This is a genomic window from Bacillus sp. FSL K6-2819 (assembly GCF_038008305.1).
Lineage (GTDB): Bacteria > Bacillota > Bacilli > Bacillales > Bacillaceae > Bacillus > Bacillus amyloliquefaciens.
On sequence record NZ_JBBOYV010000001.1, the window covers coordinates 2950001 to 3007671 of the forward strand.

The 57671-nt window shown below is 45.9% G+C and carries 54 protein-coding genes, 1 tRNA gene, 1 rRNA gene, 2 pseudogenes and 1 riboswitch (2 of these 59 running past the window's edge); of the genes and pseudogenes, 22 read left to right on the forward strand and 36 right to left on the reverse strand.

Annotated elements, in window-relative coordinates; genetic code table 11:
• Positions 1-842: ribosomal RNA gene (locus MHH91_RS15430) — 16S ribosomal RNA — on the reverse strand (it extends 708 nt beyond the left edge of the window).
• 366 nt (positions 843-1208) lie between these two features.
• Positions 1209-1309: riboswitch (TPP riboswitch) on the forward strand.
• A 98-nt stretch (positions 1310-1407) separates the two neighbouring features.
• Here MHH91_RS15430 and thiT point away from each other — a divergent pair.
• Positions 1408-1989, forward strand: coding sequence for an energy-coupled thiamine transporter ThiT (thiT, locus tag MHH91_RS15435; RefSeq protein ID WP_014470856.1), 582 nt, complete (start codon positions 1408-1410; stop codon positions 1987-1989).
• A 31-nt stretch (positions 1990-2020) separates the two neighbouring features.
• Here thiT and MHH91_RS15440 read toward each other — a convergent pair whose 3' ends face one another.
• Together MHH91_RS15440 and MHH91_RS15445 are read right to left on the reverse strand one after the other, a co-directional pair.
• Complete coding sequence (locus MHH91_RS15440) at positions 2021-3550, reverse strand: flotillin family protein (RefSeq protein WP_013353294.1); 1530 nt, start codon at positions 3548-3550, stop codon at positions 2021-2023.
• A gap of 19 nt (positions 3551-3569) precedes the next feature.
• On the reverse strand, positions 3570-4100 hold the full coding sequence (locus MHH91_RS15445) for an NfeD family protein (protein WP_013353295.1): 531 nt from the start codon (positions 4098-4100) through the stop codon (positions 3570-3572).
• Positions 4101-4246: 146 nt separating this feature from the next.
• On the opposite strand from MHH91_RS15445, the gene MHH91_RS15450 reads away from it, so the two are divergent.
• Positions 4247-4735 carry a DinB family protein gene (locus MHH91_RS15450; protein WP_013353296.1) on the forward strand — a complete coding sequence of 163 codons (489 nt, stop codon included), beginning with the start codon at positions 4247-4249 and terminating at the stop codon, positions 4733-4735.
• A 1-nt stretch (position 4736) separates the two neighbouring features.
• Here MHH91_RS15450 and MHH91_RS15455 read toward each other — a convergent pair whose 3' ends face one another.
• From MHH91_RS15455 to betB, 3 genes are all read right to left on the reverse strand, one after another.
• Positions 4737-5318, reverse strand: a complete 582-nt coding sequence (locus MHH91_RS15455; protein ID WP_013353297.1) for an MOSC domain-containing protein — start codon at positions 5316-5318, stop codon at positions 4737-4739.
• Between the two features lie 70 nt (positions 5319-5388).
• Positions 5389-6597, reverse strand: a complete 1209-nt coding sequence (gene gbsB / locus MHH91_RS15460) for a choline dehydrogenase (RefSeq protein WP_013353298.1) — start codon at positions 6595-6597, stop codon at positions 5389-5391.
• Between the two features lie 17 nt (positions 6598-6614).
• Entirely contained in the window at positions 6615-8087 is a 1473-nt protein-coding gene (betB, locus tag MHH91_RS15465; protein WP_013353299.1) for a betaine-aldehyde dehydrogenase, read from the reverse strand.
• Between the two features lie 200 nt (positions 8088-8287).
• Here betB and cudC point away from each other — a divergent pair, with 200 nt between their 5' ends.
• From cudC to MHH91_RS15480, 3 genes are all read left to right on the forward strand, one after another.
• Positions 8288-8848, forward strand: coding sequence for a choline uptake/conversion transcriptional regulator CudC (cudC, locus tag MHH91_RS15470; RefSeq protein ID WP_013353300.1), 561 nt, complete (start codon positions 8288-8290; stop codon positions 8846-8848).
• A gap of 166 nt (positions 8849-9014) precedes the next feature.
• Positions 9015-9554 carry a biofilm surface layer hydrophobin BslA gene (gene bslA, locus MHH91_RS15475; RefSeq protein WP_014470857.1) on the forward strand — a complete coding sequence of 180 codons (540 nt, stop codon included), beginning with the start codon at positions 9015-9017 and terminating at the stop codon, positions 9552-9554.
• A gap of 163 nt (positions 9555-9717) precedes the next feature.
• Positions 9718-10386 (forward strand): potassium channel family protein, encoded by a 669-nt coding sequence (locus MHH91_RS15480; RefSeq protein WP_014472181.1) that lies wholly within the window; start codon positions 9718-9720, stop codon positions 10384-10386.
• Positions 10387-10409: 23 nt separating this feature from the next.
• On the opposite strand, the gene MHH91_RS15485 is transcribed toward MHH91_RS15480, so the two are convergent.
• The gene (locus MHH91_RS15485) at positions 10410-11255 is read right to left on the reverse strand and encodes a glucosaminidase domain-containing protein (RefSeq protein WP_013353303.1); all 846 of its coding nucleotides are present in this window, start codon (positions 11253-11255) and stop codon (positions 10410-10412) included.
• Between the two features lie 139 nt (positions 11256-11394).
• Complete coding sequence (gene hmpA, locus MHH91_RS15490) at positions 11395-12570, reverse strand: NO-inducible flavohemoprotein (RefSeq protein ID WP_013353304.1); 1176 nt, start codon at positions 12568-12570, stop codon at positions 11395-11397.
• 216 nt (positions 12571-12786) lie between these two features.
• Here hmpA and MHH91_RS15495 point away from each other — a divergent pair.
• A pseudogene (locus tag MHH91_RS15495) lies at positions 12787-13427 on the forward strand (cupin domain-containing protein).
• Between the two features lie 59 nt (positions 13428-13486).
• Here the strand turns inward: MHH91_RS15495 and MHH91_RS15500 are convergent.
• Both MHH91_RS15500 and MHH91_RS15505 read right to left on the reverse strand, forming a co-directional pair.
• Positions 13487-13810 carry a hypothetical protein gene (locus MHH91_RS15500; protein ID WP_013353306.1) on the reverse strand — a complete coding sequence of 108 codons (324 nt, stop codon included), beginning with the start codon at positions 13808-13810 and terminating at the stop codon, positions 13487-13489.
• Between the two features lie 692 nt (positions 13811-14502).
• Entirely contained in the window at positions 14503-15633 is a 1131-nt protein-coding gene (locus MHH91_RS15505; RefSeq protein ID WP_013353308.1) for a response regulator aspartate phosphatase, read from the reverse strand.
• A gap of 387 nt (positions 15634-16020) precedes the next feature.
• Here MHH91_RS15505 and MHH91_RS15510 point away from each other — a divergent pair, with 387 nt between their 5' ends.
• Complete coding sequence (locus tag MHH91_RS15510; protein ID WP_014470862.1) at positions 16021-16224, forward strand: hypothetical protein; 204 nt, start codon at positions 16021-16023, stop codon at positions 16222-16224.
• A 119-nt stretch (positions 16225-16343) separates the two neighbouring features.
• Here the strand turns inward: MHH91_RS15510 and MHH91_RS15515 are convergent.
• The 3 genes from MHH91_RS15515 to MHH91_RS15525 all read right to left on the reverse strand — a co-directional run bounded on the left by MHH91_RS15515 (position 16344) and on the right by MHH91_RS15525 (position 18625).
• Positions 16344-16416, reverse strand: a tRNA-Ala gene (locus MHH91_RS15515).
• A 126-nt stretch (positions 16417-16542) separates the two neighbouring features.
• Positions 16543-17373 (reverse strand): undecaprenyl-diphosphate phosphatase, encoded by an 831-nt coding sequence (locus MHH91_RS15520; RefSeq protein ID WP_038463014.1) that lies wholly within the window; start codon positions 17371-17373, stop codon positions 16543-16545.
• Positions 17374-17464: 91 nt separating this feature from the next.
• Positions 17465-18625, reverse strand: a complete 1161-nt coding sequence (locus tag MHH91_RS15525; protein ID WP_013353344.1) for an AI-2E family transporter — start codon at positions 18623-18625, stop codon at positions 17465-17467.
• Positions 18626-18803: 178 nt separating this feature from the next.
• Here MHH91_RS15525 and MHH91_RS15530 point away from each other — a divergent pair, with 178 nt between their 5' ends.
• A complete protein-coding gene (locus tag MHH91_RS15530) occupies positions 18804-19790 on the forward strand; it encodes a Gfo/Idh/MocA family protein (RefSeq protein WP_013353345.1) in 987 nt (328 codons plus the stop codon).
• 31 nt (positions 19791-19821) lie between these two features.
• Here the strand turns inward: MHH91_RS15530 and MHH91_RS15535 are convergent, their stop codons facing one another.
• From MHH91_RS15535 to tlpB (MHH91_RS15555), 5 genes are all read right to left on the reverse strand, one after another.
• Positions 19822-20346, reverse strand: a complete 525-nt coding sequence (locus MHH91_RS15535) for a type 1 glutamine amidotransferase domain-containing protein (protein WP_013353346.1) — start codon at positions 20344-20346, stop codon at positions 19822-19824.
• A 65-nt stretch (positions 20347-20411) separates the two neighbouring features.
• Complete coding sequence (gene tlpB / locus MHH91_RS15540; protein ID WP_441293823.1) at positions 20412-22514, reverse strand: methyl-accepting chemotaxis protein TlpB; 2103 nt, start codon at positions 22512-22514, stop codon at positions 20412-20414.
• Between the two features lie 18 nt (positions 22515-22532).
• The gene (tlpB, locus tag MHH91_RS15545) at positions 22533-24518 is read right to left on the reverse strand and encodes a methyl-accepting chemotaxis protein TlpB (protein WP_014472185.1); all 1986 of its coding nucleotides are present in this window, start codon (positions 24516-24518) and stop codon (positions 22533-22535) included.
• A 126-nt stretch (positions 24519-24644) separates the two neighbouring features.
• Complete coding sequence (tlpB, locus tag MHH91_RS15550) at positions 24645-26633, reverse strand: methyl-accepting chemotaxis protein TlpB (RefSeq protein ID WP_013353349.1); 1989 nt, start codon at positions 26631-26633, stop codon at positions 24645-24647.
• Between the two features lie 184 nt (positions 26634-26817).
• On the reverse strand, positions 26818-28803 hold the full coding sequence (gene tlpB / locus MHH91_RS15555) for a methyl-accepting chemotaxis protein TlpB (RefSeq protein WP_013353350.1): 1986 nt from the start codon (positions 28801-28803) through the stop codon (positions 26818-26820).
• A gap of 142 nt (positions 28804-28945) precedes the next feature.
• Between tlpB (MHH91_RS15555) and MHH91_RS15560 the strand changes: the two genes are divergently transcribed.
• The gene (locus tag MHH91_RS15560; RefSeq protein ID WP_013353351.1) at positions 28946-29683 is read left to right on the forward strand and encodes a protein-glutamine gamma-glutamyltransferase; all 738 of its coding nucleotides are present in this window, start codon (positions 28946-28948) and stop codon (positions 29681-29683) included.
• Between the two features lie 17 nt (positions 29684-29700).
• Here the strand turns inward: MHH91_RS15560 and MHH91_RS15565 are convergent, their stop codons facing one another.
• The 7 genes and pseudogenes from MHH91_RS15565 to MHH91_RS15595 form a co-directional block, all read right to left on the reverse strand.
• Complete coding sequence (locus MHH91_RS15565; RefSeq protein WP_013353352.1) at positions 29701-29952, reverse strand: hypothetical protein; 252 nt, start codon at positions 29950-29952, stop codon at positions 29701-29703.
• Positions 29953-29983: 31 nt separating this feature from the next.
• Positions 29984-31009: an NAD(P)H-dependent flavin oxidoreductase gene (locus MHH91_RS15570; protein ID WP_038463280.1), complete on the reverse strand. Its 1026-nt coding sequence runs from the start codon at positions 31007-31009 to the stop codon at positions 29984-29986.
• Positions 31010-31033: 24 nt separating this feature from the next.
• Positions 31034-31423: pseudogene (locus MHH91_RS15575) on the reverse strand (secondary thiamine-phosphate synthase enzyme YjbQ); the annotation flags it as partial.
• A 122-nt stretch (positions 31424-31545) separates the two neighbouring features.
• Positions 31546-33204 carry a glycoside hydrolase family 13 protein gene (locus tag MHH91_RS15580; RefSeq protein WP_013353354.1) on the reverse strand — a complete coding sequence of 553 codons (1659 nt, stop codon included), beginning with the start codon at positions 33202-33204 and terminating at the stop codon, positions 31546-31548.
• 90 nt (positions 33205-33294) lie between these two features.
• Positions 33295-34584, reverse strand: a complete 1290-nt coding sequence (locus MHH91_RS15585; protein WP_013353355.1) for a hemolysin family protein — start codon at positions 34582-34584, stop codon at positions 33295-33297.
• 42 nt (positions 34585-34626) lie between these two features.
• Positions 34627-35304, reverse strand: a complete 678-nt coding sequence (locus MHH91_RS15590; RefSeq protein ID WP_013353356.1) for a zinc metallopeptidase — start codon at positions 35302-35304, stop codon at positions 34627-34629.
• 46 nt (positions 35305-35350) lie between these two features.
• On the reverse strand, positions 35351-35614 hold the full coding sequence (locus tag MHH91_RS15595; protein WP_013353357.1) for a hypothetical protein: 264 nt from the start codon (positions 35612-35614) through the stop codon (positions 35351-35353).
• Between the two features lie 133 nt (positions 35615-35747).
• Between MHH91_RS15595 and MHH91_RS15600 the strand changes: the two genes are divergently transcribed.
• Both MHH91_RS15600 and MHH91_RS15605 read left to right on the forward strand, forming a co-directional pair.
• Positions 35748-36002 (forward strand): protein mistic, encoded by a 255-nt coding sequence (locus tag MHH91_RS15600; protein WP_013353358.1) that lies wholly within the window; start codon positions 35748-35750, stop codon positions 36000-36002.
• Positions 35999-36985 carry a potassium channel family protein gene (locus MHH91_RS15605; protein ID WP_013353359.1) on the forward strand — a complete coding sequence of 329 codons (987 nt, stop codon included), beginning with the start codon at positions 35999-36001 and terminating at the stop codon, positions 36983-36985. Before MHH91_RS15600 ends, MHH91_RS15605 begins: the two co-directional genes overlap by 4 nt.
• Here the strand turns inward: MHH91_RS15605 and MHH91_RS15610 are convergent.
• From MHH91_RS15610 to MHH91_RS15630, 5 genes are all read right to left on the reverse strand, one after another.
• Positions 36982-37386, reverse strand: coding sequence for a YugN-like family protein (locus MHH91_RS15610; RefSeq protein WP_013353360.1), 405 nt, complete (start codon positions 37384-37386; stop codon positions 36982-36984). The two genes, MHH91_RS15605 and MHH91_RS15610, sit on opposite strands and share 4 nt — an antisense overlap.
• 22 nt (positions 37387-37408) lie before the next feature.
• Positions 37409-37807, reverse strand: a complete 399-nt coding sequence (locus tag MHH91_RS15615; protein WP_013353361.1) for a hypothetical protein — start codon at positions 37805-37807, stop codon at positions 37409-37411.
• 21 nt (positions 37808-37828) lie between these two features.
• Positions 37829-39181 carry a glucose-6-phosphate isomerase gene (locus MHH91_RS15620; protein ID WP_014472188.1) on the reverse strand — a complete coding sequence of 451 codons (1353 nt, stop codon included), beginning with the start codon at positions 39179-39181 and terminating at the stop codon, positions 37829-37831.
• A gap of 129 nt (positions 39182-39310) precedes the next feature.
• Complete coding sequence (locus MHH91_RS15625; protein ID WP_013353363.1) at positions 39311-40483, reverse strand: iron-containing alcohol dehydrogenase; 1173 nt, start codon at positions 40481-40483, stop codon at positions 39311-39313.
• 86 nt (positions 40484-40569) lie between these two features.
• A complete protein-coding gene (locus MHH91_RS15630) occupies positions 40570-41733 on the reverse strand; it encodes an iron-containing alcohol dehydrogenase (protein WP_013353364.1) in 1164 nt (387 codons plus the stop codon).
• A 228-nt stretch (positions 41734-41961) separates the two neighbouring features.
• Between MHH91_RS15630 and MHH91_RS15635 the strand changes: the two genes are divergently transcribed.
• Positions 41962-42198 (forward strand): DUF378 domain-containing protein, encoded by a 237-nt coding sequence (locus MHH91_RS15635; RefSeq protein WP_013353365.1) that lies wholly within the window; start codon positions 41962-41964, stop codon positions 42196-42198.
• Positions 42199-42246: 48 nt separating this feature from the next.
• On the opposite strand, the gene yugI is transcribed toward MHH91_RS15635, so the two are convergent.
• From yugI to MHH91_RS15650, 3 genes are all read right to left on the reverse strand, one after another.
• Positions 42247-42639, reverse strand: coding sequence for a S1 domain-containing post-transcriptional regulator GSP13 (gene yugI, locus MHH91_RS15640; protein ID WP_013353366.1), 393 nt, complete (start codon positions 42637-42639; stop codon positions 42247-42249).
• Between the two features lie 196 nt (positions 42640-42835).
• Positions 42836-44005 carry an aminotransferase gene (locus tag MHH91_RS15645; RefSeq protein WP_013353367.1) on the reverse strand — a complete coding sequence of 390 codons (1170 nt, stop codon included), beginning with the start codon at positions 44003-44005 and terminating at the stop codon, positions 42836-42838.
• Positions 44006-44506: an Lrp/AsnC family transcriptional regulator gene (locus MHH91_RS15650; RefSeq protein WP_013353368.1), complete on the reverse strand. Its 501-nt coding sequence runs from the start codon at positions 44504-44506 to the stop codon at positions 44006-44008. It lies immediately after the preceding gene.
• 152 nt (positions 44507-44658) lie between these two features.
• Here MHH91_RS15650 and MHH91_RS15655 point away from each other — a divergent pair, with 152 nt between their 5' ends.
• Positions 44659-45480: an alpha/beta fold hydrolase gene (locus MHH91_RS15655; protein ID WP_014470892.1), complete on the forward strand. Its 822-nt coding sequence runs from the start codon at positions 44659-44661 to the stop codon at positions 45478-45480.
• Positions 45481-45505: 25 nt separating this feature from the next.
• Here MHH91_RS15655 and MHH91_RS15660 read toward each other — a convergent pair whose 3' ends face one another.
• Positions 45506-45766 (reverse strand): DUF1871 family protein, encoded by a 261-nt coding sequence (locus MHH91_RS15660; RefSeq protein WP_013353370.1) that lies wholly within the window; start codon positions 45764-45766, stop codon positions 45506-45508.
• An 85-nt stretch (positions 45767-45851) separates the two neighbouring features.
• On the opposite strand from MHH91_RS15660, the gene MHH91_RS15665 reads away from it, so the two are divergent.
• The 3 genes from MHH91_RS15665 (at position 45852) to MHH91_RS15675 (ending at position 48848) form a co-directional block, all read left to right on the forward strand.
• Positions 45852-47015: a MalY/PatB family protein gene (locus MHH91_RS15665; protein ID WP_013353371.1), complete on the forward strand. Its 1164-nt coding sequence runs from the start codon at positions 45852-45854 to the stop codon at positions 47013-47015.
• A 123-nt stretch (positions 47016-47138) separates the two neighbouring features.
• Positions 47139-48416, forward strand: a complete 1278-nt coding sequence (locus MHH91_RS15670) for a sensor histidine kinase (RefSeq protein ID WP_013353372.1) — start codon at positions 47139-47141, stop codon at positions 48414-48416.
• Positions 48417-48461: 45 nt separating this feature from the next.
• Positions 48462-48848: a kinase-associated lipoprotein B gene (locus MHH91_RS15675; protein ID WP_013353373.1), complete on the forward strand. Its 387-nt coding sequence runs from the start codon at positions 48462-48464 to the stop codon at positions 48846-48848.
• A gap of 24 nt (positions 48849-48872) precedes the next feature.
• On the opposite strand, the gene kapD is transcribed toward MHH91_RS15675, so the two are convergent.
• Positions 48873-49490, reverse strand: coding sequence for a 3'-5' exonuclease KapD (gene kapD, locus MHH91_RS15680; protein ID WP_038463282.1), 618 nt, complete (start codon positions 49488-49490; stop codon positions 48873-48875).
• Between the two features lie 151 nt (positions 49491-49641).
• Between kapD and MHH91_RS15685 the strand changes: the two genes are divergently transcribed.
• The 3 genes from MHH91_RS15685 (at position 49642) to MHH91_RS15695 (ending at position 53286) form a co-directional block, all read left to right on the forward strand.
• Positions 49642-50886 (forward strand): MFS transporter, encoded by a 1245-nt coding sequence (locus tag MHH91_RS15685; RefSeq protein WP_076983678.1) that lies wholly within the window; start codon positions 49642-49644, stop codon positions 50884-50886.
• Positions 50887-50976: 90 nt separating this feature from the next.
• Positions 50977-52851 carry a transglycosylase domain-containing protein gene (locus MHH91_RS15690; protein WP_013353376.1) on the forward strand — a complete coding sequence of 625 codons (1875 nt, stop codon included), beginning with the start codon at positions 50977-50979 and terminating at the stop codon, positions 52849-52851.
• A 21-nt stretch (positions 52852-52872) separates the two neighbouring features.
• Entirely contained in the window at positions 52873-53286 is a 414-nt protein-coding gene (locus MHH91_RS15695; protein ID WP_013353377.1) for a thiol-disulfide oxidoreductase DCC family protein, read from the forward strand.
• Positions 53287-53300: 14 nt separating this feature from the next.
• Here the strand turns inward: MHH91_RS15695 and MHH91_RS15700 are convergent, their stop codons facing one another.
• Positions 53301-53858, reverse strand: a complete 558-nt coding sequence (locus tag MHH91_RS15700; protein WP_013353378.1) for a YufK family protein — start codon at positions 53856-53858, stop codon at positions 53301-53303.
• 174 nt (positions 53859-54032) lie between these two features.
• On the opposite strand from MHH91_RS15700, the gene malK reads away from it, so the two are divergent.
• From malK to MHH91_RS15715, 3 genes are all read left to right on the forward strand, one after another.
• Positions 54033-55634 carry a malate sensor histidine kinase MalK gene (gene malK, locus MHH91_RS15705; RefSeq protein ID WP_013353379.1) on the forward strand — a complete coding sequence of 534 codons (1602 nt, stop codon included), beginning with the start codon at positions 54033-54035 and terminating at the stop codon, positions 55632-55634.
• Positions 55627-56334, forward strand: a complete 708-nt coding sequence (locus tag MHH91_RS15710) for a response regulator (RefSeq protein WP_013353380.1) — start codon at positions 55627-55629, stop codon at positions 56332-56334. Before malK ends, MHH91_RS15710 begins: the two co-directional genes overlap by 8 nt.
• A 379-nt stretch (positions 56335-56713) precedes the next feature.
• A protein-coding gene (locus tag MHH91_RS15715; protein WP_013353381.1) for a BMP family lipoprotein crosses the window boundary here: on the forward strand, positions 56714-57671 show its 5' portion. Its footprint extends 116 nt past the window's final position; the window shows 958 of its 1074 coding nt (coding positions 1-958); it begins with the start codon at positions 56714-56716; its stop codon lies off the right edge, out of view.

The following is a 57671-nucleotide window of genomic DNA, read 5'->3' on the forward strand; positions in this document are numbered from 1 at the left end:
TAACACTTAGCACTCATCGTTTACGGCGTGGACTACCAGGGTATCTAATCCTGTTCGCTCCCCACGCTTTCGCTCCTCAGCGTCAGTTACAGACCAGAGAGTCGCCTTCGCCACTGGTGTTCCTCCACATCTCTACGCATTTCACCGCTACACGTGGAATTCCACTCTCCTCTTCTGCACTCAAGTTCCCCAGTTTCCAATGACCCTCCCCGGTTGAGCCGGGGGCTTTCACATCAGACTTAAGAAACCGCCTGCGAGCCCTTTACGCCCAATAATTCCGGACAACGCTTGCCACCTACGTATTACCGCGGCTGCTGGCACGTAGTTAGCCGTGGCTTTCTGGTTAGGTACCGTCAAGGTGCCGCCCTATTTGAACGGCACTTGTTCTTCCCTAACAACAGAGCTTTACGATCCGAAAACCTTCATCACTCACGCGGCGTTGCTCCGTCAGACTTTCGTCCATTGCGGAAGATTCCCTACTGCTGCCTCCCGTAGGAGTCTGGGCCGTGTCTCAGTCCCAGTGTGGCCGATCACCCTCTCAGGTCGGCTACGCATCGTCGCCTTGGTGAGCCGTTACCTCACCAACTAGCTAATGCGCCGCGGGTCCATCTGTAAGTGGTAGCCGAAGCCACCTTTTATGTTTGAACCATGCGGTTCAAACAAGCATCCGGTATTAGCCCCGGTTTCCCGGAGTTATCCCAGTCTTACAGGCAGGTTACCCACGTGTTACTCACCCGTCCGCCGCTAACATCAGGGAGCAAGCTCCCATCTGTCCGCTCGACTTGCATGTATTAGGCACGCCGCCAGCGTTCGTCCTGAGCCAGGATCAAACTCTCCGATAGATAGTTTGACTGACTACGCACATCGCTGTGCGATTTATTTAAAACTTTGAATTAACAGGTACGTTTTGTCTTGTTTAGTTTTCAAAGATCATTACCGCTTGTTGAAGCAGCTTTATTATCTTACCACTCAGCTTCTTTTATGTCAACAACTTTTTTCAAGTTGTTTTCGAAGCTTTTTGTTTTTGTCTGCTGTTCATCAGCGACGTTTAATAATATAACACCCTTTTGAAAATATGACAATAGTTTTTTTAAAAAAAGTCACCATTTATTTTCTTTCATACTTATTTCTGTTTCTCTTCTATAGAAAGATAAGCCGCCTTGTGGTTTGGCATATTTTCTAGTATAGTAAGATTGAACTAAATACTTGATGACCACAAGGGGAGCATTAAAGCTGAGAGTGAACGTTTTGTTCTGACCCTTTGAACCTGTTAGTTAACGCTGGCGTAGGGATGTGGCAAAGCCAAATGAATTGCAGTTTTGTAAGCAGCGCGCGGACCTTTTCCCATCCTTCCCCGCGCTGCTTTTTTGTTTATCCTTGAACGGTTGTCTGACCAGGGGGAAAACTATGAATCATTCAGCACAGCTTGTGCGCTTAATTGAAATAGCGATTATGACTGGAGCCGCCGTCATTCTGGACATTGTGTCAGGTATGTTTCTTCGGATGCCTCAAGGCGGTTCAGTCTCTATTATGATGATTCCGATTTTTTTGATTTCATTCCGCTGGGGAGTGAAAGCCGGACTTACGACAGGCCTTTTAACAGGGATTGTCCAAATCGCCATTGGCAATTTATTTTTACAGCACCCGGTGCAGCTATTTCTCGATTATATCGCGGCGTTTGCGGTTCTCGGTTTCAGCGGCTTGTTTGCTTCCGGTGTCCGCGAATCGGCATTAGCTAAAAAAAGAGGCGCCTTAACTGCGTATGTTATAGGCGGCGTTTTTATCGGCAGTGTGCTGCGATATGCGGCACATACGGTTTCCGGAGCGGTCTTTTTCGGAAGCTATGCTCCGAAAGGCACGCCGGTCTGGATTTATTCGCTCGTCTACAACGCGACTTATATGATTCCTTCTTTTATCCTTTCGGCCATTGTCCTTATTTTATTATTCATGACGGCTCCGCGGCTTCTTGAATCCAAGCGGGCGAACTGAAACAGCAGGCGGGTGTACGCCTGCTGTTTTTTTATTCAGGACTGTGTTCTTCTTTTGAATCTCTGAGTTCTTTAGTAAGTTCATTTATGCTTTGTTTAATGTTTCCTTTGCCTGAAAAATTCTCAATAAGCTCTTTTACATCGATTCCGGAAGATGCTTTCAGGCTTTCCTGAAGACCGGCCATCAAATTGGTTGCGTAACCTGTGACTTTATTTGCTCCGCCGTTTTCACCGCTTCCTCCTGTATCAACGACGGTAATTTTATCAATGTTGGAAAGAGGAGCTGAGACTTGCTTCGCATATTCAGGCAGCATCTTCACAATCATATCAAGGATTGCGGCTTTTCCGTATTTTTCGAAAGCTTCGGCGATTTTTTCTTTAGCTTCCGCTTCCGCGAGACCTTTCAGGCGGATAACTTCCGCTTCGGTTTCCCCTCTCGCCTTTTCAGCCTCCGCTTTAGCAAGACCGTCAATTCTCACGCGTTCGGCTTCCGCTTTAGCCATCGCTTCGATACTGTATTGCTCGGCATCCGCTTCTGCGAGCTGCTTCGCTTTTGCGGCTGCGGCCGCTTGTTCTACCGAATAACGGTCAGCATCGGCCTTTTTCTTCACTTCAGAGTCATATTGGCGCTCACGGCGCAGAATTTCTTTTTCTTCCAACTCAATTTGCTTTTGCCGCTCAATAATTTTAATTTGCATTTCCTGCTCTGTCACCTGCTGGCGGGCTTTTGCAGTTTCGAGGTCATATGCCTGGTCGGCATTGGCTTTTGCTGTGTCTTGCTCTCTTCTGTATTCCGCCATTTTCAGCTGATTGATTTTCTCCGCTTCAGCTATTTCCGTCGCCCGCTCCAGCTCTGATTTTTTTGCGTCTTTATCAGCCGCCGCGCGTTTGATTCTCGTCTCTTTATCCGCTTCTGCCGTGGCAATGTCCGCATCCCGCTTGACTTGGGCAATTCTCGGCTTACCTAATGATTCAAGATAGCCGTTTTTATCGCGGACATCTTTAATCGTAAAGGAAACGATGATCAGCCCCATTTTAGCAAGATCCTGAGACGCGACCCGCTGGACTTCCTGAGAAAACTTTTCCCTGTTTTTATAAATCTCTTCAACAGTCATAGAGCCGAGGATTGAACGCAGATGGCCTTCAAGCACCTCCCGCGCCTCCTGTTCACGGTCTTCTTTAGATTTTCCTAAAAATTGTTCAGCGGCTGTTGCGATTTCACCGATGGAGCCGCCGATTTTTATAATGGCGGTGCCGTCTGCCATTACCGGCACACCTTGTTCTGTATAAACCTCGGGTGTAGAGACATCTAGTTTGCTTGACAGTAAGCTGAGAGGTTCTGCCTGCTGGAATACCGGCAGCACGAACGTTCCTCCGCCCCGGACGATTTTCAGGCGATTTCCGCCTTCATCAATGTGGACATTCTTACTTCCCAAATAACTCCCGGTCACGATGAGGGCTTCGTCCGGCCCCGCCGTCCGGTACTTCGTGATAAATACAGCAATAAGTGCGATAAGTAAAAAGAATACGATTCCGATGACGATGATAATCGGCATAGTCATATTAGTTCCTCCTTAGAAATCAGATTGGTTCATGCGGCGTCACAAAAAGCACTCCGTCTTTCACGTCAATGACTAATACGGCCGTTCCGTACTTGATCTGTTCTTGATCAAAGCTGACCGCAGATTTAGAAATGGCGCCCCCGATTCCTTCTATTATCACTTCTCCATAGCCGCCTTTCGGAACGGAAGTAATGACCCTGCCGACTCTGCCCTTTAAATCCGTCTCCCGATAAACGAGCGATTCTTCCGCTGATGAAAGCGGCACAAGGACGAAGAAGTGAAGCAGGCTGACCAAAAGAACTGAAAGAGCAAATGAAAGTAATGCAATGACAGGACTTGAAAGCGGAGCGGCGATTTCGCCGATGTAACCTGAGGCTGAAAAGATTGTCAAAAACGACAATATCAATGTTGGATTTAAAAATGTAACTGGAATGGCTTCCGAGAGGCCGTGAAAAACATCTTGAAAAAACAGAATCAAAAGCGTGAGGCTCCCCGCAATAATCAGTGTGTAAAGATAGATCGTTTCAAGCGGCAGATGAAATATGTCCATATACTATCCTCCTTTCGGCCCGGATGTCGGAGTGTTACTTTATATACGGGCGGAAAGGAGAATGGTTTCAATTTTCTAACAATAGAGGCTGATTACATGATTATCCAAGGCCGATATGATATGTTTACTCCAGAGGAGGAGATAGGATGAGTATTTTTAATGAAGCCAGACAGCAGACCTGGGAAGAACTGAAAGGACTCTCTGATGAGGAATTCAACCAAAAGCCCGCAGCTGATGAGTGGAGCATCCGGGAAGTCCTTGACCATTTAAAGAAAATTGACGAAACAGCACAGACTCTTTTATCGAAGCATGCAAAAGACGCACCGTTAAAAGAAATTGAAGAAAAACCGATGGAGTTTATCGAGGACAGAACAAATAAACGGCCGGCTCCGTCACACCTCGAACCTGAGCAAAACCGAATATCAGTCATTGAAGCAAAACAAGAATTAGATACGGCAAGACAGCAGCTGACCGCCGTTATTTCATCATTAAACGAGGAAGACTTTAAACGTGTGCTTCCGCATCCCGTTTTTCAAGAACTGACGATCCGCCAGTGGATTGATTTTATCGGTCATCATGAAATGCGTCACATCAATCAAATAGAAGAAATCAAACAAAAAATCGAGAAGGTCTGAGTCAGACCTTCTCGATTTTTTTCTTGACGCGTTTCGGTTCATAAGAATGAATGTCGACCGGATCACCCGTGCATATGTCCCCCGGCCGTTCAACAATACAGACAATCCCTCTTCTGCCTATCGCGTGCCTTACAAACGCCGCAGCGAGTTTTGGCTGATCCGGATAAAAGGATTGAATGACTTCTCCGGGCTGAATGCACGGGTCATTTTCTCCCTCGCACAACAGAGACGCACCGCTTGGAAATATGATTCTGTTTCCTTCTTTAAGCGACGTTAGTGCAGAAAAACCGCTGATTGCGATATTCGCGCCAAGCCATTCGGGAAAGATATGAGAAATCCCCATGGCCTCCGCAATGTCATCACATTCCTCCATGGACACGATTGAAATTTGTCTCCGGTTAAAAATTTCCGTTCCTCTTTGATACATGGGCTCACGCGCGCCGGCTTTTTTCGTCAGTCCGAAATGCAGGTCACCGGGAAACCCGCCGTATTCCGCCCGAAGCTTGTCCATCTTTTTGGTAACAAATTGTTCCGTATCCGCTATATATACGCCTTCCGTCTTTGCTGTTATGCGCTTCCACACAGCCATCACCGCCTTTTTCTTGACATTATCCTTAAAAAACCCCGCTCTGTAAAGGAGCGGGATTCATTTATTATACTGTTTTCGGTGTTAAGTCAAAGCAGCGTTTGTAAATCCAGTTGTATGCTTTCTCATTCAAATCTCTTGGGTTTCCGAATGTTTGCGGATCTTTCATCGCTTCTTTTGATAAACGCTCAATCATGTCCGGAGATACGCCTTGTTCTTCTAAGCTCGGAACCTCTAAATCTTTTACGAGGTCATACATCCAATTAACAGACGCTTTGGCCGCTTCTTCGGTTGTCATTTTGCTTGTATCGATTCCGAATGCTTGGGCGATGCGGGCGAATTTATCCGGATATCCTTTCCAGTTGTATTCCATTACCGGTCCCATCATAGCAGCGACACATTGTCCGTGAGCGACAGGGATGATGCCGCCGAGCGTCTGGCTCATTGCATGCGCCGCGCCTGCTGATTCACTGCCGTATGAAAGTCCGGCAAGCATCGCCGCCTGCGCCATGCCGTATCTCGCCTCCAAATCTTCTCCGTCCGCAAACGCGCGCTTAATATAATGCGCCGCATATTCAATGGCCATTAAAGCCACGGCATCAGTGATCGGCTGCGCGAATTTCATCGTATAGCACTCGATGGCATGCGCGAGGGCATCAATACCTGTCATGGCCGTCACATGCGGAGGCATAGATGTGTGAAGCTCAGGGTCAATGACCGTTAAATGCGCGGCGATTAGCGGTCCGCCCGTATTGAATTTAAATTCTCTTTCCTCGTCTGTAATGACCGCCCATTGCGTAACCTCTGAACCTGTTCCGGCAGTCGTCGGAATCGTTGTCAGCGGAGGAATACGGTTTTCCAGCGGTTTTTTGCCTTCCGCGGCTTCATAATCAAGCACGCTTCCTTCGTGTGTCGCTTCTACTCCGATCGCTTTCGCCGTATCCATCGAGCTTCCGCCGCCGACAGCCACAAGACCGTTGCAGTTTTCTTTTTTATACAGTTCAGATCCTTCGTTCACAAGTCGTACAGGCGGATTCGGCTCCACTTTGTTAAACAGGACGACTTCAATGCCCGCTTCCTGCAAGGATTCAATGACCGGGTTTGCCACCCCCGCGTTATAAATTCCGGGGTCTGTTACGAGCAGCGCTTTTGTGACGCCAAGCGCTCTGACTTCTTTTCCCGCGTGCTGAATCGCGCCGATTCCGTGTTTAATAACTGTCGGGATTTCAAATGTATGGAATTTATGCATGCTTTCTACTTTCATATTTAATGTCATATTGTATCTCCTCCTTATTATGCTTTAAACCAGTTAACCGCTGCAGGTTTTGTGTTGCGGTAAATATGTTTGACTTCCGTGTATTCTTCCAGGCCGATTTTGCCGAGTTCGCGGCCGAAGCCCGATTGTTTGTACCCGCCCCACGGCGCTTGCGCGAAATACGGGTGGAAATCATTGATCCATACCGTTCCCATCCGCAGTTTTTGAGCTACTCGTTCGCATTTTTCAATATCCTTTGACCATACCGCCCCGGCCAGCCCGTAAATGGTATCGTTGGCCAGTCTGATCACCTCTTCTTCAGAAGAAAATGACTCGACTGTTAAAACGGGACCGAAGATCTCCTCTTGGACAATCCGCATATCAGACTTGCAGTTTGAAAAAATAGTAGGTTCATAGAAGAAACCGTTCTGAAGGGCGGGATCATCAGGACGTTTGCCGCCTGTTTCCAGCTTTGCCCCTTCTTCGATTCCGATTTCTACGTATTTTTCAACTTTGGCCCGATGCTCGGCGGAAATCAGCGGACCGCTTTCCGTATCTTCATGAAAACCGTTTCCTAATTTGATGCGTTTCGTACGCTTGATCAGCTCGGCTAAAAATTCATCATGAATCGCTTCATCCACTAAAAGCCGGGAGCCTGCCGAACAAACTTGGCCGGCATGGAAAAACACGGCGTTCAGCGCTTGATCTGCAGCTGTTTCAAGATCAGCGTCTTGGAACACGATATTCGGATTCTTGCCGCCAAGCTCCAGAGCAATCTTTTTCACGTTGCCGCTTGCCGCCTGCATAATTTTTTTGCCTGTTTCAATTCCGCCCGTAAAGGACACCAAATCGACGTCTAGGTTTCTCGCCAGCTCGTCACCGACAGAGGCGCCCGGTCCAAGCACAAGATTGGCGGCTCCCTTTGGAATACCGGCTTCTTCTATTAATTGAAAGACTTTAATGGTTGTCAGCGGAGTAATCTCGCTCGGCTTTAAAACGATCGTATTACCGGCCGCAAGAGCAGGAGCGATTTTCCAGCTCGCCTGAAGGAGCGGATAGTTCCACGGCGTAATTTGTCCGCACACGCCGATGGGCTCTCTGACGATTTTACTTACGGAATCAGGAATCGGAGATGAGATGACCTCGCCCCCGTCTTTATCCGCCAAACCGGCATAATACTGAAATACATTTGCGATATCATCCATATCAGCTTTGCTTTCTTCGATTGTTTTTCCTGTATCAAGCGATTCCAGCTCAGCTAATTCGTTCAGATCACGTCTGATTAATTCCGCAATTTTCAGAACAAACTGGCCGCGTTCCAGCCCGGAAAGCACCGGCCACTCCCCTTCATCAAATGCTTTTCTGGCTGCGGCGATGGCTTTCACCGCATCGTCCCGGTCTCCTTCACATACCGTTGCAATTTCTTCTTGATTAAATGGATTGATGATACGGCGGGTCTGCTTTTTTTCTGCACTGATCCATTCACCGCCGATATAAAGCGTTTTGCTCATGAGAGTCCTCCTTACCGAAAAGTAAGTTTGTTAAATAAAAATTTAATGTTTTTAACAATGTTAATTTAACACATGTTTTTTGACCTGTCAAAACCGGGCTTGTCCGTTTAGGTTTTGACATTTTGTCATGATTCGTTAAGATTAAAAACATAAAGAAATGACTTAACAAATTTAATCTTCAAGAGGAAAAGAGGGACAGTATGGATGAAAATCCAGAATTCGCAGCTATAGAACAAGCAAGGGATCTTGTCATTGATTCCATTGCCGAGACGATGGATCTTTACGGAATCACCCGGAGTGTCGGGATTTTATACGGAACGATGTATATGAGAGATGAAATGACGCTTGACGAAATGCGTGAGGAACTGCAGATGAGCAAACCGAGTATGAGCACCGGCGTCAAAAAACTGCAGGATTTAAATGTGGTCAAAAAAACCTTTCACCGCGGCACACGGAAGCATACGTTTGTAGCGGAAAAGGATTTCTTTACGTTTTTCACGAATTTCTTCCCGCCAAAATGGGATCGGGAAGTTCAGGTAAATCTGTCCGCCATCGTACAGGCCCAGGCGGATTTGCAGGCTGTTTTGCTGGCAGAGGAAGGCAGCACGGAATTACAGGAAGAAGCACGCCGGTTATACGATCAGCTTGAAAGCTCAAAGGCCTATTATCATTGGCTGAAGCGGCTTGCCGAATCGGTGCAGAGCGGAGAGATTTTTAAATTTATTCCGATAGAGACGGAAGAAAAAACGCCTGAATCGTAACCAGGCGTTTTTTCTTCGTCATTTTTCGACGTGATTTGATTATTTTCGGGAAAACATAGGAAGATAACCCCATTTACTTCCATTAAAATTGATGGTAAATTTTTATAGGTATGATCGTTCTTTTTTAAGAACAATCAACAAATTTTTTTTAGGGGGATTTATGAAAATGAAACACAAGTTTTTCTCAACTGTCATGGCAAGTTTATTCGGCTTGGTTTTACTTCTTTCTCTGCCGACAGCGTCATTCGCCGCTGAGTCAAGTTCAACCGTTCACGAGCCGGAAATGTCCACAAAGGCGACTGCTACATTATTTGCAAAATATACAGGTGCCAGCCAGCAGGAATGGTCATTTTCTGATATCGAATTGACGTACCGCCCGAACACGATTCTGAGCTTAGGCGTTATGGAATTTACCCTTCCAAGCGGATTTACGGCTACAACAAAAGATACAGTAAACGGACACGCTTTGCGTGAAAGACAGATTCTGAATAACGGCAAAACAGTCAGACTTCCGTTAAACATTGATTTAATCGGCGCGGCGGAATTTAAGCTTTCTCTTAATAATAAAACGCTGCCTGCTGCAGGTACATATAAGTTCCGCGCAGAAAATAAATCATTAAGCATCGGCTCTAAATTCTATGCTGAGGACACAATTGTTGTTCAAAAACGCAGCACACCGCCGACACAGCCTTGCAACTGCAAATAATTGCGGAAACGGACCGGCACAAGCCCATCGCTTGTCAGCCGGTCTTTTTTTTGTGCTGTTTTCTTTCTTCCGGCTCTCACATTGACAAACCTTTGAAACAGGAGTACATTCTTGTTTGTTGTATTTGGAGTGACGAAAACAGTTTCTTAAGGAGTTATGAGGATTGGGAAGAATCAAAAATAAACAATTTGCCGTCATCGGGCTCGGCCGTTTCGGCGGAAGCATCTGCAAAGAGCTTTTTAAAATGGGGCATGAGGTGCTGGCCATCGATATCAGCGAAGAGCGGGTCAACGCATACTCCTCTTATGCCACGCATGCCGTGCGGGCGAATGCGACAGAAGAAAGCGAGCTTCATTCGCTCGGAATCAGAAATTTTGAATATGTCATCGTGGCAATCGGCGCCAACATTCAGGCAAGCACGCTGACGACGCTGTTATTGAAGGAACTGAACATCCCTAATATTTGGGTGAAAGCGCAAAATTATTATCATCACAAAGTACTTGAAAAAATCGGCGCTGATCGTATTATCCATCCGGAAAAGGATATGGGTGTGAAGATTGCGCTAAGCCTTTCGGATAAAAACGTCTTAAATTATATTGATTTGTCAGATGAATACAGCATCGTGGAGCTTTCAGCCACGAAAAAGCTGCATTTAAAATCCATTCTGGAGCTCGGCGTCCGGGCCAGGTTCGGCTGCACCATTCTTGCCGTGAAACATAATGGAGACATTCAGCTGACCCCTTCTCCGGAGACTGTCATCCGCGAATGTGACTGCCTTGTGCTGATGGGACATAAACGTGATATTAAAAGATTTGAAACTGAAGGAATGTAAAAAAGCCGGCGGCCGCCGGCTTTTTATGTTTCTTCATTTAACTGGACGGCCGTTTGGTCAACCCAGCCGATCAGCTCGTCTTTCACCTGAAATTGATACCAGACGGATTCTCCGTTTTGCTTTTCGGATACGACTTTAATATGCTGGCCGGTAAACTTTTGCGCCGATGCCAGTTTAATAGAATGCTGCTCTTTCGACGGCTTGGACCATACGTCTTCAATGGCGTGGTCTTTGATGGCGCCTTTCATATCAACTGCTTTAAGAGAGGCATTGATTTTGTCAAATTCATTCAACTTATATGTTTCTATGACATCTTTAAGTTTTTCCGCATAGTCGGGATCTGTGGCGTAGCCGGATTTTTGAAGGGCAGCCGCCGCAGTTTTATAATCGTCCGCTTCTATGACGGGTTTATACTTCTTTTTATTCCAAGACGTTCCGTTAACAAATAGTTTGGCGTGGTCATCCATGGATTCAAAGAACGTGTTGTATTTACGGAATTTTGCCCGAATCGTTTTCCGTTTTCCCTTTTCAAATTCATCCGTTTTCATCGTGACGTGTTTTCCTTTATAATCACCTTTTACACCGAACAGATTGCGCGCTTTCCCCGCAAGCTCACTGTTCCCCCAATCCGATTCGAGAATGGCCTGTGCGAGGGTGATGCTCGGAAGGACATGATATTTCTCATATAAAATCTGAGCATGCCCGGAAAGGCTGTCAATAAAGACCTGCTGCCCGTCCACTTCTTCTGGCGGTTTTTCTTCCGTCACTATGAATTTCGAAAACACCATAGATATCAAAAATAATCCGAATATAAGAGATACAGCAAAAAGGCACCCCAGCACCCTTTTGGTCTTAGCTTTCTTTTTCATATCAACCTTCCTTTAATTCCGGAATCACTAGATTTATAATTTTACTGTTCATTGATGAAAATTTCAATAAAATAGGGAAAAAGACGGAGAAAGAACACATTGTGCAAATAAAAAAGACCCCCAAAGAGGAGTCTTTTTATTAAGCCATGCTCAGCTGAGGGCCGAACAATTCATATTGAACGGAATCAGAGTCAAACCCGAGCGCAAGAATCATGTCTTTCATCTGCGTCATAAACGAGGCTGAGCCGCATAAGTAAAATTCAGTATCTTGATTCAGGTGAAGCTGTTCTAAGAAGCTTTGATCAATCCGGCCGCTGTAAAAAGGCTTGTCTACTGAGCGGTCTTGTTCTGACGGCTCACTGTATACATACATGACGTTACTATTCGGATTGTTCGCCGCAGCTTGCTCAGCCTCTTCACGGAACGCGGCGTACTCTCCGTTTTTCGCCGCATGAATAAAAGTAATGGAACGCTCCGGCTGTTTTTCGGCGGCTGTTTTCAGCATGCTCATCATCGGCGTGATTCCGGAACCGGCACTGAGAAGGACAGCCGGTTTTTTGGCGGAAGACAGCTTGAAATCTCCGGCGGGTGCGCTCACTTCAAGTTTATCTCCTTCTTGAACTTCATTGTGGAGATGAGAAGAAACCGCTCCGTCCTTTTTCACAGAAATCCGATATTCGCCTTTTTGGGAAGCATCAGACAGGCTGTATTGGCGAATGTGCGTATAAGAAGAATCCGCAATGCGCACTTTAATGCTGATATATTGTCCCGCTTCATATTCAGGAAGCGAAGAACCGTCACTCGGTTTAATATAAAATGATGTAATGTCTTTGCTTTCTTTCGTTTTCTTTATAACCGTAAATTCTTTATATCCCTGCCATCCGGCCTCATGGTACATATCCTTTTCAATGCCGATGAAAGCCTCCGCAATTACGCCGTACGCTTTTTCCCACGCCTGCATAATATCAGGAGTTGCGGCATCCTGCAGCACATCCTTAATCGCCAGAAGCAGATATTTTCCGACAATCGGATAATGTTCCGGCTTTACCCCGATGCTTGTATGTTTATGGCCGATCTGTCTGACCGCCGGAATGATTTGCTCTAATTGATCAATATTCGCCGCAGCCGCAATGACTGCATTTGCCAATGCCGCGCGCTGAGTCTGTTTCTTTTGGTTAGTTTGGTTAAACATATTTAACAGTTCGGGATGATCTTGAAACATCAGGTTATAAAAGCGTCCGGTGATGTTTTCTCCATGTGTTTTTAATACGGGTACTGTGCTTTTGATGATGTCTATCGTTCTCTCATCCAGCATGTTAATCCTCAACCCTTCTAAAGATGTATTTTTAATATATCTTTATAGTAAGAGATATTTCGAAAAAAAGATATATCTAAAATGAATCTTTAAAAAAGCCGTCACAATATTGTGTTCAATTTGGAATTTATGGGTTCTGGTTCCTTTTCTTCACCCGCTGAAACAGGGATACATATACTTGGAAATATACGTTTTAAGATGAAAGCAGGGGATCGCATGGTTTCTTATATGGATTACACGTCTCCTAATACACAGTTCACTTACGATGTGAATGAGAGCCGTTTTTTTACTAAAGATCATCGGAACTTTATCAATGTATTGGGGATTAAACAGTTAAACACGCTTGAAAATATTTCATTATTAGATATCTTTCTGAGCAAGACAAATGTGATTGAACCGCATACCCATCAAAACGCCGCTGAATTGGTGTACTGTATTTCGGGTTCCGCAACGGTGTCGATGCTGAATCGTTCACCCAGAAAATACAAAATTACCCGATTACCCCCGGACAAGTGGCGAATGTTCCGCAGGGGTGGTGGCATTATGAGATCGCCACTTCAGACAAAACCCATCTTTTAGCCAGATTTGACGCCCATACGCCTGAAGTGATTTACGGCTCGGATATTCTCCGTCTGACGCCGCCTGAGATTATGGCGCATACGTACTGTCTGAATGAGCATGAATGGGAAAAAGCCGTTTCACCGATCCGCAAATCAACTGTGATAGGTCCGGATCAATACTGCGGGCAATCTGAAAACACGGATATTTACGATATGAATAAGCCTTATCAGCCAAATACGCATTATCCGAACGATCCGTATCGATATTATCCTCAGCCGTTATATTGGAGATATTAAGGGGGGCGCATCCCTCTTTGACAAAAAAGCCCTTCTCATTAGAGAAGGGCTTTTGATCATTACGGTCCGGTTCCGCAGCTTACTTTGTACATACCTTCGGGTAATTTTTTCGAATAACATAATTGCGGCGTCTGCCCGGTTTCATCTTTCCAATCGAACCAATTTACATAATAAAGATTCCCCGCCTCATTGTCGTCTTCTTCTTTATGAAGAATCGCAAAGTAACTTTGATACGGATATCCTTTTTTATAAATTTCATGCCTGATTGCTCCTTTTTCTGAAGCAGACGTGAAGACGACAGGAGAAAGAACCGGAAGCGCCGTTAGAAAAAAAAGCGCCAGCACTGCTGAAAGAGATAATATAAGATGGATTTTCTTTTTCATTTTTCTCTGATTCCTTTATTTCGTAATGGAGAAGTATATAGAGGCTGCTGCAGAGGGTTGAAGACCTTAAATCAGCTTCTGTTGCTTTTCATTCTCCCCCCTTCCTTAAAACCCGCAAAAAAAGAATAAAGACACAGACTAAATAATTCTTTTTTCCTTCCAACCTCACACTATTATACCGGATTACACTTTCCTCCGTGGTAACATTTAGTCTGAATTCATTATGAAAGGATATAATCATGACAGTTTTTTCGAAGCACACCCCCTGCTTGCGCAAAGCAGCGCGCGCGTGCCGGATGGTCAATCTAACGAACTCTCCCATGCCCTAAGGCGATTATTTGAAAAGCGGAAAAATCGAAGACGTTATCTTGCTTGATCTGTTTTCAAATGAAAAAAAGCCTTTTCCGAAGAAAAGGCCTAATATATTCATGTTTGAAGGCGATCAGAAGCTACTTGGATCGTATCTTGTGCTTGTTTTTCTACTGAGTTCATACCCAACCCACATACTAAAGTCAATGACAGACCCAGGACGACGAAGACGCTCTTTTTAAAATTCATACAGGCACTCTCCTTCTTAGGTTTGATTACGATCAGATGAAACTTGATATGATCCATCAAATGAAACAGCCGATGCCGTTAGACCGACCCCTGACATTAAAACAACAGCCGACACAATGATAAATACGCCTTTTCTAAAATTCATACAGGCATTCTCCCCTCTGAATTTGTTTTTGCGTTTGAATCATTTTTTGATGATAAATATATGATTTGTCATATTGCTTTGACTCTGCATAAACAGCAGCCGTATCAAGAGCAATATCTTCTACATACGAATAGTTTTTATTTTTCTCAAGGTAATCAATTGTTTTTTTGATTCCCATTTGGTCTATTGCGTTAATGTATAAAGCCTCCAAATATTTTTGCAGAGATTCAAACAGCTTATCCCCTTGATATATAGCTGATGAAAGTCCTTTTTTGCTGATTTGAATCGCCTCGCTTGTTTTCCCTTGTTTAAATAGAAGCTTTGCGTATGTAAACAAGGAATGCGGAAGGTTGCCCAATTTATACTTTTCAGAAATCTCCGCTGCTTTTTTTAAGTAGATTTCAGCTTTACTGTATTCTTCTAAGTCTCCGTAATTCTTTCCTATGTTGTAATAAGCAGAACTGAGCAGCCTTTCATTATTGTTTACTTGTTTCGACAACTCTAAAGCTTTTTCTAAATGCGGCAAACTTTTTTCATAACGTTTAAAGTCAACATAATTCCCAGATATGACGAACAGACATTGAATTTTCCGGACTTTATACAACTCATACTGATCGTAAATATCGAGCGCTTGCTTTACGTGATGCATGGAGACGTGGCTTTGTTTCATACCGTAATATGCTTCAGCCAGTTTAAAATGAAACTCCGCTCTCTCAATTTCATCATGCACATGAATGAGTTGTTTTTCAGCCTCTCTATAAAAGCCGATCGCCTTTACATACTGCTTCTGATCAAATTCATACATGCCGCGAAAAAATAAAGAATAATAGCACAGCAGGCCGGAAATGCCTTTATTTGATGCTTCGATTTTTTCCAGCAACTCGTCGATTGTCGGTCGGACTCTGACAGTTACCGGCTCTAAATAATCAAGCATGAGTTGATGGCGGAATTTCATGAGAGAATAATATATTAGTAAATACTCGTCTTCTTCCATCTCGTTTATCTCTTGTTCCACTTCCGCTTTCAAAATCTCCGCATCCGGAACACTGAACTGACGTATCATTTTGTACCATTCATTAATCTTAACGCCAACCTCCGATGATGGTAAAACAGGACTCACAAGGCCACTCCTCCTTTTATATAATATTCTAACATTTCCAAATTATGTTTAAACGAAAAAAAACCGCAATTTGTTTCGGTTTACCGTGAATATGATCATAGTTTTGTTGGATAAAGAAAAACTCGTTTCTTATACCATTAGACAAGTTATAGGTTACCTATTATTACATAACTGTTTGAAATAACCATTCTGTTTGCGATAATAAAACTAATGTATGGGGAATATAAATAGGGAGGGGATAAGGATGTGACATTTTAAAATGAGTCTTACTTTATCACTCAAATGTTTTGAGCTCTAAGAAAATGTGTACTTTGGTTAGGCGTTTATAAGTAGACTCTCTACAAGTCTACTTTATTTTTTTCTCATAAATAAACGAGGTGAAAATCAATGGATGGTATAGAATTTTTAGAGAATATGACACGACTTGGAGTAATCATTTTGGTGTTTTCCGGCTATGCTGTTTATTGGAAATTAGGTAAAGCAAAAAGAGAGCGAGGGCTTACAAAATTTGAGGCTTGTCTTAGGTTCTCTGTAATGTTTGGCATAATAGCATGGGGGGTTTCGACTCTTGCTTTGAGTTTATGGTCATAATCTTTTTTGTCGATATAAATTTTCGTCCCCAAATTGTCCCCAACTACTTTTTTGGGTTATTGGCTCTGCTGTGTTCCAGACAAATAAAAAAACCCTTATAAAATAAGGGTTTAAAGGTATGGAGCCAAGGGGGCTCGAACCCCTGACCTCTACGCTGCCAGCGTAGCGCTCTCCCAGCTGAGCTATGGCCCCGTGCGGTAACGTCATGTTTTATTATAGACGAGTTTTCTTTAAATTTCAAGCCGGAAATTCAGTTTGCCTACATTTTTATGAGATGTTTTTCAAACATAAAAAAAGACCCTCGAGGGGCCTCTTCGGTTATCGGACCAACATGATTAAAATAATGCCGAGGATAACACGGTAAATGGCGAACGGGACAAGCTTAATCCGATTAATAAGCCGAAGAAAGAATTTGACGACTAAGAGAGCAACGACAAAGGCGCAGATAAAACCGACAAGAAAAAACGGAATCATGTCAGGAGAAAGACTGCTCCAGTATTTCACCAGCTTCAGAAGGCTTGCGCCCGCCATAATCGGAATAGCCATAATAAATGTGAAGTCTGCGGCTGCCCGGTGATTCAAGCCGAGAATGACACCTCCGGCAATCGTTGAGCCTGAGCGGGAAAAGCCGGGCCACAAGGCGAGACATTGGAATAACCCGACACAGAAAGCCTGTTTGTAGGTAATTCTGTCTACTGTATCGATCGTTTCTTTCCTTTTATTGATCCAGTCTGCAATCAGCATAAGCACGGCTCCGGCAATTAATCCGTAAGCGACCGTTCTGACGGAAAATAAGTAGCGGTCAATGAAATCCTCAAATAAAAAGCCGAGAACCGCCGCCGGAACAAGACCGACAGCAATTTGCGCGATGGTCAGCCTGTATCCCTTCTGCTGATCGCGCGTCACGTTTTTTTTGAGGCCGAGTAAATTTAATATCCGATCCTTAAATACAATAGCCACCGCTAAGATCGAACCGAGCTGGATCACCACTTTGAAGGAATTGGCGGCTTCCGGATTCATCAGGCTTCCGGATTTCAGCCAGATGTCATCCGCTATGATCATATGTCCCGTGGAAGAAACCGGCGCGTATTCCGTCAGCCCTTCCACGATTCCCAAAACGGCTGCTGTGAACATCTCCCATAGTGTCATCCTATTCTTCCCTTCATTCGTCATTTACAAAAGAGAAGCTCTCCTTTAAAGGAAAGCCTGTCTTATAATAAATATCATGTCCGTTCCGATTTTATGACTTCGATACAGCATCATTTTTTTCTTCTTCATATAAATGCGAGCGCATTTTGAACCAATCAAACAGATGGGTTGTGACCACTTTGATGACCGCATACCCCGGGATGGCTAAAATAATGCCGACAACCCCGAACAGCTTTCCGGCGGTTAAAAGAACAAAGATGATGGTAATCGGGTGAATGTGAAGATTTTTCCCCATGATCTGCGGAGAGATTAATTTTCCTTCCACGAGCTGGACAACGGTCCAGACAATCGCAAGCTTCAGCAGCATAAGGGGCGACGTGACCAAAGCGATAATAATCGCCGGCGTGATGGCAATGGTCGGCCCTAAATACGGAACAACGCTCGTACAAGCGGCAATGACCGCAAGCAGGGATGCATAATCAAGTCCGATAATCAGATAGCCGATAAATAATAAAAATCCGATGCAGAAGCTGACGATGATCTGCCCTCTGATATAAGAGCTTAATCTGTGGTTCATTTCGCTCAGCATCGTATACGTTTGTTCTTTCAGACGGGTAGGCACAAACTTTAATATATAAAACGGCAGTTTTTTGCCGTCTTTCAGCAAATAGAACAGAATAAACGGAACAGTCACAATTGAAATGATCACTTCCGTCAGCGCGCCGATAAAATTCCCGACCCCGGTAAATGTGCTGTTTGCAATTGTCGCCGCCTGCGCCGATACTTTATTTGCAAGATCGGAAATGTTGATATTCATCGTCTTTTGCGCCTGATTTACAAAATCGCTTCCGATCAGGCTTTTCGTCTGATCTTCAACAATATCCACATATTTCGGCAGGTTGTCGATCAGGCTCATAATCTGTTCCTTTAAAAACGGAATAATTGAAACGATCGTAATCGAAATCAGACCTATTATAATGAGGTAAAGGAGCAGGATGGAATACACTCTTTTCACTCTTAATTTTTCCAATATATCTACGATCGGATTGAGCAGATAATAAACAATTCCTGTCAAAATGACGGGGAGCGCAATTGTTTTGAGCAGGACGATAATGGGTGTGAAAATAAATGATGTCTTCGTAAAGACAAGGATATTGAGACCGATGAGCAGCAATACAAGCAAAAACAAGACAAATTTATTGTCCAAGAAAAACTGTTTAAATCTGCCGCCCCATGTTTGCAATGTTTCCACTATTGTTCCTCCATCATATGTATTTTACCTAAATTGTACACTATCGTTCCTGTAATGAAAAATAATAACCGGCCTCTATGGGAATTTTTCCTATATCTTTGCCGGGCAGTCTTTTTTCATTTATGTTTCTGTGAAAAACAGCTATAATGTAAGCCAATACATAGAAGGAGCGATAGCAATGATTCGATTTGCAACAGTCGGAACGAATTGGATTACAGAACGATTTCTGGAGGCGGCTTCTGCTATTGATGATTTTCAATTAACGGCGGTTTATTCCAGAACTGAGGAACGTGCGGCGGAGTTTGCCGGCAAACACGGCGCTGCTCATTATTTCACCAGCCTAAAAGAAATGGCAGAAAGCGAAGCTTATGACGCGGTGTATCTCGCCAGCCCGAATGCATTTCATAAAGAACAGGCGATCCTTTTTATGGAACACGGCAAGCATGTGCTGTGCGAAAAACCGTTTGCGTCTAACGCAAGGGAAACGGAAGACATGATTCACGCAGCTAAAGCGAACGGCGTTCTTTTGATGGAAGCCATGAAAACGACGTTCCTGCCGAACTTCAGCATGCTTCAAAACCACTTACATAAAATCGGGCCCATCAGAAGATTCACGGCAAGCTACTGCCAATATTCATCACGATATGATGCATATAAAAACGGAACGGTGCTTAACGCGTTTAAACCTGAACTATCGAACGGATCGTTAATGGACATCGGCGTGTACTGTATTTATCCGGCCGTCGTCCTGTTCGGCAAACCGAAAGACGTCATTGCGACCGGTCACAAATTATCATCCGGCGTTGACGGCGAAGGCACGGTTATTCTGTCATATGACGGATTTGAAGCGGTGCTGATGCATTCAAAAATCTCAAATTCGTTTGCCCCGGCGGAAATACAGGGTGAAGACGGCACAATCGTACTGGACAGCATTCACGGGCCGGAACGGGCGGAAATCCGCTATCGTGACGGACGCACGGAGGACATTTCCGTCCCTGATTCGAAACCGCCGATGTATTACGAAACGGCAGAATTCATCAATCTTCTTCGAAACGGACAGCAGGAGTCTTCCGAAAATACCTTTGAGCGTTCTTTCATTACGGCAAGCATTATGGAAGAAGCAAGAAAACAAATCGGAATTGTCTTCCCTGCCGATCAAAACTAAAAACCTCCGCCCGGCTTCGGGCGGAGGTTTTTTATTTGGATGCTAAGAGATCAGCGAACGCTTTTGCATAATGCGGAAGGTCAGGCGGACGGCGGCTTGATACAATGTGGCCGTCAGTTACGACAGCTTCATCCAGCCACTGTGCCCCCGCGTTTGTCATGTCATCTTTGATGCCGGGCGTACTCGTTACTTTTTTCCCTGCGAGAATTCCGGCCGATATGAGCACCCAGCCCGCGTGGCAGATCTGGCCGATCGGCTTTTTCTGCTCATTCATCGTACGGATGATGTCCAAAACTTCCGGATATCTTCTCAGTTTGTCAGGAGCCCAGCCGCCAGGCACGAGCACAGCATCATACTCCTGGATAATCAGGCTCTTAAAATCGTAATCCGCTGTCGCGGGCACGCCGTATTTTCCTTTGTATGAACGGCCGGCTTCTTCTCCTATTAAATGAACGATCGCGCCCTCCTCCCGCAGCCGGTAGACCGGGTACCAAAGCTCTAAGTCTTCAAAGTCGTCACTGACAAGCGCTATGACTTTCTTGCCTTCTAATCTCATCACTGCCACTCCCTTCTTTTATGTAAGTGTATCGCTTTTTTCAGCGAAGGAAAAGAAACAGCTCGTTACAGCTGCTCTTCGTCTTCAGACTGAATCGTAAATTTCCGCGTAACCTGCTGCAATTCTTCCGCCATATGGGCAAGTGTTTCGGCTGATGAACTGATTTCTTCCATGGAGGCAAGCTGCTCTTCGGCTGACGCGGCGATGTCTTGAATGCCGGCAGATCCTTCTTTGGCGACTGCGGTAATATCCTCAACCGCGTTTGTCACGTTTTGTGACCCGGCCGCGAGCTGCTCAAGCGTTCCGTTCATGTGCTGCAAAGCGCCTGAAATCTGAGTCGTCATTTCCGAGATTTTTTTGAAGCTTTCGGCCGTTTGATCCGTAATATCGAGTCCTTCCTTCACATCTTGATTCACCGCTTGGAATACAGAAAGCGATGTGGCGATTTCTTTGACGATTTCCTGAATCAGCGTTTCGATTTCCTTGGCGGAGTCGGCTGATTGCACGGCAAGCTTTCTCACTTCTTCCGCAACGACGGAGAAGCCCCGGCCGTATTCGCCGGCTCTGGCCGCTTCGATGGCCGCGTTTAAGGCAAGCAGGTTTGTCTGATCGGCAATGCCGTTAATGACGTTCAAAATGCTCTTAATGTCGTGCGATTTTGTTTCCAGCCCTTTTACGACTGCTTCCGCCTGCTGTACGGAACGATCAATTGTTTTCATCTGGCCGACCGTTTTCGCTACTAATTCTTCTCCGCTTCCGGCCGTATCAGAGGTTTGGATGGCGGATTCAGTGATTTCCGCCGATACATTCGCCGTCTCGGCAATGCCTGCATTCATTTGGGAAAGATGGTCTGCACTTTCTTCCAATTTTTCGCTTTGTGATTCGTTTCCGTTTGAGAATTGTTCAATCGCCAGTGTGATATGCTCTGTCGCCTTGCTTGTCTGTCCGGCAGATGCCGTCAGCTCTTCGGATGAAGAAGCGACATGTTCGACGGATGATTGGATGACACCGATGACAGACCGGAGTGATGCTGACATCTCATTGAAGCTTTGGCTGAGCTGTCCGAATTCATTTTTCGAACTGATGTTAATGACTTCCGTTAAATCGCCGTCACTGATTTTAGCTGATGTCGAGACAAGTTTTTTGAGCGGTTTTGAAATCGCGCGAATGATAAAAAAGATTAAAATCCCGCCGACGATAAGAGACACCGCAAGAATGATCAGCGCCATTCTCATAACAGGCAGGGCTGCATCATGTATCTCACTGACAAAAAATGTGCCGGCGATTTTCCAGCCCGTCAGTTTGTTTGTCGTGAAGGCCATTTTCTTTTGCTGTCCTTCAAAGATGTATTCAAACGTTCCGCTTGTTTTTGAAAATACTTCTTTTGTCCACTCCCCTGAGCCTTCTGTTCCCGCTTTTATAGTCGGATGGGCGATGTATTTTTTATCTCCCGTTGTAATAAAAGCAAATCCTTTATGACCGATCTGGACGCGTTCGGAAGCGTTCAGCAGGTCTCCCAGATTTATATCAAGCGCCACTACGCCTGATCCGTCTTTTGTCTGCTGAGCAATCGTAACGACCGTTTGTCCGGTTGCAGCGTCTTTATAGGGCTCGGTAAATACCGGCTGTCCGTTTTTTTCAACCGCTTTTGTATACCATTCTCGTGTGAGCGGATTGTAATCGGACGGCATGTCAACGGACGGATATTTCACGAACGCTTTGTCGCGAGACGCGGCATACACTGATGCAACATCGTCATTTACGGTGACATACTGCTTCATGTTTTCAAGCAGTTCGGATTTATTTTTCGTTTTCATTTTTTCCTTTGTGATTGATTCACTGTAATAGTCAATTGCTTTCAGCTTGCCGTCGAGCATGTTTTCCAGCACGCTGTTGAGTTCGTTGACATTTCCTTGAGCGCTGTGGGTCAGTTCGCTTTCTAATGAACTCCCCGCCGTTTGGTAGCTGAAGTAGGCGAGTATGCCGACCGGAAGCACCAATACGGCTAAAAATGCCGCGATAAGCGGCTTGCTGATGGATGGCTGTTTGATCCAATGTATCAGTTGTTTCATTTTTTTCAGTCTCCTTCTTTGAAAGCTAAATCTATTATCGTCAGCTAGGACAAAAGATTTATTAAAAAAACTAAAAAAAACACCCAAACAGCACATTTGGGTGTCTTTCTACTATTATTCTATTTTAAATTGTTTCGTCATATCACGTAATTCTTCCGCCATTTGGGATAACGTTTCCGAAGACGAACTGATTTCTTCCATTGAAGCCAGCTGTTCTTCGGCCGATGCGGCGATATCCTGAATGCTGGCGGAGCTTTCTTTTGCGATGGACGCGATTTGCTCGGAGGCTCCTGAAATCTGCTGCGATCCGGCTGTCAGCTGTTCTACCGTCGCGTTCATGTTTTGAATTTCTCCGGCGATCTGGTTCGTCATTTCAGAAATCCGTTTGAAGCTCGTTTCGGTCTGATTCGTAATATCAAGTCCGCTCTCCACCTCTTTGTTGACGGATTGGAACATGCCGAGAGATGTATTGATTTCATTAACGATCTCTACAATCAAGCTTTCGATTTCTTTCGCTGAATCTGCAGACTGCACCGCAAGTTTTCTGACCTCTTCGGCTACGACTGAGAAGCCTCGGCCGTATTCTCCCGCACGGGCCGCTTCAATTGCCGCGTTCAGCGCAAGAAGGTTTGTCTGATCAGCAATTCCGTTAATGACACGGAGAATGTTTGTAATGTCTTTTGATTTTGTTTCAAGGCCGCGCACTACTTGTTCAGCTTCTTTCACTGACCGGTCAATGACGTTCATTTGGCCGACCGTCTGGTGGACGAGCTTCCCGCCTGAATTGGCGACTTCCGCTGATGTGACGGAGGATTCGGTAATGACGGCAGATGCTTTCGCCATATCTTTAAGCCCGCTGTTCATTTGATAAATATGTTCCGCCGCGCTTTCAATTTTTTCACTTTGGCTTTCATTTCCGTTAGAAAATTGTTCGATTGCCAGTGTGATATGTTCGGTTGCCTTGCTAGTCTGCTCTGCTGAAGCCGTCAGCTCCTCTGATGAAGACGCGACGTTATTCACGGAATCCTGAATGGTATGGATCAGAGACCTGAGCGAGGCGGCCATATTGTTGAAACTTTTTCCAAGCTCGCCTAATTCGTCCTTTGATTGAATCTCGATCGTTTCAGTTAAATCCCCATCACTGATCTGTTTCGACGATGTTACAAGCTGTTTGAGCGGTTTTGTGATGGAACGGATAATCAGCACCATGACGATGGTTCCGATGACAATCGCTAATACGAGAACGAGCAGGGACAGATGAAGGATCGGCAGCGCCGCTTCATGAATTTCGTCCAGATACATCGTTCCGCTGATTTTCCAGCCTGTCAGCCCGTTCGTATCATAAGCCATTTTCTTTTCCTGACCGTCGTAGGTGTATTGAAAATCACCTTTTTTACTGCTGTACAGCTGTTCAGCCCAATCCCCGTTTAATACTGTTCCTGATGTGCGGTTCGGGTGGGCGACCACTTTTTTGTCTTTCGTCAGGATAAAAGCATAGCCTGATTTTCCGATGTTCACTTTTTTTGTCGTTTTCAGAAGCTCTTCGATTTTCATATTGATGGCGATGACTCCCGAGCCGTCTTTCGTCTGCTGCACGATCGTCACGACCATCGTATTGGTGGAAGCCGTGCGGTAAGGATCTGTTACAACAACTTTCCCTTTGTTTTCCACGGCTTTTTTATACCAATCTCTTTCAATCGGATTATATCCTTTAGGCATCTGCAGGTCGGGATACCGGGTGAAATGGCCTTCCGTGTCACTCGTATAGATGGATTCCACGTCTTTATTGATTTTTATATACTCACTGAATTTATCCGTAATTTGCGATTGGTTTTTCGGCTTGTACCGATCCTTGGTGAGCCAATCGCTGAAATATGCCGCGCCGTCTTCCTTCTGGCTGATGCTTGTATTGATCATATCATTAATCTGCTGCACATTATCTAATGCGCTTCCCATCATCTGCCTGTCAAGCGTGCTTACCGCCGATTGATAAGCGATAAAAGCCAGCGTTGAAATAGGAAGAATAAGAATGGCTAAAAAAGAAATGAGCAGTTTTCTTGTAAGCGATCTCTGCTTGATAATTTGCACAATTTTTTTCATCTGCTATATCTCCTCTTGCATGTTTACCCTTCATATCGGCAATTATAGGTAAATATACATATCCTAAAAGAAGAAATATAACGAAGCATACTTTTTACCTATCTAAAAGTAGTCTTTTAGACTTAATTAAGAGTTTATCTTAAAACGTTTTGTCAGCCCGCGCAATTCTTCAGCCATTTTTTCGAGCGTGACGGCGGATGAACTGATCTCCTCCATAGACGCAAGCTGCTCTTCAGCTGAAGCCGCAATGTCCTGTATGCTTGCCGCGCTTTGTCTGGAGACGGCCGCGATATCCTCTGAAGCGTTTGAGACTTCCTGAGACCCGGCAGAAAGCTGTTCCACAGTTGCATTCATATTTTGCAGTTCACCGGCAATCTGATTGGTTTTGGCGGAGATGTCCCGGAAGCTTTTTTCCGTTTCGTCCGTTAGCTGCAGGCCGCTTTTCACCTCGTGATTGACGGATTCCAGCATTCCGAGCGATGTATGAATTTCTTTAACAATTTCATGGATTAAGGATTCGATTTCTTTCGCTGAATCGGCTGATTGGACGGCAAGCTTTCTCACTTCCTCTGCGACGACTGAGAAACCGTGTCCGTATTCTCCCGCTCTTGCCGCTTCTATGGCCGCATTTAAGGCGAGAAGATTCGTTTGATCGGCAATGCCATTAATGACGCGCAAAATGCTGGTGATGTCTTGCGACTTGAGCTCAAGCCCTTTTACGACTTGTTCCGCTTTACTGACGGAGTGATCAATGGTGCCCATCTGCCCGGCTGTTTTCTTGACAAGCCGCTCTCCGGCGACTGATATCTCCGCCGATTCAATTGAAGTTTCCGTCACAACGGCTGCTGCTTCCGCCAGATCGCTGAGTCCGTCTTTCATGTCATTCACTTGGGATGTCGCTTTATCAATGCTGTCACTTTGGTCTTCCGTTCCATTAGAAAACTGTTCAATCGCAAGGGTGATATGTTCCGTCGCTTTGCTCGTCTGCTCAGCCGAAGCCGTCAGCTCTTCTGAGGAAGAAGCGACATGTTCAACAGAGTCCTGAATTCCCTGAATAAGGGACCGGAGTGAATCTGTCATATGATTAAAACTTTTACTGAGCACACCAAGCTCATCTTTGGAACTGACATCAATGGTTTCCGTCAGATCTCCGCTGCTGATTCTTTCCGCTGAAGCTACGAGGCGTTTCAGCGGTTTTGTAATAGAGCGGATGACAAAATAAATGAAAATCATTCCTGCGGCAACCGCTATCGCCAATATGATGACGGCTATGGTCAAAACAGGTCTGGCCGCATCCTTAATTTCATCAACGGACATGGTTCCGCTGATCTTCCAGCCTGTCGCTTTATTGGTGACGTAAGCCATTTTTTTCGCTTTTCCGTTCAGCGTATATTCAAAATCGCCTTTTTCCCCGCTGTATAATGTATCAACCCATTTTCCCGATACCGCCGCGCCGGCTTTTTCATTACTGTAGGCAACAGCTTTTTTATTTTTGCTGAGGATAAAGGCGTATCCTTCTTTTCCGATATTGACTTCTTTTGTCATCGTGATGAGATCGTCGATTTTAATATCAATGGCGACGACGCCTGATCCGTCTTGCGCGGCACGGGCCATGGTGACGACCATCTTTTTGTTTGAGATGGACTGATAAGGGTCCGTGATGATGGTCTGGCCTTTATTCTCCATGGCTTCTTGATACCAGCTTCTTTCAAGCGGATTGAAATCGGCCGGCATATCGGCATGCGGATAACGTGTAAACGCGCCTTCCTTGCTGCTTGAAAATATGGCTGCCGCTTTATCATTGCTTTCAATAAACTGCTTGAATCTTTCTTTCATTTCCGTTTGGTTTTTTTCTTTAAATTTTGCGCTTGTCGCCCATTCGCTGAAATATGCTGAGCTTTTTGTAAACGTTCCGATCCGGTCATCAATCATATTGTTTAAGATTTGCACATTCCCCTCAGCGCTTTCCATCATTTGATTTTCAACGGATGAAGCCGCCGAACGGTAGGCACTGGCAGCCAATACTGCTACCGGAATGAGTAAGATCAGTAAAAATGACAAGATGAGTTTTCTGGCTATTGATTTTTTTGCGATGTTTTTTGCTGTTTTTCTCAATTTTGTAAACCTCTTTCAATTATTTACTGTTTATATCGGCGGACTCCCTTTTTATTACATTGAAAATTTAGTCATAAATGAAAAATAGTTCTATATACTCTCTTTTAAGGTGAGTCTTTTTATTTAATTCTCTGCCTGCCTCCATAAAAAAAGACGCCTTCCATCCGGAAAGCGTCCTTTTGTACTAGTTGATTTTAAATTGTTTCGTTAATTCCCGCAGTTCTTCGGCCATTTGCGCCAACGTATCGGCGGATGTGCTGATTTCTTCCATAGATGCAAGCTGTTCTTCTGCGGATGCGGCAATATCCTGAATACTTGCCGCGCTTTCTCTTGATACGTCCGCAATATCGGTCACTGCGGCTGAGACGTGCTGAGAGCTGTCTGACAGCTGTTCAACCGTGCCGTTCATTGATTGAAGCTTCTCGGCGATGTCGTTTGTCATGCCGAAGATATTCTGGAAGCTTTCTTTCGTGCGGTCCGTCACGGCAAGTCCTGATTGAACTTCTTCATTAACGGATGTAAACATGTGAAGCGATGTATTAATCTCAGCTGTAATTTCCTGAATGAGTTTTTCTATCTCTTTGGCAGAACCTGCAGATTGGACGGCCAGCTTACGCACTTCTTCCGCGACCACTGAGAAGCCTCGTCCGTATTCACCGGCTCTTGCCGCTTCAATGGCTGCATTTAATGCAAGCAGGTTTGTCTGATCGGCAATGCCGTTAATGACTCTTAGTATATGAGTGATGTCTTTTGATTTGGCTTCAAGCCCTTTCACAACAGCTTCCGCCTGCTGAACGGATTGATTGATGAGATTCATCTGCCCGACGGTTTGCTGCACATATTCTTCCCCGGTGCCGGCAGCTTCTTTCGATTGTTTAGATGCTTCCGTAATGGATGATGATGTGCGGGAAACGGCTGCGAGCCCTTCATTTATATGATTCAGCTTGGCTGAACTTGATTCTACTTTTTCGCTTTGTTCTTCATTTCCGTTTGAAAACTGCTCAATTGCCATAGTAATGTGCTCCGTCGCTTTGCTTGTCTGCGAAGCTGAAGCGGTCAGCTCTTCCGATGAAGCGGCAACGTTGTCGACAGAGTTTTGGATCGCGCTTATAAGTCCGCGCAGAGATTCTCCCATTTCATTAAAACTTGCACCGAGTTCGCCCAATTCATCTTTCGAGCGGATTTCAATGGTTTCGGTCAGGTCTCCGCCGCTGATTTGTTTAGACGAGCGGACAAGCCGTTTCAGCGGTGATGTAATGGATCTGACAATCAGCAGAATTAAAATTCCCCCGATGATAATGGATGCTGCAAGCACGATCATTCCCATCGTCAGCACCGGTTTTGAGGCGTCTTTAATTTCGGTGAGTTCCATACTCCCCTCTATTTTCCATCCGGTTAGTTTATTTGTCGTAAACGCCATTTTTTTATCTTGATTATCAAGCTTGTATGAAATAATGCCGCTGTCTTTGCTGTATACCTCATTCAGCCACGGGGTTGATACTTTATCACCCGGTTTATGGTCTTTATGCGCGACGTAAGTCTTGTTTTTAGATGTTATAAACACGAAGCCTTTTTTCCCGATTTTGATTTCCTGCATTTGCTTCAGCAGCTGGTCAATCGTAATATCCATGGCCACTACGCCCGTTCCGTCCTGCATCTGCTTTGCTACGGTGACAACCATGCTGCCGTCGTTTGCAGCGATGTAAGGATCAGTGACAACGAGCGTGCCGCCAGCCTTCACAGCGTCTTTATACCATGCGCGTGTTCTCGGATCGTAATCGGCCGGAACATTTTCCTTCGGCGCCTGTACGTAGCTGCCGTCTTCCGTTCCTCCGTAAATACGAGCTGCGTCCTTATGAATAGACGTGTATTGCCCGAACTTTTCTTCAAGTTCGGTTTTATTTTTTTTAGAGAATGATGAACCTTTTAAGGTTTCACTGAAAAATTCAATCGCCTTTGCTTTTGCGCCGATATCATTTGTAATGGTCGAGTTAAAAGAGTCGATGTTATTTTTCGCGTTGCCTGAAATCTGATCATCCAGCGAATTGCTCGCCGTATGGTATGAACTGAATTCCAACACGAGAATCGGTATGATTAAGATCACGATAAATGAAATGATTAATTTCCGTGAAATCGATGCCTTTGTACACCAATTGATGAATTTTTTCATATTAAGCTTGCTCCCTCATATGTGATACCTTATATATCGGCTCCTCCTTCACATTTTGTTAACATTTCCCCCTTTTTTATGACTTGATTTTCATTGCCCAAGCCTCCTGCATATCTTATAAAAAAAGAGAGGGGGCGTGCAGATGATTATCATATCCGGCCAAGTGCTTCGGCCCCAGGACATCGCGAACTGGCAGACGGAAGAAAGCCTTGTTCCGTATTTAAATGAACTGATCAATTCTCCCGTACAATTCGATTACGGGTCAATTACTGAACTGATGTTTGAAGCACGGCTGCGGCGCCATATCGTGGAGGCTGCAAGAGAACTGCACGGATCAGGCGCAAAATTTGCAACTTTCGCCAAAACATACGGAAATACGGCTTATTGGAGAGTGACGCCGGAAGGAGCTCTGGAGCTGAAGTACAGAATCCCCGCTTCCAAAGCGATACGGGATATTATTGAAAACGGGGCGTTTTATGCATTTGAATGCGCTACCGCTATTGTTGTGATTTATTATCTGGCCGTCTTAAAGACGATCGGTGAAGAACGGTTTGACCGCCGTTTCCGGGATATTACTTTGTATGACTGGCACTATGAGCACCTGCCGATCTACACGGAAACCGGCAGACACTTTTTACGGGGAGATTGTTTATATTTTAAAAACCCTGAGTTTAATCCCGCAAAGGCCCAGTGGCGGGGAGAAAATGTCATTGTGATGGGGAATGATCAATATTTTGCCCACGGTCTCGGGATTCTGACCGCTGAACAAATCATCCAGAGATTGAATTCTTTAAGAAGAAAAAATGCCGTGCAGTCAGCTTATCTGCTTTCTCAGGCGACAAGGCTTGATGCGCCCGCGCTTTATCAGATCATGCATTAAAACAATCCCATCGTCTGTCATGGTGACGATGGGATGTGAAATGCTTTTCTTTTTCGGTAAAAAGCGGTCGTGCCGAGCGCTTGGTTTGCCGCCCATTCAAACTTCTCTAAGTCATGGCGGGTGACGGCTCTGTCCCGTCTGCTCCATTTAATGGTCCGGACAAAGTAATACCCTTTAATCGGCGCCATGGTGACTTTGGAATGCGGAAAATCTTCAAAGACAAACTCAATATTCCCTCTTTTTTTATAGGACATTTGAAGAATCTTCATCATCCATCACCTCACAGCATCGTAATTATGATCAGCACAAAGCGTCCAAAACGGTTTTCACGTCTGTCGGCCCTTCAAGTTTTGCGGCGGACTGGCCTGCCCATAAAGACATATGCTCCGCGTCTCCTGATTGAGCCGCATGCCCTCGCATCGGCTTTGTCAGCGTATTATGCAGCGGATAGGGCAGCGTTTTCCCCTCATCAGCTTCATATGTTTTCATGAACTGATTCACGATTCCCCGCGCCTGTTTTCCCGAAAACAATGTGGTCAGCCGCGTGTCGGCTCCTTTTGATTCGGCAATGGCTTTTTGATATGCCGGCGAGGCGCTGCTTTCTTCACAAAGGAGAAACGGTGTGCCCACTTGAACACCGTCCGCACCCAAACATCGGGCTGCCTGCACCCCGCGGCGGTCAAAAATGCCTCCAGCCGCAATGACCGGGATTTTCAGCGCGTCTTTAGCCTGCGGAATCAGTGCCATAAGGCCGAGAGCCGGTTCTCCTTTAACCGGCAGAAACGATCCGCGATGCCCGCCGGCTTCTATTCCTTGAAGGATAACGGCGTCCATTCCCCGCTCTTCAAAGGCCTTCGCTTCCTCCGGCGTTGTCGCGGTGCCGAAAAGGAAACAGCCGCTTTTCTTCAGCTTTTCTGCCGTTTTTTCCGGCGGCAGGCCGAAGGTGAATGAGCACGCTTTGACCCCGTAACGGATCAGAAGCTCCGCTTTTTCCTCAAAATCATTCCATTCTTCTTTCAAATCGGAGAACGGCTTGGCGTCATTTGCCCTCGGGATGCGCGCTTTCCATTTTTCAACCAGTTCCTCCTCAGGCATCTGCCTTTCTTCCGGGACGAAAAGATTCACTTGAAAGGAGCGGTTCGTCAGGTCTTTCATCTCGATAAGCTGTTTTTCAAGCGCCTGCGGACTGACGTATCCTGAAGCGAGACTTCCGAGCGCCCCTTCATTTGATACCGCTGATGCCAGGCGCGGTGTGACAAGCCCTCCGGCCATCGGCGCCTGGATGACGGGCTTTGTCAATGATAATGCGTCCATCCACTCACTCATTGTGATTTCCCCCGTTTCAGCCTGTATTTTGATATAACATGTTCTGTTTCTCGGACCGTCAAATTCGCAAAAATAAATGCCCTGCCACGTTCCGAGAATCAGGCGCCCGTCTTCAATGATGACATGCTGGGAGGCGCCCGTTGTACTCGCTTTCATATGCGCCGCCGTATTTCCCTCCATATGCCGGTCCAGTTCATGCTCCCACGGATACACTTCATCAAACCTTCTGAGCATATCCCTTTTCACATCCGGATCGGCATTTTCATTTATGGTAATGCCGGCTGTGGTATGGGGACAGTATATTAGCGCCAAGCCGCTTTTTACGCCTGTTTCGCGGAGAAATACTTCGGCTTCATGCGTGATGTCGATCATTTCATCCCGTCTGTTTGTTTGAATCTGCAATTTTTTCAGCATATGAATGCCCCTTCCTTTTTTTCTCTTCCTTTCCCATATTCGTTTCTGTATTTGTCTTTTCCTGTCGGATCGCGATGATAAACGCAGATCACAAAAAACTTCAGTCTCGGAACTGAAGTTTTTCACCATACATATACGCGGGCTTCATAAGGCTTTAATAGAACAGATGTCACATGCCGATGCGCTGTTGTTTCCATGTTTGCGAGCACGAGCGAATCGGAATCAAGCGGATAACCGGGATGCCTGTATAAGGCGGGGGTTTTGGACAGATTGGTGATGATCAGGGCGGTTTCCGTTCCGTCTTTTCTTACATAGGCATAAATCTGCCGGTCCTCCGGAAGCAGCAATTCATATGTTCCGCTGATCAATACGTCATGTTTTTTTCTGAGGGCGATCAGCCGTTTGTAGAAATGGTATACGGATGTTTCATCCTGCATTTGCGATGCAGCGTTCAGCCATGTGTGATTCGGGTTCACCCCGAGCCACGGGGAAGCATCAGAAAACCCGCCGTTCGCCGCGCCGCTCCATTGCATCGGTGTCCGTGAATTATCCCGGCCCTTTTTCCAGATGATTTTCATCACTTTTTCATGCGGAACACCGCGGGACGTCTCTTTTTCATACAGCTGTTTGCTTGCGACGTCGTCGTAATCTTCAATGGATGGGAACGAAACATTGGTCATGCCGAGTTCCTGCCCCTGGTAAATAAACGGCGTGCCTTTCATCAGCATATACATCGCCGCGAGTGCCTTGGCGCTTTCTTTCAAAAGCCGTTCGTCACCCCATACCGAAACGGAACGGGGCTGGTCGTGATTCTCCATAAATAACGCATTCCAGCCCTTACCTTCCAGACTGTTCTGCCAGCCGGACAAGACGCGCTTAAGCGCCGGAATACAGATACTTTGATTCTCATCCGTATCCCAGAGACCGAGGTGTTCAAATTGAAAAATCATATGAAAGACGCCGTTTTCTTCACCGGCCCAATCAGCCGCCTCCGCAGCCGTCACTCCGTTCGCCTCGCCGACCGTCATGATCGGATAGCGTGAAAATGTTTCCCGCTTCAGCTCTTTCAGGAGATCCATGATGCCTTCCCCATTCATATGATACGGGAAGGACGGGACATACGGGAGACCGTCCGGATTCGGCATATCAGGGAGACCTTCTTTTTTCTTAATATGAGAAATGGCATCCACCCGGAAGCCGTCTATGCCTTTATCAAGCCACCAGCGGATCATTTCATAAACAGACTGCCTCATCGATTCGTTTTCCCAATTTAAATCGGGCTGTTTTTTGTCAAACAGGTGAAGGTAATACTGATTTGTCCCTTGATCATATTCCCATGCCGATCCGCCGAAAATACTTTCCCAATTGTTCGGCTCTTTGCCGTTTTTTCCGTCTCTCCAGATGTACCAGTCCCGTTTTTCGGAATCCTTCGCTGAGCGGGATTCGATAAACCAAGGATGCTCATCACTTGTATGGTTGACGACGAGGTCTATAATCAGCTTCATGCCGAGCGCATGAATATCCGCGAGGAGCCGGTCAAAATCCTTCATCGTCCCGAATTCGCCGGCAATTTGTTTATAATGCCGAATATCGTAGCCATTGTCCGCGCCCGGCGAGTCAAAAACGGGACAAAGCCAGATCACATCCGCCCCCAGCTCTTTTATGTAATGAAGCTTTGCTCTGATCCCGTTAATGTCGCCGATTCCGTCTCCGTTCGAATCCATAAAGCTTCGGGGATAAATTTGATAGACGGCCGCCGTTTTCCACCAATCCGTTTTCATACCGCCACTCCTTTCATTACAGCATATGAAGGAGCGGGATGAAGAAGCATTTTTTTCAGAAAAAAAGCCTCATTGCAAAAAGCAGGAGGCTCAGAAATCAGTTTTTTTAATTTCAACAAAGCGGATATGGTGGTCTTCAGCTTCCAGCACCTTGAATTCACACCCTTCGGCATGAAACACGTCGCCGTTTTTCAGCTCCATTTTTTGTGTTAAGAGCCATCCCGCGATCGTGTCAATGTCTTCATTTTCGATGGCGATATCAAGGAGGTCATTCACCTCTTCTATCAGCGCTTTGCCGTCCATCACATAATGGTGTTCGCCTTTTTTGACGATGTGCGGCATTTCATCCTGGTCATATTCATCGCGAATTTCCCCGACGATTTCCTCCAATATGTCTTCGACGGTCACAAGCCCCGCCGTACCGCCGTATTCGTCAACGAGAATCGCCATATGAATCCGCTCCTTCTGCATGCGGATCAAAAGTTCCTGGACCGGGATGCTTTCAATCACTCTGATGACCGGACGCATAATTTCTTTTAATTCAATGGAACGGCCGAGAAAATACGCCTTAAATAAATCCTTATTGTTAATAATGCCGAGAATGTGGTCTTTGTCTTCCTTAATAACCGGATATCGCGTATACCGCTCGTTGATGATCAAATGAATGGCTTCATCAACTGACTGGTCAAGCGAGATGGCGGCGATTTCGGTGCGCGGCACCATAATTTCTCTGGCGACCCGGTTATCGAATTCAAATATTTTGTTGACGTAACGGAATTCAGATTGATTGATTTGACCTTTTTTATAGCTTTCGGATAAAATCACCCGCAATTCCTCTTCACTGACAACGACTTCATGTTCTTTCACTGAATGAAAGCCGAACAGTTTGACCAAAAATCCGGCCGAGCCGTTTAACAGCTTGATAAACGGATACATCACTTTATAAAAGAGAATGAGCGGTTTCGCCGTCCACAGACTGACGGCTTCGGCTTTTTGAATGGATATCGTTTTCGGTGCAAGTTCGCCGATGACGACGTGCAGATACGTGACGGCGATAAACGCCGCAATAAACGTGACGACGTGCGTAATGGATGACGGCATTCCGATCAGGCTGAAAACAGGAAGAAGAATCCGCTGAATCGTCGGTTCACCGAGCCAGCCGAGTCCGAGCGCCGTAATCGTAATGCCGAGCTGGCACGCTGATAAGTACTCATCGAGATTTGAAATAACCCTGTGCGCCGCAAGCGCCCGGCTGTCTCCGGTTTCAACCAGTTCCGCAATTTTTGATCCGCGGATTTTTACGATCGCAAATTCCGCCGCCACAAAGATGGCCGTTAATCCGATTAACAGCATAATGAGAATCAGTTTTAATATAAGCAAAAAAACCCCTACCGCAAACGGTAAGGGGCCACCTCCTTCGTGTTAATTCTCATTACGACCGTTTAAGAAAATCATCACAAAACGAAGCAGCTCGAATAATGAAACGAGCGCCGCAGCCACATACGTCAGCGCGGCGGCGTTCAGCACTTTATTCACGCCGTGTTCTTCACTGTTGCGAATGAATCCTTCCGACACGATAATCCGCTTCGCCCTCGCGCTGGCATTAAACTCGACAGGCAGCGTGACAAGCTGGAAAAAAACAGCGGCAGAGAATAAAATAATGCCGAGTCCGATTAAATTCAAGCTGCCCAGGAGCATCCCGCCCAAGAAAAGCAGAGGGGCGACCCCGGAGGCAAAATTGACGACCGGAAAAATTTTGTGTCTCAGCACAAGCGCGCCGTATGATTCCTGATGCTGCAAAGCATGTCCGACTTCATGGGAAGCGACGGAAATGGCGGAAATGGAGCGGCCGTAATATACCGGCTCAGATAAACGCACCACCCGTTCCGTCGGGTCGTAATGGTCTGTTAAAGTGCCTCTTACCGGTTCTACCGGCACATCATATAAACCGTTTATATCAAGAATCCGTCTTGCCGTTTCCGCCCCCGTCCGCTGACTGGAAGCTTCCACGTCTGAGTATTTCTGAAAATTGCTTTTCACTTTAAATTGTGCCCAAAACGACAATCCCAATGCAGCAATTGTTAAAAAGACAAACAGCATATTATCCTCTTCCTTTTTCTCTTATATCGTACGAACTGCTTATATATTATTTTAATGAATGGCCGCTTTCCTGTACAGAAATCCGCTTCTTTTTTCTGACAGGAATCAAACCTGCGAGCATGATCAGAAAACACCCGGCCATTGCAGTATAAAACGGAAACGTGCCAACGGTCCCCTTTGCAAAAGCAAGCCATGAAAAGCCGCCGGACATATGATTGTATCCATTCAAATCGAAAATAAGCAATACGGCCGCTGAAGCGAGCAGCTGCGCTCCGGCCAGCGCCGCCAGCACTTTTTGAATGACTGTCATCTGACTCACCCTTTTTCGGTCCGTTTCTTTATCATATGAAAAAAACCGGGTGAATATGTTTTCGCCGATTTTTGAAAGACATCAAATGAACTGGGACATACTGTATAAAAAAAAGATACAGGTGTGATCCATCATGAAAGTGACAAATGGCGAAAAAGAACAGCTGAGCAATGCGATAGACAGAATGAATGAGGGGCTTGACGTCTTTATCCAGCTCTATAATGAATCGGAAAACGACGAACCTCTCATTCAGTTCGAGGATGAGACGGCCGAGTTAATCAGACAGGCGCGTGACTCATACGGCCAGGAACAGCTGAACGAAAAATTAAATACCATTATTAAGCAGATTTTGTCCATTTCTCTGTCGAAGGAAGAGCCGGACGAATGAAATCAAACCGTATCTTTATTTCCTGGCTGAGATGGCCGTTATATATTCGGATCGGATTGATCATTATCGCCTTGATCTTATTGTTCGGTCAATTGATTTACATGCTTGAACCGAAGCAATTCACGTCTGTGTTTGAAGGGATTTGGTGGGCGGTTATTACAGTGGCTACGGTCGGCTACGGCGATTACGTGCCCCAGACGCCGCTCGGGCAGATTGCCGGCATGGTGCTTGTATTAAGCGGAGCGAGTTTTGTGACCGCCTATTTCGCCACGCTTTCTTCAGCCGTGTTCAGCAAACAGCACCGCTATGTCGAAGGAAGGGTCGCCTTTAAAGGCAAGGGGCACGTCATTCTTGTCGGATGGAATGAGAAATCACATATGCTTCTGAAAGAGCTGCAGCACTTCGCACCATCAAAAACCGTCGTCCTGATCGATGATTCATTACGAGAAGGGCCGCTTATTGAGAACGTCCATTTCATCCGCGGACACGCTGCTGACGACGGCACGCTCAATAAGGCGAATATTACGGAAGCCGATACCGTCATTCTGACAGCAGACCAGCAGAAGAATGAAGCGGAAGCTGATATGCTGTCGGTATTAACGCTGCTCGCCATCAAAGGGCTGCATCCGTCCGTGTATTGTATCGTAGAAATTTTAACGGAACGGTATGTCAAAAACGCCGAACGCGCCGGAGCCAATAAGATTCTGTGCACATCACGGCTGTCGAGCCGGGTGATGTTTGAGCATTACCGGGTCAAGCTGCAGCTTGCCAAACCGCAAACGCTGTCCGATCTGACGCTGGAGAAAAAGGTTCGCATCATTCCCGTCCCCGAGGAATTAAAAGGCTTATCTTATTATGATTGTGCGCTCTATTATCTCAAGCGGAATACCACGATCATCGGCATACAAAAAGAAGAGGGGCCGATGCTTACCCCTCCCTTGTCATACCACGTGCTCAGCACTGATCTGTTTTTGGCTCTTTAATGCAGCAGAACATCTTCAAGCTCTTTCACGAGTGAAATGCCGATATCGATATATGAACGGTCAATTGCTGCATCCCGGCGTTTCGGCTCGGAGAATTGGTTGAATAATGATTCAAAAACACCGCCGCCTGCTGTATCATCCGTTTCCTGCTGATAGACGTGCCTCAGCAAAAAGGGCGTGCCGATTGTAACGGCAGCCCCCCGTTCATCCAGCCGTCCTTTATTTGCTTCAACAGGGATACGGAGAAATAAATAGCCGTCCTGATCGGAAATTTTATAATCAAAGAATCCCCGGTCATACTCCCAGCCGCCTCCGATGGTATAACCGATCGGTTTCAGCACCTGTTCCAATTCGCGGAATAAAAAAGATTGCCCTTCAAGTGAAGATGGTATGCTGATCATGTAAATATGCTCCTTTTAGTCTTTAGCGTCCCCGCTCTGCGGCATCTTCATACGGCTTCCGGGAAGAATCAGGAGCCGCAGACAGACGCTGAAAAGAGAAAACGGCGCATTCAATCAGAAAATACGTCACAATTGCGGACGCAGCGGCTTCAGGTGAAATAAAGAAAACGGCGGCATAGAGACAGCACTTCGTAATCAGCGAATGCATCCGGCCAATCTTCAGTTTCAGCCGGACCATATCCGTAAAAAACCCGAGTGGAAGAGCGAAAAACAGGATGGTTTGTAAGAGGACAGCGGAAGAAGGATTCAGCGCAGGATAGACAATAACGGCGGAACAGACGGAAATGACGGCATGCTTCCATAAGAGTCGTGCCAATTCATCATCACACCTTTCACGGTTTAAAAAAGGCTGACCCGTCATGCGGCGGGCCAGCCATTCTTTTTATTTTTCAAGGCGTTTTTCAAGCTCTGCTTTTTTCTCTTCAAATCCCGGTTTGCCGAGAAGCGCGAACATATTCACCTTATAGGCTTCAACACCCGGCTGATCAAACGGGTTGACTCCGAGCAGGTAACCGCTCATCGCCACCGCTTTTTCAAAGAAATAGACGAGATATCCAAATGTATATGCGTTAAGCTCCGGAATGTTGACAATTAAGTTAGGCACTTTTCCGTCTGTATGGGCAAGCATCGTGCCTTGGAACGCTTTTTTGTTGACGAAATCGACCGTTTTGCCGGCTAAATAATTTAAGCCGTCAAGATCATTTTCCGCTTCTTCAATAGTCAGCTCATGCTTCGGTTTTTCAACGTTTAATACAGTTTCAAACAGATCGCGTCTGCCTTCCTGCACGTATTGTCCGAGAGAGTGAAGGTCTGTTGAGAAGTTAGCGGAAGAAGGATAGATTCCTTTCTCGTCTTTTCCTTCACTTTCGCCGAAGAGCTGCTTCCACCATTCTGCAAAGTATTGCAGCGCAGGCTCGTAGTTGATGAGCATTTCAATGGTTCTTCCTTTATTATACAGAACATTGCGGACGACGGCGTATTGATAAGCCGCATTCTCTTCTAATTCCGAGCTGGAAAAGTCTTTGCTTGCATCCAGAGCGCCCTTCATCATTTCATCGATATCAGCCCCGCTTACCGCAATCGGCAGAAGGCCCACCGCAGTCAGAACGGAGAAACGTCCGCCGACATCATCAGGAATAACGAATGATTCAAAGCCTTCTTCATTAGAAAGCGTTTTTAAAGCGCCGCGCTCTTTATCTGTCGTCGCGTAAATCCGCGCTTTCGCTTCTTCTTTTCCGTATTTTTCTTCTAGAAGTTTGCGGAAAATCCGGAAAGCGATCGCAGGCTCCGTCGTCGTGCCGGATTTAGAAATTACATTGATAGAGAAATCAGCGTCTTCCAAAAGATCCATAACGTCTTTCATATAAGTTGAGCTGATATTGTTGCCGATAAAGATAACTTGAGGGTTTTTGCGTTTATCTTTCGGCAGGACATTATAGAAAGAATGATTGAGCGCTTCAATCGCCGCCCGGGCGCCTAAGTATGAACCGCCGATTCCGACGACGAGGAGCACGTCTGAATCTGATTTAATTTTTTCAGCGCTTTTTTTAATGCGCGCGAATTCTTCTTTATCGTAGTTTTCAGGGAGGTCCACCCAGCCTAAAAAGTCGCTTCCGGCGCCTGTTTTTTCATGGATATTATGGTGTGCCGTTTTTACGAAATCACGTGCGTATGTAAGTTCATGTTCATTGAAAAATGGTAACGCTCTTGAGTAATCAAAGCGTACATGCGTCATTTGCTTGTCCCTCCATAACGGTGAATTGTTTTCTCTTTCACTTTATATGAACTCCACCGCTAAATCAAGTCATGAAGAAGGCCGGGTGACTGCGGGATTTACGCAATCACTCCGGCCGGAAACCTGATCTTACAGAGACGCCTTCAGTATCGCAAGCACGTCATCTTTGTTCAGTTTTTGGAAATTGCCGAATCCGCCGTGTTCCATTTCTTTTGCGGCGATGTCTGCGATCAGTTCAAGCTTGTCTTCGCCGATGTCATAATCCGCAAGGCGGGACGGCGCGCCGAGGCTTGACCAGAACGCTGACAATTTATCGATACCTTCGAGCGCAATTTCTTTATCCGTTTTGCCTTCAGTATCAATGTCAAACATGTTGAGCATGAGGTTTTTAAAACGGTCTACATTTGTATCAAGCGTGTATCTCATCCAGTTCGGGAACAAAATCGCGAGTCCTCCCGCGTGAGGGATGTCATATACGGCTGATACGGCGTGCTCCATCGTGTGGGAAGCCCAATCGCCGAAATAGCCCATCTGCAGCGTGCCGTTTAATGCGATCGTACCCGCGTATAAAATCGTTTCGCGGTGCTTATAGTTCCCGAGGTCTTCCAAAAGCTTCGGCGCTGTTTCAATTACCGTCTGAAGTACCGCAAAGCACATTCTGTCCTGAAGCGGCGTGTTTTCAACATTGTGGAAATATTGTTCAAATACGTGGCTCATCATATCCACCATGCCGTATACGGTTTGGTTTTCAGGTACGCTGAATGTATTCTCAGGGTCTAAAATGGAGAAACGCGGATGAGTGACATTGCTGCCCCATACGAATTTTTCATTTGTTTCCCAATTTGTGATAACGGAATCCGGGTTCATTTCAGAGCCAGTCGCCGCAAGCGTCAGCACCGTGCCGAACGGAAGCGCGTCCTGCGCTGTTACTTTTTTGCTGTAAATGTCCCATGCGTCGCCGTCATACTTCGCTCCGGCCGCAATCGCTTTTGTACAGTCGATGACACTTCCGCCGCCGACTGCGAGAAGAAAATCAATCTCATGCTGTCTGCACAGCTCAATTCCTTTATTCACCGTTGCCAGACGCGGGTTTGGTTCAACGCCCGCAAGCTCATGAACAGATGCGCCTTCTTCTTTTAAGATGCCTGTTACTTGGTCATACAGGCCGTTTCTCTTAATGCTGCCGCCTCCGTATACAAGCAGTACATTTTTCCCGTATTGCTTCAGCTCTTTTTTCAATTGGTCGATTTGACCTTTTCCGAAAATCAGTTTCGTCGGATTGTAGTACGTAAAGTTCTCCATTCACAATAACCTCCAAAAAAATCGTAAGGGAATTACTATAACACAGAAAAAAAGGAGCTGCCAATTCGGCCGCCCCCTTTATTTGATTACAATGATGCTTTCAGTATCGCAAGCACATCTTCTTTTTGCAGTGATTTGAACTGTCCGAATGCGCCGTTTGCCATCGCTTTATCAGCAATCGTATCCAGCTTCTCGTCAGAAATGTCATAATCAGCGAGTCTGTTCGGAGCGCCGAGGCTCGTCCAGAACGCAGACAGCCTGCTGATCCCTTCAAGCGCGATCTCTTCATCTGATCTGCCTGTCTCGGCAATATCAAAGACACGGACGGCAAGCTGTTTAAAGCGGGCCGGATTTTCTTTGAGTACATGTCTCATCCAGTTCGGGAACAGAATCGCCAAACCTCCCGCGTGCGGTATATCGTAAACCGCAGACACCGCATGCTCGATGTTGTGTGTGGCCCAATCCCCTCTTGCGCCCATTGACAGCATTCCGTTCAATGCGATTGTGCCTGTATATAAAATCGTCTCACGAAGCTCGTAGTTCTCCAGATCATTGATCAGCTTCGGCGCTGTTTCAATCACCGTGCGCAGAAGCGATTCACACATCCGGTCCTGATACGGCGTGTTTGACGTGTGGTGGAAATATTGTTCAAATACGTGGCTCATCATATCGACCATGCCATAAATGGTGTGGTCTTTTGGAACGGTAAATGTGTTTACCGGATCAAGAATAGAGAATTTAGGATAAACGAGCGGGCTTCCCCATCCGTATTTCTCTTGTGTCTCCCAGTTTGTGATGACTGATCCGGAGTTCATCTCTGATCCGGTCGCCGCAAGCGTCAGCACTGTTCCGAACGGCAGCGCTTCTTTCGGCTGGTGTTTTTTCGTGACGATATCCCATGCGTCACCATCATATTTAGCACCCGCCGCGATGGCTTTCGTGCAGTCAATGACACTTCCGCCGCCGACGGCCAATAAGAAATCGATGTTGTTTTCTTTACAGAGCGCAACACCTTTGTTTACCGTTGAGACACGCGGATTCGGCTCTACGCCTGCCAATTCATGTACGGTAACTCCTGCTTTTTTCAGCAGCTCGGTTACTTGATCGTAAAGACCGTTGCGCTTAATGCTGCCGCCTCCGTATACGAGCAGCACGTTTTTTCCGTACGGCTTGATTTCTTCAGGAAGTTTTTCAACCTCTCCCTTTCCGAAAATCAATTTCGTCGGATTCCAATATGTAAAGTTTTGCATGACATCTCCTCCTTTGGATTTATATTATGCAGAAAGATGACGTTCAATGTAAAGCAATCCGCTTTTTTGACGGCACATCATACGGTTTACAGACGTCGTAACCTCGGGAATGGCACAGATATAGCTTGAAACAGTGTGATTTTCACGGCGGAGAATGTAGTATGCATAGATTCTTTGCTTTGTCACAATCTATAACTGTTTCACGAATTCATAGAGGAGGTTGTTTACATGAGTGTTATTCAGCGTATCTGTCTCGTTTTAACGATTATCGGCGCTATTAACTGGGGACTGATCGGATTTTTCCAATTTGATTTAGTAGCAGCCATCTTCGGCGGCCAAGGATCAGCTCTGTCGCGGATTATTTACGGCCTTGTCGGCATCGCCGGTCTGATCAATCTCGGCCTGCTGTTTAAGCCGAACGAAGAAACATCCCGCGAGGAAGCAACAAATCCGGAAGTCAGATAAACATAAAAAAAGCACCGAACATACATATCCGGTGCTTTTTTTTGATGCTTATTTTTTGATAAGGTCTTTGCGGTTGGACTGTTCAATCCACTCTTCAAGCTTATCTTTCAGTGTGTTGAAACCTTGCGGAGCAGAAGCTTCTTCAGAAACTTGAGCCGCTTTTGGTTTTCTTGGTTTGCTTTCTTTTCTTTCAGGCGCAGCTTGAGTCGCACGGATAGAAAGGCTGATTTTACCTTTTTCTTCGTCAACTGCAAGTACTTTTACTTGTACTTCGTCACCGATTGAAAGATGTTCATTGATGTCTTTTACGAAACCGTGAGTGACTTCAGAAATGTGCACAAGTCCTTGAGTTTCTTCATCTAATGCAACAAACGCACCATACGCTTGTAATCCTGTTACTTTACCAGTGTAAACACTGCCCACTTCAAATTTTGCTGCCATTCATAACAACTCCTAAGTTAAATTAAATACAGTTTATACGCAATTTAAAATTATATCATACAAGTTTGTTTTTCGCAAAGAGAACTTTTTTTATGAGGATGTTTAAGCACGGAAAAAGGAGGGTATACTATGTTTACGAAGGCTTTCTAGTATTCCCCCCCTTTTATTTGGATGCGAACTGGGTTCGTATCTTTTTTTATGCCCTTTTTTCAACAAACCGTTTGATTCTGACGAGCGCTTCCTGAATCTGCTCAATGGATGTTGCATAGGAGCATCTGATGTACCCTTCGCCGCTCGGGCCGAACACATTCCCCGGAACGACGGCTACTTTTTCTTCAAGAAGCAGCTGTTCTGCGAATTCTTCTGAACTCATGCCGGTCGACTGAATGGAAGGAAAGGCGTAAAATGCTCCGCCGGGGTGGTGGCAGCCGAGTCCGATTTCGTTCAGCGTTTCCACAATGAGATTTCGGCGTCTCCGGTAGCTTTTTTTCATTCTTTCCACGTCTTCCTGACCGTTTTTCAGCCCTTCAAGCGCCGCGTACTGCGCCATAGAAGGCGCGCACATCATCGCGTGCTGATGAATTTTGAGCATGGCGTCCCTGATCACGGGAGGCGCAGCCGTAAACCCGAGTCTCCATCCCGTCATGGCAAATGCTTTGGAGAACCCTGAAATAAGAATCGTCCGCTCCTTCATGCCGCGGATGGCCCCCATACTCGTGAATGGCTCGTCATACGTCAATTCGGCATAAATTTCATCGGCGAGCACAATGATGTCGTGTTTTTCAGCGAAAGCAGCGATTGATTCAAGCTCTTCTTTTGAATAGACGGAACCTGTCGGATTTGACGGCGAACAAAGAAGCAGCGCTTTTGTTTTGTCCGTCAGAGCCGCTTCAAAATCGGCTGCTGATGCTTTGAACCCTTTTTCAGCGGTAGTCTGAATCGGCACCGGCTTCGCTCCCGTCAGTGTCACGAGTGATTCATAGGCGACAAAACACGGTTCGGGAATTAACATTTCCTCTCCCGGATTCATAATGGCGCGGACAGCGAGATCAAGCGCCTGGCTTGCCCCTACCGTAACAATCAGTTCACTGTCAGGCGAATAATTCAGGCCGAACCGCTGATCTAAATAGCGGCTGATTTCTTCTCTCAGTTCATAAAGACCCGCATTTGCCGTATAAGCCGTATAGCCCTGTTCTAAAGAAAGAATACTCGCTTCCCTCACGTTCCAGGCCGTCACAAAGTCAGGTTCCCCCACTCCCAGTGAAATGACGCCTTCCATCGTAGCGGCCAGATCAAAGAATTTGCGGATGCCTGACGGTTTAATCTGCTGCACATAGTCAGATAAATAAGAAGTCTTCGTTTCCATTTACGGAGACACCACGATTCTTTTGTCATCGTCTCCGCTTTCAAAGACTTTGCCGTCATGCTTATATTTTTTCAGAATAAAGTGCGTTGTCGTGGAAACGACGGAATCAAGGGTGGACAGTTTTTCAGACACGAAGCTCGCAACGTCTGACATCGTGTTGCCGCGAATAACGACAGATAGGTCATACACCCCTGACATCAGGTATACTGATTCAACTTCCTGGAATCTGTATATCCGTTCAGCGACTTCATCAAAGCCAACATTTCGTTTCGGAGTGACTTTTACGTCAATCATCGCCGTGACGCCTTCCAAACCGTCGACTTTGCGCCAATCAATCATAGCTGCATAATCAATGATGACTTTTTCCTTTTCAAGCTTTTCAATGATGCTTTTGACTTCATCGGCGGGAATGTTCGCCATTTTTGCAATCGTTTCCGCGTCAACGCGGCTGTTTTCGTCTAAAATTTCTAATATTTCTGTTTCTTTTTCGGTCAGCTTCATATGTTTCACACCTTTGCATTATCAAAAATCTTCATGACATTATATCACGATTTTCGACAAATGCTAAGAAAAACCCGAAAGAAACCGGAGCTAAAATCTGACAATCAAAAAAGCCTTTACATCACAACAAAGAAAGGATGGCGAAGCCTTTTATGGAAGCTGTTTCACCGATTAAACGGGCCGCGATACACGGAGTTGAGCTGTATTACGAGCATTATGAAAATCCCGGCAGAGACACACTCGTCTGCGTACACGGTTTTTTATCTTCGGCATTCAGCTTCAGAAAACTGATACCGCTGCTCAGAAACCATTATGATATTATCGCCGTTGACCTGCCTCCTTTCGGACAATCGGAAAAATCACGGACGTTCGTATATACTTATGCAAACCTCGCCAAGCTTCTGATCGGACTTCTTGAAAAGCTCAATATCAGCCGGGCCGCGCTCGTCGGCCATTCGATGGGCGGCCAGATTTCCTTATCCGCGTCTCTTCTTAAACCAGAGCTTTTTTCTAAAATCGTCCTGCTGTGCAGCTCGGGGTATTTAAAACGCTCGCATCCGTCGATTATATTCGGAACGCATATCCCTTGTTTTGACTTGTATCTTAAGTATTGGCTTTCAAAAGACGGCGTGCTGAAAAACCTGCTAAATGTCGTACATGACCGGACGCTTATCGACCAGGAAATGATTGACGGTTATGAAAAACCATTTACAGACCGGCAGATTTTCAAAGCAATGACAAGGTTCATCAGGCACAGGGAGGGCGATTTGGACTCTGAAGATTTGAAGAGAGTACAAAACCCCGCTCTTTTAATATGGGGGGAAGAAGACCGGGTCGTGCCGGTCTCAGTCGGAGAACGGCTTCACCGCGACCTCCCGGATTCCATTTTGTATTCGCTTAAAGATACGGGGCATCTCGTCCCCGAAGAGCGTCCGGAGTTTGTTTCGGAGCGGATTTTTGAATTTATCCAATAACAAAAACCGGCGATATCGCCGGTTTTTAAGGGGTGCAGGAGCTGCTTTCTTTTATGAACAGCAGCTGCTCGGCCACCTTTTGGCAGCCTTCGATCGGAAGTTTTTGTTCAAATGAAGCTTCAAAGATATCCTGAATGGCTTCTGCCAGCTTGTCGGCACGATCTTCACGATAGACGGCCTGAACGATATCGACGGCTTCTGTCTCATAAAATTCTTCTCCATATTTAAACGGGTCCCACTTGGCAATGATTTTCATCATTCCCATGACCGCTTGGCTTTCTTCCATTTTCATCACCGCTTATAATAAAGTTTGCAAATCTATTTTACCATAGATACACTGTGAAAATAATGATACTACAGGAGTGACATACATGAACTTTGACCTTCGAGAAAACCGGCTTGGCACACAATCGGTGAAATGGGACACGGCAGAAGCGTTATTCGGCGTATCGGACGCACTTCCGATGTGGGTGGCCGATATGGATTTCCGAGCTCCCGAAGCGGTCACTGAAGCCTTAAAAGCCCGCCTTGACCACGGGATATTCGGTTATACGTCTCCTGACGAAAATACAAGAGAAGCCGTCGCTTCATGGCTTCATACTCGGCACGGCTACCGGCCCGATCCCGCAAGCATCGTGTTCAGCTCCGGGGTTGTCACGGCGATCAGCATGGCCGTACAGGCCTTTACCGAACCGGGAGATCCGGTTTTGATCCAGTCACCCGTGTATACGCCTTTTTATCAGATGATCGAGGAAAACAAACGGCGGGTTTTACATAACCCATTACGGGAAGAAAACGGAATCTACTGCATGGATTTTGAGGATATTGAGAAAAAGCTGAGCGATTCTGAGGTTAAGCTGATGATTCTTTGCAATCCGCACAATCCGTCCGGGAGAGCGTGGAGCCGGGATGAGCTTTTGAAGCTCGGATCGCTGTGCGCCGCCCATAACGTCACCGTCGTTTCTGACGAAATACATTCCGACTTGATGCTGTACGGAAAGCCGCATACGCCATTTGCTTCTCTGTCTGAGGATTTTGCGCGGATTTCCGTTACTTGTGTCGCGCCGAGCAAGACGTTTAATATCGCCGGCATTCAGGCATCCGCCATTATCATTCCCGATCGGTATAAGCGGGTGAAATTCTCCGCCGCATTGCATCAGAACGGAATTTCCAACCTCAACACATTTGCGGTTGCAGCAATCGAAGCCGCCTATACAAAGGGGGGCCCTTGGCTCGATGCGCTGATCCCTTACATTGAGGGAAATATGAAATTGGCTGAAGACTTTTTAAGAAAAGAATTGCCGAAAGTCCGCATGATGAAGCCTGACGCCTCCTATTTGATCTGGATGGATTTCAGCGAATACGGGTTTTCGGACGCAGAGCTCAGAGAAAGAATGCTCAAAAAAGGGAAAATCATTTTAGAACCGGGAACGAAATACGGACCCGGCGGCGAAGGATTTATGAGACTCAATGTCGGCTGTTCGGCCGCCGCCGTAAAAGAAGGGCTTGAGAGAATCAAAGCAGCGCTCGCTTAGCAGCCGAAAGAACGCCTTTATCCGAAGAGATAAGGGCGTTCTCTTTAGAGAAAAAATATACTTTTTTTGCCGGTAAAGATGTTATAATAGATTCATATTTACATAGGAAAGGATTTCGCATAAATGGAGATTGTAAAGGATTACCTGCTTCACTTCTCTTTTATACTATTCCCTATTTTTCTTTATCAAGTCTTCTGGCTCAGCAAGCCTGATTTGCTTGTGCCGAGAGCGAACCGCCTGCTGGTCGCCGTATTTGCAGCGTCATCTTCATTATTATGTACGGCATTTCCCATCCAGGAACTTCATACCGTCCGTTACGGATTGCAGCTGATTCCCATTATCGTCTGCCTGCTTTATTCCGGAACTGCCGCAGGACTTGCCGCAGGGGCAGTATCCGTTTTTTCTCAGCTCATATGGTTTGAACCTTCCGCTCTTTTTTTCTTATCCTTAATTCCTTTTTTAATCATCATTCCTATCCGGCTCCAATCGAAATGGCCTTTTTTTTCAAAGCGGAAGAAACTGCTTTTCGCTCTTCTCATCGGCTGCACTGAAGCCGTCCTATTAACCGCAGCTGTCTTCATCTATTCCGTAACCAATATTTTCAATTTTCAAAATCTATCTTCTATTTATTACGAGGCGGCAATATCCGTATTTTTTCAGGTCAGCGCCCTGGTGCTGTGCATTTATTTGATTGAGATCATTGATGAGAATGCGTCCATGCGGGCAAGGCTGATACACTCAGAAAAAATGGCTGTCGTCAGTGAGCTTGCAGCGAGCGTCGCCCATGAAGTCCGCAATCCGCTTACAGTCGTCAGAGGTTTTGTGCAGCTGCTGTTCAGCGGCGAACAGCTTCAGGACAAATCACACTCCGGGTATCAGAAGCTTGTGCTGTCCGAACTCGACCGGGCTCAGACGATCATAACGAATTATCTGGATATGGCGAAGCAGGATGATTATGAAAAGGAAAGGTTTGATATTTCTCTGCTCGTGAAGGAAACGAGTTCCTTAATGGAGTCATACGCCAATTTTAAATCGGTGACGGTTCGAAGCGAGCCGGATTTATATGTGTACGGGGACATAAAAAAACTGAAACAGGCCTTCATTAATCTGATTAAAAACAGTATTGAAGCTGTGCCTTCTGAAAACGGCCGAATCGAGGTCTCCGTTCAAAAACAGGAACAGATGATTCTCATTCAGATTACGGATAACGGAATCGGCATGTCCGACGACGAACTTCAGAAACTCGGCAAGCCGTATTATACACTGAAGACTAACGGCACCGGGCTCGGACTTACTGTGACATTCTCGATTATTCAGCATCATGAAGGCTCCGTCTATTTCACCAGCGGCGAGCACTCGGGCACAACGGCCTCCGTCAGGCTTCCGGCAGCTGTTCACTAGCCAATCGCGCTGATCTTTTATAGAATAAGCAGAGAGGTGAACGCTATGGATTCATTTGAAATCGGCACAATCGTAAAAGGGTTTTATAAAACAGGAGCATACATAGGGGAAGTGACAGACGTCAGGCCTAAGCACTATTTAGTAAAAATTAAAGCCGTTCTGACGCATCCCGCTCAAGGAGATCTTCATCATCCGAAGCAGGCGGATGTTCCGTTTTTTCATGAAAGAAGAGCGCTTGCATACGGGGAACAGACAAACATACCGCACCAGATGGTCAAACCGTTTGAAGGTGAAGTGCCTGATTATACGGCTTCCTTACAGGCTGCGGCTGCCCGGCTGAAAGATCAGCTCACAGCGGACGGCTCAGAATGGGCGAAACGATCGCTCGCCAGCTTGGCCGTGTTAGAGCGTGACTATTTTAAAGAACTTTGACCCAGTCGGCATGATTGGGTTTTTTTATGTGGCCCGGCGAAACAGTTCAGTCAGATCGACGCGATCGCCGATCGTCGGAGGTTTCGGTTTTTCAAGATATTGTTTATCGCGCTCGACAAGCTTGAATAACTTGTGAGTCGTCATCGCATCATCCAGCGCTTTATGATGCGTACCCGTCCCTTTATCGCCGTACTCTTCAGCCGCTTTCCACAGGCCCGTCAATGTTCTGTCACCGAAGAAGTTTTTGTATTCAAGGGACAGATCCCGGAGTTCTCCTTTAAATGGAAAAGGGATGTGGTTAAACATGCAATTTTGCTTTAACACTTTCATGTCCATATTGCCCCAGGTGACGATCGTGCAGTTTTTATCAGGATCAAGCTCATTTAATTTGCGGATGAATTCATTAAACGTGATTCCGCCGTCCACGTCTTCTTGAGTGATGTTCAGAAAGGTTTTGCACCGTTTCGTCAGCTTCGGAAATTTTTTCGGTTTGATATAACTTGAAAACGTTTCAGCCACTTCGTCATCCACCGTTTTGACAATCCCCGCTTCAATAATCTCGGGAAAGAAATTTTGCGGGCTGTATTTTCCGTCAGGCATCGTAAATTCGAAATCAATAATGAGCAGACTGCGCTGATCCACTTTTTTTACACCTGCCTTTCCTCCGATCAAAAATGATATTTTATGATAGTATATCAGTTTCCCCTCTGAAACTTTCTTCATTTTCTAAAAATAATGAATTTTCCTATATCCGCATCAAAAATACAAATACCGAATTCATTCCTATATACTTATTATTAGACACACGAAAAGTAAAGAAGGTGATGTTATTTCTGTCCGTAAGAAGAACTTCGTCGTCATTTGGATTACAAATTTCTTTGTTTCCGCCAGCATGACCATGATTGTTCCGTTTCTTTCGCTGTATATCGAATCGATCAGCCCCCACTCCGGCGGGTATGTGCAGAGATGGAGCGGGTATGTGTTCGGCGTCACGTTTTTAATGGCGTTTGTGATTTCTCCGTTTTGGGGAAGATTCGGCGATAAGCAAGGCTACAAAAAAATTCTTTTGATTACAGGAACCGGCATTGCCGCAAGCATTTTATTAATGGGGTTTGTGACATCGGTTTATCAGCTGTTTGTCCTGCGGCTGCTAATGGGCCTCGTGACAGGCTTTGTTCCGACATCGCTTGCCATGATTTCGGCGCAGACGCCGAAAGAAACTGCCGGGAAAACACTCGGCACCTTGCAGATGGGTCAGGTGTCAGGCACTTTATTCGGACCGATGCTGGGCGGGCTGCTCGCTGACAGCTTCGGGTTTACGTACACGTTTTTTATTACGTCCTTTGTCATTTTCGCATCCGTGCTGCTCGTTTTATTTCAGGTCAACGAGCAGCCGCTCGGCGAGAAACAAAGCAAGCGGAAAACCTATTCCAGAAAACAGGTGCTCTCCTATATTTTTCACCAGCCCGCGCTTTGGGCGATGATGGTGCTTACCATGATCGTGCAAACCGGCAATTTCAGCATTCAGCCGCTGCTTGCTTTATATGTCAATGAGCTGCACGGGCCTGTTAATTTAGCTTTTTTCTCCGGAATGGCGTTTTCAGCTACCGGACTCGGAAGCTTATTGCTTGCCCGGAAATGGGGAGACTTCGGCGACCGCTTCGGCCACAGCCGGATCTTAATCGTGCTTTTGATCGCATCAGCGGTGTTTTTTATTCCGCAGGCGCTCGCCTCCTCTCTCTCCATCCTTTTAGTCTTCAGATTTCTGTTCGGCATGGTCATGGGCGGCACGCTGCCCTGCATTACGGCAGCGATCCGCGTCAGGGCGCCGGGCAGCATTCAGGGTGAGGTGCTCGGCTATAACGTCAGCTTTCGGTTTCTCGGAAATGTGCTCGGCCCTCTGCTCGGAGGCGCGGTATCGAGCGGTTTTTCCATTTCGGCTGCTTTCTACGTCACCGCCTTTCTCTTTTTGGCAGGCGCGGGACTTTTATGGATGGCCGGACATCTGCAAAAGGATACAGCGTCAAATGCGGGCTGACCGATCAGCAATCACGATTTCTTCTAAATTTAACCTTCTCGTATTCTTAAAAGAATGATACGATATGGCTAGAAATCAGGAGAAAAGAGAGTGACCATGGTACGTAAAATAATCGGATGGATTTTGCTGCTTGGCATTATCCCGTTGTTTGCATTTACAGTTATTGCTTCCGGCAAAGAGGTAAAACAAATCAAGCCTTTTGATCAGGTGCTCGATAACCATATTGATTTAAAAGCAATCAATCTGGTTCAAAACAGTTACATGTATGACAGGGACGGAAGCCTTGTTTCTGAAATTGTCAGCGATCATGAGAACCGCGTAATCGTGCCCTTCAATAAAATACCGAATGAGGTAAAACAGCTGTTTTTGACCTCTGAGGACCGTCATTTTTATGAGCATAAAGGGTTTGATTTTATGGGGATGGTCAGGGCAGCCGCCTCCAATTTCAAAGATCATAAAATTGACCAGGGCGCCAGCACCATCACCCAGCAGCTGGCAAGGAACGTGTATTTAAGCCATGAACGCACCTTCAGCCGAAAACTGACGGAGCTGGCCTATTCCTATCAGCTTGAGAAAAAATACAGCAAAGATGAGATTTTAGAAGGCTACTTAAATACGATTTATTTTAATAACGGGGTATACGGTGTCGGTTCGGCGGCACAATTTTATTTCAGCAAGCCGCTGAAATCTCTCACCCTGGGAGAAATGGCTTTCATCTGCGCCATCCCTAATAACCCTACATTATATGATCCTCTCAAGCATTTTGACTATACGAAAAAACGACAAGTCAGATTGCTTAACGGATTAAAAAAAGCAGGCGTCATATCCGGAAAACAGCTTAAAAAAGCCGAAAAGGAACATATCAAACTTGATATAAACGAAAAAACAAACAAATATCCTGACTATGTTTCCTATGTAAATGATGAATTCACACAGCTTGTTTCATCATCTGAAGGCTATGACAAACGTCTTGAAAAAGCTTCCGGAAAGGCGAAACAAAAAATTCAGAGCGAGCTTTCCGAAAGAGTCAGCACGCTGTTGAAAGACGGTGTGAAGATTTATACGGCGCTGAATCCGTATATGCAAAATCAGGTCGTCGCCCAAGTGAATCAAAATCTGCCGTATGCAGGCGTTCAGGGCGGAGCGGCCGTGATTAATCATCAGACGCATCAGATTATCGCACTTTCTGGCGGGAAAGATTATCATAAATATGATTTCAACCGTGCCTATCAAGCTTACAGACAGCCCGGTTCTTCCATTAAGCCGCTGCTTGATTACGGGCCTTACATTGAAAAGACCGGCGCCACGCCAAACAGCAAGATTGACGCAAGCAAATTCTGCAGTGCGGATTACTGCCCGCAAAACTACAATAACCGCACGTACGGCACGGTAACGCTGGAAACGGCGTTTAAATACTCGTACAACACACCGGCCATCAGAATTATGGACCGCGTGGGCGTCAATAAGGCGTTCAGCTACCTTGAACCGTTTCATTTCGCGAAGCTGGTCAGCGCGGATTACCGTCTGCCTGCGGCGCTGGGCGGTTTTACAAACGGGATGACGCCTCTTGAAATGACCAATGCGTACACCACGTTCGGCAACAACGGCGTTTATACGCCGAGTCACGCGATTACTAAAGTGACTGATTTAAAAGGAAAAACGATATTAAAATGGAAAGACCAGCCGACGCAGGTTTTCAGCGTACGGACCAACATGCAGATCAAAGAAATGATGAAAGCCGTCGTTAAAAGCGGAACAGGAAAAAAAGCGAACTTTAAAGCTCCATACGTCGGCGGAAAATCAGGTACGTCAAATGACTATCACGACATGTGGTTTGTCGGCCTGACGGATGCATATACAATGGGGGTATGGGTCGGCAAGGATACACCGTCAAGCGTCGAATATCTTCATGACGCAAGCCCTCAGCTTTCGATCTGGAAAAACACGCTGCAAGCAGCCTATTAAAGATAACGGAGGGGATCCACCTTGAAACCAGCTCAGCTTCCGGACCGCGTACTATTGTTTGACGGCGTCTGCAACTTATGCAACGGCGCCGTTCAATTCATCATTAAACGCGATCCGGCCGGCCTGATCTCATTTGCTTCATTGCAATCAGATACCGCCCGTGAGCTTTTGGCATCAGAAGGACTTCCGACAGAACAATTTGACAGCATGATTTTTATCGAAAACGGGCGGATATACAGAAAATCCCAAGCGGTATTGAAAGTTGCCCGTCATCTCCGCGGAGCCTGGCGGCTGTCTTCGGTTTTTTTCGCAGTGCCCCGCCCCCTCAGGGACAGAGCCTATTCTTTCATCGCCCGGCGACGTTACAAATGGTTCGGAAAAAGGGAAGCATGCATGCTCCCCTCCCCTGAGATCAAAAACAGATTTCTGTCTTAACAAAAATGGCTAGCTTACACAGGTAAGCTAGCCATTATGCTATTATAAAGCTTGATAAAAATGTACAAAATACCGATAACAAAAGTAAACCAAAACAGAATCTCAAACAATATAAAACCGATCAGGGAAACGATCGAGAGCGTTGAATAGATTCTGTACACCATGAAGATCAAATATACGAGCGTGACGACGGCAAATAACGCCGCAATCCAGAAACCATTCTGCACAAGCGCAAAGGAAAGAATTCCTCCGCCTACATAAATTAAAGAGCCTAATCTGATTTTTTTCAGGTTGTCCCCTTCAGGGTCATTTGTGAAAAACAAAAGAGACAGCTCTGTTACTGTGTTTGCAATCAGCTTTAAAGCCGAAAAAAGCATAAAATACACAAGGGCGAACGCTGCAAAAAGCGCCAGTCTGATCCCTTTCTCGGAGAAATAATCCAGCATCCCCTGATACATGCCGAGCGACTGAAGCATCTTCATGGCATAAAGCGAGGTAGAAATGGATAATGACGAACTAAAAAGCAGAATCGCAACGAGCGGAAAATAACCCGTCCAATAAGTATTTTTCATATAATAAGTCCCTTTCTGTAATCTACCTCACTTATTATGGAGGACTTAAAACACATTGACAAGATAAAAAATTCCATTTTTCCTCACTTTTACGAAATATGAGCCCGATCTTCACAAACCGGCTTTTTCGGAGTAAAGTAGAACGCGGGAATGATAAACGTAAGGAAGGCTGTTATGAAAAAAACATTAAAATTGCAAACCCGATTAACGATATTCGTCTGTATTGTCGTTCTGATCGCACTTTGTATCACTTTTTTCACCATCAGCGTCCAGACCGCAGACCGCGTGAAAGAAGAAGAACGGACAACCGCGCTGCGCACCGCAAAACTGGTCGCAGAAACACCGGGTGTCGCACAGGCATTGCAAACAAGAAAAGGGCTGAAAGAGCTCCGGGATTATACATTGGACGTCCAGCATACGACAGGAACCGAATTTGTCGTGGTTATGGATATGAACAGCATCCGCCTCACCCACCCCGACGCAAATAAAATCGGGAAGAAATTCACCGGCGGAGACGAGCAGCCGGCGATGCACGGCCATATCAAAACGAGCACATCAGCGGGAACGCTCGGGAAATCCATGAGAGCCTTCGTTCCGATCTATGGAAAAGATAAAAAACAAGTGGGCGTCGTTTCAGTCGGGATTTCGCTGAACAAAATACAGGATGTCGTAAGCCACAGTTTGAGACCGCTTTATTTCATTATCTGCGTAAGTATTTTTGTCGGCGTCATAGGAGCTGTGATTGTCGCCCGCACCGTCAAAAACATCATGTACGGTCTTGAGCCTTATGAAATCGCCACCCTGCTGGAAGAGCGGAGCGCCATGCTCGAATCCACGAAGGAGGGCATCCTGGCGGTTGACGCGCGGGGAAAAATTAAGCTTGCCAATGCGGAAGCGAAACGCCTTTTTATTAAAATGGGTATTCCGACTAATCCGGTCGATCAAGATGTGAACGATATTCTTCCGAAAAGCCGGCTGAAGCAGGTGATTGAAACGAAAAAACCGCTTCAGGACAGAGATATCCGCATTAACGGCCTAGAGCTGGTCTTTAATGAGGTTCCGATTCATCTGAAGGGGCAAACCGTCGGAGCAATCGCCACTTTCAGGGACAAAACGGAGGTCAAACATTTAGCAGAACAGCTGTCCGGTGTTAAAATGTATGCAAACGCGTTAAGAGCACAGTCCCATGAATTCATGAATAAGCTCCATGTCATTTTAGGACTTGTACAGTTAAAAGAATACGATGACCTCGGCACTTATATTAAAGATATCGCTATTCAGCAAAAGACGGAAACAAGCGAAATTATAAGCGATGTCAAAAGCCCGGTTCTCGCAGGGTTTCTTTTAGGAAAACAAAGCTACATACGCGAACAGGGCGCTGATCTGGACATTCAGCTTGGCAGCCTGATTCCGAATGCGGCGGATCCTGCCGTCATCCATGAGCTCATTACGATTATCGGAAATCTGTTAAACAACGCGCTTGACGCGGTGGCGCAGATGCCGAAAAAAAACATTACGTGTTCGATGCGGTTTCAGGATCGCCAGCTTAATATAGAAATTACGGACACCGGGGCCGGAATGTCTGCCGAAGACCAAACCCGCATTTTTGAACAGGGGTATTCCACGAAAGGAACAAACCGGGGATTCGGCCTCTATTTTACCCAGCAGGCAACAGAAAATTTAAAAGGCCACATGATTGTGACAAGTGAAAAGAATGAAGGAACGACTTTCAGTCTTCGCATTCCGTATGAACCGAAGGAGGAAAATGATGATTAATGTACTCATAGTTGAAGACGACCCCATGGTGGGTGAATTAAATAAACGCTATCTCAGCCAGATTGAAGGCTTTCAGCTGAAAGGGATCGCTTCATCCTTTCAAAGCGCGCTGCACGTGTTAAGCGAGCATCATATCGATCTCATCCTTCTTGACATTTACATGCCGGGAAAAAACGGGCTTGAGCTTTTAACGGAAATCCGCAAACAAAATGAATCGGTCGATGTCATCGTCATTTCAGCCGCAAGCGAGCTGGATGTCATCAAAAAAACGCTTCGGTACGGCGCCGTCGATTATTTAATCAAACCATTTGAGTTTGACCGTTTTCAAACCGCCCTTTCCGACTACAGACGCAAGCAGAAGGTTTATCAATCACACAGAAGCATGACACAGAAAGAATTGGATGCGGAGCTTTTTCAAAAGAAAGAAGCGGCTGAAAAAGTTCACCTTCCGAAGGGCCTGACAAAAAGCACGCTTAAACTCATCTGGGCAAGCATCGAATCTTTCGGAGACAGCTCTTTTACCACTGAAGATCTCGCCAAGCATACTGAAATCTCACAAGTTTCCATCCGGAAATACCTTAAATTTTTGGAGGATACTCAAGTGCTGAACGTAGAGATGGCGTACGGCACGATCGGCAGACCGGTCTTTCAATACCATATCAACACCGGCAATGTCAGCAGCATAAAACAATATTTATAATGTCAAAAAGCGCCGTTCCGCCGTGAACGGTGCTTTTTTACTGTCATCCCCCGTGACAAAATGCTATATAAGAATAATGACCCGGCGGAACCTCCTATAATTTATCCAGATGAGGAAATGGGTTCGTAAAATTGATATTTTTTAAAAATAAGCAAATTTCTATTTATTTATGGCGGGTAAAATGATAAATTATGATTGGTTAGCTGATCTTTTCAGGTAAGCCATAAGTCCCGAACCCGGAAGAGACAGCCGCTTAGGCGGGAAAAAGAGAGATCGTCTCATCATTATTATCAGAAAGTTTTTTCGATTCTGTATCCGGGACGGTGAATCGAGTGTGAAAGGAACAGCATCAGCCATATTTTACAGGGGGGTTATATCTTTGAAAAAACGCAAAATCGGAATGGCGATGGCGCTCATCGCGGCTGCCGGAACCATATTAAGCGCATGCGGTTCAAGTGACAAAGCAAACGGCTCCGGAAGCAAAAACTTTACCGTCGGCATGGTCACAGATATCGGCGGCGTCGATGACAAATCATTCAACCAGTCCGCCTGGGAAGGCATCCAGGCATTCGGAAAAGACAAAGGGCTTACAAAAGGCAAAAGCGGTTTTGACTATCTTCAATCAAAATCAGATGCGGATTATACAACGAACTTAAATAAATTAGCGCGGGAACACTTTGACCTGATATACGGAGTCGGGTATTTGATGCAGGATTCCATCAGCGAAATCGCCGATCAGCGCAAAGACACGAATTTTGCGATTATTGACGCCGTTGTCAAAAAAGACAACGTGGCGAGCCTTACATTTAAAGAGCAGGAAGGTTCATTCCTCGTGGGAGCAGCCGCTGCGTTATCGAGCAAAACGGGAAAAGTCGGATTCGTGGGCGGAATGGAGTCTGAATTGATCAAAAAATTTGAAATCGGCTTCCGCGCCGGTGTACAAGCCGCAAATCCGAAAGCGGTCGTCGAAGTGAAATATGCGGGCGGATTTGACAAAGCCGATGTCGGCAAGGCGACGGCTGAAAGCATGTACAAATCGGGCGTTGACGTCATTTATCACGCGGCCGGCGCAACGGGAACGGGCGTCTTCACTGAAGCCAAAAATCTTAAAAAAGAAGATCCGAAGCGGAACGTATGGGTCATCGGTGTTGATAAAGACCAGTACGCCGAAGGTCAAGTCGAAGGCACAAAAGACAATGTCACACTTACATCAATGGTCAAAAAAGTGGATACAGCCGTGAAGGACTTAACGAAAAAAGCAAGTGACGGAAAATTCCCTGGCGGCAAAACATTAACATACGGTTTGGCGCAAGATGCAGTCGGCATCTCGGATCACA

Coding starts and splice junctions, on each gene's coding strand:
- thiT (WP_014470856.1), top strand. CDS start 1,408: ATGAATCATTCAGCACAGCTTGTGCGCTTAATTGAAATAGCGATTATG.
- MHH91_RS15440 (WP_013353294.1), bottom strand. CDS start 3,550: ATGACTATGCCGATTATCATCGTCATCGGAATCGTATTCTTTTTACTT.
- MHH91_RS15445 (WP_013353295.1), bottom strand. CDS start 4,100: ATGGACATATTTCATCTGCCGCTTGAAACGATCTATCTTTACACACTG.
- MHH91_RS15450 (WP_013353296.1), top strand. CDS start 4,247: ATGAGTATTTTTAATGAAGCCAGACAGCAGACCTGGGAAGAACTGAAA.
- gbsB (WP_013353298.1), bottom strand. CDS start 6,597: ATGACATTAAATATGAAAGTAGAAAGCATGCATAAATTCCATACATTT.
- betB (WP_013353299.1), bottom strand. CDS start 8,087: ATGAGCAAAACGCTTTATATCGGCGGTGAATGGATCAGTGCAGAAAAA.
- cudC (WP_013353300.1), top strand. CDS start 8,288: ATGGATGAAAATCCAGAATTCGCAGCTATAGAACAAGCAAGGGATCTT.
- bslA (WP_014470857.1), top strand. CDS start 9,015: ATGAAACACAAGTTTTTCTCAACTGTCATGGCAAGTTTATTCGGCTTG.
- MHH91_RS15485 (WP_013353303.1), bottom strand. CDS start 11,255: ATGAAAAAGAAAGCTAAGACCAAAAGGGTGCTGGGGTGCCTTTTTGCT.
- hmpA (WP_013353304.1), bottom strand. CDS start 12,570: ATGCTGGATGAGAGAACGATAGACATCATCAAAAGCACAGTACCCGTA.
- MHH91_RS15500 (WP_013353306.1), bottom strand. CDS start 13,810: ATGAAAAAGAAAATCCATCTTATATTATCTCTTTCAGCAGTGCTGGCG.
- MHH91_RS15510 (WP_014470862.1), top strand. CDS start 16,021: ATGGATGGTATAGAATTTTTAGAGAATATGACACGACTTGGAGTAATC.
- MHH91_RS15520 (WP_038463014.1), bottom strand. CDS start 17,373: ATGACACTATGGGAGATGTTCACAGCAGCCGTTTTGGGAATCGTGGAA.
- MHH91_RS15530 (WP_013353345.1), top strand. CDS start 18,804: ATGATTCGATTTGCAACAGTCGGAACGAATTGGATTACAGAACGATTT.
- MHH91_RS15535 (WP_013353346.1), bottom strand. CDS start 20,346: ATGAGATTAGAAGGCAAGAAAGTCATAGCGCTTGTCAGTGACGACTTT.
- tlpB (WP_441293823.1), bottom strand. CDS start 22,514: ATGTGCTGTTTGGGTGTTTTTTTTAGTTTTTTTAATAAATCTTTTGTC.
- tlpB (WP_014472185.1), bottom strand. CDS start 24,518: ATGAAAAAAATTGTGCAAATTATCAAGCAGAGATCGCTTACAAGAAAA.
- tlpB (WP_013353350.1), bottom strand. CDS start 28,803: ATGAAAAAATTCATCAATTGGTGTACAAAGGCATCGATTTCACGGAAA.
- MHH91_RS15560 (WP_013353351.1), top strand. CDS start 28,946: ATGATTATCATATCCGGCCAAGTGCTTCGGCCCCAGGACATCGCGAAC.
- MHH91_RS15565 (WP_013353352.1), bottom strand. CDS start 29,952: ATGAAGATTCTTCAAATGTCCTATAAAAAAAGAGGGAATATTGAGTTT.
- MHH91_RS15570 (WP_038463280.1), bottom strand. CDS start 31,009: ATGAGTGAGTGGATGGACGCATTATCATTGACAAAGCCCGTCATCCAG.
- MHH91_RS15580 (WP_013353354.1), bottom strand. CDS start 33,204: ATGAAAACGGATTGGTGGAAAACGGCGGCCGTCTATCAAATTTATCCC.
- MHH91_RS15590 (WP_013353356.1), bottom strand. CDS start 35,304: ATGCTGTTTGTCTTTTTAACAATTGCTGCATTGGGATTGTCGTTTTGG.
- MHH91_RS15595 (WP_013353357.1), bottom strand. CDS start 35,614: ATGACAGTCATTCAAAAAGTGCTGGCGGCGCTGGCCGGAGCGCAGCTG.
- MHH91_RS15600 (WP_013353358.1), top strand. CDS start 35,748: ATGAAAGTGACAAATGGCGAAAAAGAACAGCTGAGCAATGCGATAGAC.
- MHH91_RS15605 (WP_013353359.1), top strand. CDS start 35,999: ATGAAATCAAACCGTATCTTTATTTCCTGGCTGAGATGGCCGTTATAT.
- MHH91_RS15610 (WP_013353360.1), bottom strand. CDS start 37,386: ATGATCAGCATACCATCTTCACTTGAAGGGCAATCTTTTTTATTCCGC.
- MHH91_RS15615 (WP_013353361.1), bottom strand. CDS start 37,807: ATGACGGGTCAGCCTTTTTTAAACCGTGAAAGGTGTGATGATGAATTG.
- MHH91_RS15620 (WP_014472188.1), bottom strand. CDS start 39,181: ATGACGCATGTACGCTTTGATTACTCAAGAGCGTTACCATTTTTCAAT.
- MHH91_RS15625 (WP_013353363.1), bottom strand. CDS start 40,483: ATGGAGAACTTTACGTACTACAATCCGACGAAACTGATTTTCGGAAAA.
- MHH91_RS15630 (WP_013353364.1), bottom strand. CDS start 41,733: ATGCAAAACTTTACATATTGGAATCCGACGAAATTGATTTTCGGAAAG.
- MHH91_RS15635 (WP_013353365.1), top strand. CDS start 41,962: ATGAGTGTTATTCAGCGTATCTGTCTCGTTTTAACGATTATCGGCGCT.
- yugI (WP_013353366.1), bottom strand. CDS start 42,639: ATGGCAGCAAAATTTGAAGTGGGCAGTGTTTACACTGGTAAAGTAACA.
- MHH91_RS15645 (WP_013353367.1), bottom strand. CDS start 44,005: ATGGAAACGAAGACTTCTTATTTATCTGACTATGTGCAGCAGATTAAA.
- MHH91_RS15650 (WP_013353368.1), bottom strand. CDS start 44,506: ATGAAGCTGACCGAAAAAGAAACAGAAATATTAGAAATTTTAGACGAA.
- MHH91_RS15655 (WP_014470892.1), top strand. CDS start 44,659: ATGGAAGCTGTTTCACCGATTAAACGGGCCGCGATACACGGAGTTGAG.
- MHH91_RS15660 (WP_013353370.1), bottom strand. CDS start 45,766: ATGGAAGAAAGCCAAGCGGTCATGGGAATGATGAAAATCATTGCCAAG.
- MHH91_RS15665 (WP_013353371.1), top strand. CDS start 45,852: ATGAACTTTGACCTTCGAGAAAACCGGCTTGGCACACAATCGGTGAAA.
- MHH91_RS15670 (WP_013353372.1), top strand. CDS start 47,139: ATGGAGATTGTAAAGGATTACCTGCTTCACTTCTCTTTTATACTATTC.
- MHH91_RS15675 (WP_013353373.1), top strand. CDS start 48,462: ATGGATTCATTTGAAATCGGCACAATCGTAAAAGGGTTTTATAAAACA.
- MHH91_RS15700 (WP_013353378.1), bottom strand. CDS start 53,858: ATGAAAAATACTTATTGGACGGGTTATTTTCCGCTCGTTGCGATTCTG.
- malK (WP_013353379.1), top strand. CDS start 54,033: ATGAAAAAAACATTAAAATTGCAAACCCGATTAACGATATTCGTCTGT.
- MHH91_RS15710 (WP_013353380.1), top strand. CDS start 55,627: ATGATTAATGTACTCATAGTTGAAGACGACCCCATGGTGGGTGAATTA.